Genomic DNA, 57,508 nt, shown 5'->3' with positions numbered 1-57,508 from the left:
CGCCCTCGCGGGAATCAGCAACGCAGGACTCGCGCGTCGCGTCAACGACCTTGGCGCCCAACGCGGGTTGACTCTTCGCTACGACAAGACCTCGGTGGCGCGCTGGGTGTCGAAGGGCATGGTGCCCCAGGGCGCCGCGCCGCACCTCATCGCGGCCGCCATCGGGCAGAAGCTCGGCCGGCCGGTGCCGCTCCACGAGATCGGCCTGGCGGACGCGGATCCCGCACCCGAGGTGGGCCTCGCCTTTCCCCGGGACGTCGGACAGGCGGTGCGGTCCGCGACGGAGCTCTACCGTCTCGACCTCGCGGGACGCCGGGCCGGCTCCGGCGGCATCTGGCAGTCGCTGGCCGGATCCTTCGCGGTGAGCGCGTACGCGACGCCCGCGTCACGGTGGCTGATAACACCGGCCGACAGCTCGGTCGCGCGCGAGGTGAACCCCGCCGAGGGTTCGGGCGCACCGCTCAAAGTCGGCCACAGCGACGTCCAGAAACTGCGCGAGGCGGCCGAGGACGCCAGGCGCTGGGACTCCAAGTACGGCGGCGGCGACTGGCGTTCGTCGATGGTGCCGGAGTGCCTGCGGGTGGAGGCGGCACCCCTGCTGCTCGGCTCGTACTCCGACGAGGTCGGCAGGGCGCTGTTCGGGGCGAGTGCCGAGCTCACCCGGCTCGCCGGCTGGATGGCCTTCGACACCGGCCAGCAGGAGGCCGCCCAGCGCTACTACATCCAGGCCCTGCGTCTGGCCCGCGCCGCCGCCGACGTCCCGCTCGGGGGCTACGTCCTGGCCTCCATGTCCCTCCAGGCGACCTACCGCGGCTTCGGCGACGAGGGCGTCGACCTCGCCCAGGCCGCCCTGGAACGCAACCGGGGACTCGCCACCGCCCGCACCATGAGCTTCTTCCGTCTCGTCGAGGCACGCGCACACGCGCGCGCCAGTGACGCCCAGGCCGCCGGCGCGGCCCTCAAGGCGGCCGAGAGCTGGCTGGAGCGGTCCCGTGACGGCGACAACGACCCGTCGTGGCTCGGTTTCTACTCCTACGACCGCTTCGCCGCCGACGCCGCCGAGTGCTACCGCGACCTGAAGGCACCGCGCCAGGTACGCCGCTTCACCGAGCAGGCGCTGTCGAAGCCGACGGAGGAGTTCGTGCGCTCGCACGGCCTGCGCCTCGTCGTCTCGGCGGTCGCCGAGCTGGAGTCGGGCAACCTCGACGCGGCGTGCGAGCAGGGCGTACGGGCGGTCGAGGTCGCCGGACGGATCTCCTCCGCGCGCACCACGGAGTACGTGAAGGACCTGCTGCACCGGCTGGAGCCGTACGGCGACGAGCCCCGCGTGGTCGAGCTGCGGGAGCGGGCCCGGCCGCTGCTGATGATGGCTCCGGCCTGAGCCCGGGACACACACGGGGCACCTCCCGGGTTTGAGCGCGTTGTCAGTGGCGCAGTGCACTATCGAAGCCGGGAGGTGGTGCAGGTGCGAGTGATCGCCCACGACGGTCACGCCGGTTACGCCGGTTACGACTGTGACGTGTTGGTGATCGGCGGCGGGATCGTCGGGCTGTCGACGGCGTACGCGATCACGCGTGCCGCGCCGGGCACACGGGTGACGGTGCTGGAGAAGGAGCCCGGCCCGGCCCGGCACCAGACCGGACGCAACAGCGGCGTCGTCCACAGCGGGATCTACTACCGCCCGGGCTCCCTCAAGGCGCGGTACGCGGTGCGCGGCTCCGCCGAGATGATCAAGTTCTGTGCGGAGTACGGCATCGCGCACGCCGTGACCGGCAAGCTGATCGTCGCCACTCGGCGCGAGGAGCTGCCCCGGCTGCACGCGCTCGTACAGCGCGGCCGGGAGAACGGCATTCCGGTACGGGAGCTGGGCGCCGCCCAGATCGCGGAGTACGAGCCGGAAGTGCGTGGCCTGGCCGCCATACACGTCGGGACGACGGGCGTGTGCGACTTCACGGCGGTCGCCCGGCAACTGGCCCAGGCGTCCGGAGCGGAGATCCGCTACGGGGCGCGCGTCGTCCGGATCGACCGGCGCCCGGAACGGGGAGTCGCCGTGCGGACCGCGCGCGGGGACATCGTGCGGGGCCGGGTGCTGGTCAACTGCGCGGGTCTGTACTGCGACGAGGTGGCCCGGCTGACCGGCGACGAGCCCGAGGTGCGGATCGTGCCGTTCCGGGGCGAGTACTACGAGCTGGCACGGCCGGAGCTGGTACGCGGCCTGGTCTATCCGGTCCCCGATCCGGCGTTCCCGTTCCTCGGGGTGCACCTCACGCGCGGGATCGACGGCGAGGTGCACGTCGGGCCCAACGCGGTGCCGGCGCTGGCCCGCGAGGGGTACGGATGGGGGGTCGTACGGCCCCGGGAGCTGGCCGGGACGGTGGCGTGGCCCGGAGCCTGGCGGATGGGCCGGCAGCACTGGCGGTACGGGATGGGGGAACTGCGCAGATCGGTGTCCAAGGGGGCGTTCACGCAGGCGGTGCGCGGGCTGCTGCCCGGGGTGACCGAGCAGGATCTCGTGCCGTCGGCGGCCGGGGTGCGGGCCCAGGCGGTGCTGCGGGACGGGACGCTGGTGGACGATTTCCTGATCCGGGAGGGCGCGCGGACCGTGCATGTGCTGAACGCGCCCTCGCCCGCGGCGACGGCGTCGCTGCCGATCGGCCGGGAGGTGGCACGACGGGCGCTGGCCGCGCTGGGCTCGTGGTGAGGGCCGCGGCGCCGGGCCGCGCCGTGGGCGCTCGCACTCCGCCGAGGGCCGCGCCTGTCGCTGCCCGGGGGCGCCGTAAAATCGTCCCCACTGTGTCTGAGCCGAACACCGCCTCCGAAGCGTCCCAGCCCACCCCCGACGACCCGCGGCACCGCCATGATCCCGGTGTCCTCGTCCGGCACACCCGGGACAAGGGGGAGCCGCGCTTCCCCGGCGGCCCGCAGGCCGACCCCGCCGGGTCGCACTTCGAGCGGCGGATCCGCAGCTTCCAGCCGCGGCGCAGCCGGGTGACCGCGGGACAGGCGGACGCGTTGCAGCGGCTGTGGCCCAAGTGGGGCCTCGACATCGACGGACAGCAGATCGTCGACCTGGGCGCCCTGTTCGGCAACGACCACCCGGTGGTGCTGGAGATCGGGTTCGGGATGGGCGAGGCCACCGCGCAGATGGCCGCCGCCGACCCCGACACCGACATCCTCGCCGTGGACGTGCACACGCCGGGCCAGGGCAATCTGCTCAACCTCGCCGACCACCACGGACTGGCCAACATCCGCGTGGCCAACGGGGACGCCATCATCCTGCTGCGGGAGATGCTCGCCCCCGACTCGCTCGACGGGGTGCGCGTCTACTTCCCCGACCCCTGGCCGAAGAAGCGGCACCACAAGCGGCGGCTGATCCAGCCGGAGTTCCTGGACCTCGCCGCGACCCGGCTGCGACCCGGCGCGCTCGTGCACTGCGCCACCGACTGGGAGCCGTACGCCGAGCAGATGCTCGACGTGCTCAGCGCCCACCCCGACTTCGAGAACACCCAGGCGGACGGCGGTTTCGCGCCACGTCCCGCGTTCCGCCCGCTGACTCGCTTCGAGGGTCAGGGGCTGGACAAGGGACACGTCGTGAACGATCTGCTCTTCCGTCGCGTACAGCACCGGAAGCCTCCGGAGCGGCGGTCGCCGTAGGCGCGGCGGACACCGCAGGCACCGCGGATACAGCAGGCAGCAAAAGGAACAGCAAGACCAGCCCTCCCTCGTTAGGGTCAATGCCGTGGCGACCGTTCCCCCTTATCCGACGCACTCCGGCGTTCCCGCCCACAGTCGGCTCCGGCACGCGCACTGGTGGCACCGGAGATGGGTGCGCTACGGCGCCCTGATCACCCTGCTGACGCTCTCGGGGCTCGTCATCCTGGCGCTCGTGCGCCGGCAGACCGGCACGGAGGGGTTCCTGGTCGGGCTCGGCCTCGCCGTCCTGCCGGTGCCCCTGCTCGTCACCGCCTTCCGCTGGCTGGACCGGGTCGAACCGGGCCCCTGGCGCAACCTGCTGTTCGCCTTCGCCTGGGGCGCCTGCGCGGCGGCGCTGATAGCGATCGTCGCCAACAGCTTCGCGACCAAGTGGATAGCGACGGCGACCGCCGACCCGTCGAGCGCCGACACCCTCGGCGCGACCGTGATAGCGCCCGTGGTCGAGGAGTCCGCCAAGGCCGCCGCCGTGCTCCTCGTCTTCCTCTTCCGCAGACGGGACTTCACGGGGATCGTCGACGGGGTCGTCATAGCCGGGGTGACCGCCACCGGCTTCGCGTTCACCGAGAACATCCTCTACCTCGGCACCGCCTTCGGCACCGACCAGCTCAGCGGCGGCCGCGGCATCGCGTCCGTCACCGCGGCGACCTTCTTCGTCCGCGTGATCATGTCGCCGTTCGCGCACCCCCTGTTCACCGTCCTGACCGGTATCGGCTTCGGCGTCGCCGCGCTGTCCGGGGAGCGGCAGCGGGTGAGGCGGGTGCTTCTGCCACTGTCCGGGCTGCTGCTCGCGATGGGCATGCACGCGTTCTGGAACGGCTCCTCGACCTTCGGCGAGTTCGGCTTCTTCGCCGTGTACGGGGTGTTCATGGTGCCCGCGTTCGGTCTGCTGACCTGGCTGGTGATCTGGACACGCCAGCGCGAACTGCGGACCGTGCGCGAGGAGCTGCCCGCCTACGCCGTCACCGGCTGGCTGACCCCGGCCGAGCCGTTCGCGCTCGGCTCGATGCGGGCGCGGCGGCTGGCCCGCGAGTACGCCGGGCACCACTTCGGCAGGCCCGCCGGGCGGGCGGTCGCGGAGTACGAGGCGTACGCGACCTCCCTGGCGTTCCTGCGCCACCGGGGGCGCCGGGGCCGGGCCGGCGCCGACTTCCTCGTACGGGAACGGGAACTGCTGCACGAGCTGTGGCGGCGCCGGGAGGTGGCGCGGCCCGCGCTGGACTACGCGGCGCGGGCGACGGCGCCACCGGTTCCGGTGATGATGCCGGTGCCCCCTCCGGCGGCGTGGCCGGTGTACGGCTACCCGGCGGCGCCGTATCCCGCGTACAACCCGTACCGGTCGTAGCCCCGTAGCCCTGGGGACATCGCCGGGGACATGGGGAAGGTCAGCCCGACGCGGCCGTCAGGCGCGCGACCTCCGCCTCCGTCAGCTCCAGCTCCGCCACCCCGACCAGCGCCGGCAGCTGCTCCACCGTCCGGGCGGAGGCGATCGGGGCGACCACCGTCGGCTGGGCCGCGAGCCAGGCCAGGGCGACGGTGGCGACCGGGACGTCATGGGCGCCTGCGACCTCGTCGAGAGCGGCGAGGACCGTCCGGCCGCGCTCGGTGTCGAGGTGCTTGGCGGCGCCCGAAGCACGTGCGCTGTCGACCGTCGCACCGGGGCGGTACTTGCCGGTGAGGAAGCCGGAGGCGAGCGCGAAGTACGGGACGGCGGCCAGTCCCGAGCGGGCCGCGAGGTCCTGGAGCTCACCCTCGTAGGTGTCGCGCGAGACGAGGTTGTAGTGGGGTTGCAGCGCCACGTACCGGGCCAGTCCCTCGCGGTCGGAGAACTCCAGGGACTCCCGCAGCCGGTCGGCGGAGATGTTGGAGGCGGCGATGTGGCGCACCTTGCCCGCCCTCACCAGCTCGTCCAGTGCGCCGATGATCTCTTCCACCGGCACCTCGGGCTTGTCGAAGTGCGTGTAGTAGAGGTCGATGTGGTCGGTGCCGAGGCGGCGCAGGGAAGCGTCGGCGGCGGCCCTGATGTTCGCGGCGCTCAGCCCCGGGAAGTCCGGGTGCTGGCTGACCTTGGTGGCGATGACGACGTCGGCGCGATTGCCGCGCGCCTTGACCCACTTGCCGATGACGGTCTCGGACTCGCCGCCCTTGTTGCCCTCGATCCACGCCGAGTAGGAGTCGGCGGTGTCGACGAAGTTGCCGCCCGCCGCAGCGTAGGCGTCGAGCACGGCGAAGGACTGGGCCTCGTCGGCGGTCCAGCCGAAGACGTTGCCGCCGAGGGCGAGCGGGAAGATCTCGAGGTCTGAGGAACCGAGCTTGCGCAGAGAAGTCATGTTCAACATCAACACCCGCCCAGGAACCCCGTATTCCGCATTTCGCGCGTATCCCGGAGAACCGGAAACCGGCAGCCCTGACGTCGGGGGGACGTCGTCAGGGCTGCCGGGGATCGGAGAACGATCAGGGAACTCGGAGGGTCGCGCGGGTCAGGGGGTGAGTCCCTTGCCCTGCAGCCAGGCCATCGGGTCGATGCCGTCCGCGCTGCCGCCCGGGTGGACCTCCAGGTGGAGGTGCGGGCCGGTGACGTTGCCGGTGGCACCGACGCGGCCGATGACATCGCCGGTGGCGACCTTCTGCCCGACGCTGACACTGATCGAGGACTGGTGGCAGAACCACAGCTCGGTGCCGTCGTCCAGGGTGAGGATCGTGCGGTAGCCGTACGAACCGGCCCAGCCCGCCTCGGTGACCGTGCCGCTGTGGATCGCCTTGATGAGCGTCCCGGTGGGCGCGGCGAAGTCGAGACCGGTGTGGTAACCGGAGGACCACATCGAGCCGGCCTGCCCGAAGGTCGAGGTGATCGTGTACGAGGAGGTCGGCAGCGTGTACTGCTTGGCGAGCTCGGCCAGGCGCGCGGCCTCGGCCTTCTGCGCGGCCGCCTCGTCCGCCTTCTTCTTGGCGGCGGCGGCCTTGGCCTCCGCCTCCTTCTCGGCCTTGGCGGCGGCGTCGGCGACCGCCTTCTGGGCCGCCGCCGCCGAGGCCGCAGCGGCCTTGGTGTCGACCTGGTCCTGCTGCTGCTCGGCCTGCGCCATGATCCGGGTGCGCAGCGCCTCGCCGGCGTCGGTGGTGCCCTGGGCGGTGTCGGCGGAGGTCACGCCGATACCGCTGAGCGGGGCCGTGGGGGCCTCGGCCGCGTCCGCGGAGTCGTCGGACAGCAGGGAGCCGACGGAGGGCAGGTCCGGCATGGAGATGGACACCGGCGGCTTGCCGGTGTTGGCGCTGGCCATACCGCCCGCGCTCACGGCGGCTATGACGCCGACGCCCAGGACGGTGGAGCTGCGGGCGAGTCCGCCGCGCTGCTTGGCGACACGGTGCCGGCCACGTACGGGACGGAGGGACTCCTCGGTGGGGTTCCACTCCTCCCACGGGCCCTCGTCGGTGCGGTAGCTGCCGGAGCCGAACGGCTCGGTGCTGCGCTGACTCGGCACGAACGGGGCTTCGGGGGCAGGCGGGTTGGACGCCACGTGGGCGTGCTCCTTTCCTTCCTTCTCGCCTACCGGGTTAGCTGACGGGTTCGGAGCAGGAAGGTCTCCTACGCGCGTATACCGCCCGACGTTCACGGCGGTGTACGTGCGATTCACCCCAAGGTGGTGGTTCCCCGGTTCCCTTGCAGGATTCGGCGCGTGCGCACGGAGCCGTCGCTTGTGACGGCTGGGACGACCGCGCTGCGTTATCGAACGTTAATAGACACGGGGGCGTGATTCCAAGCTGTTCCACTTGATCATTAACATTTTTGGCCTGGACTTACAGCCCATGACCGGCGGAAATCGGGCGAGTTGACCACGCCGGGCGCCCCAGCCGGAACGCCTCGGGGGCCCCACTCGTTTTGACGGTGACTCAGATGTGATGCGCAGAGGGGTCAGCTGATCACCCCGTGTGACTACGGGTCGGTTCAGGACCGGCTCGGACCGGCCCTGGGCCGTTTCGGGGACCGTCCACGGCCGGTCCGCTACCCCTTCAGGGCCGTCGTACGGCGAGCAGCGCCATGTCGTCGGCCATTCCGCCGCCGGAGTGCCGGCGCACGTCCTCCGCGAGGGCGACGAGCAGTGCTTCGGGATCGCGGAAGCACCTGCCCGCGAGCCGCTCCTCGGGGTCGTAGAAACGGCCGTGGGTGTCGCGGGCCTCGGACACGCCGTCGGTGTGCAGGAGCAGGGTCGTGCCCTTCGGGAAGTCGCTCTCCTCCGCGCGGTCGGGCCAGGTGCCCAACTCGCCCATGCCGAGCGGCAGGGCCGGTTCGCGGGCCGGCAGCGTGCGCACGCTGCCGTCCGTGTGCAGCAGCAGCGGCGGCGGATGCCCGCGGTTGAGGACCCGGACGGCCTCGGCGCCGTGCGGCAGTTCGGCGAGTACGGCGGTGGTGAAGCCCTCGAAGGCGTCCAGTCCGTCGCGCCGGGTGCCCTCGCGGGCCAGCGCCCGCTCCAGCCGCTGGGCCACCGCCTCCAGGGTCGCCTCCTGCTCGGCGGCCTCCCGGAAGGCCCCGATGACGACGGCCACGGCCGCCACCGCGCCCATGCCCTTGCCCCGTACGTCCCCGACGAGGAGCCGCACCCCGCGCGGGCTGTCCTGCACGGCGTACAGGTCGCCGCCGATGAAGGCGTCCTCCTGGGCGGCCTCGTAACGGGCCGCGACGTCGTACCCGCCGATCCGCTCGGCGGGTTCGGGCAGCACCGCGCGCTGGGCGGCCTCGGCGATCCCGCGGGCGCTGGCCAGCCGCCGGTCGCCGCGGCGCACGACGCGGTTGATGACCACGGCCATGGCGGCGACCGTGGCCACGGTGACGATCTCGGTGATCGCGCTCGCTTCCATGAGCCGAGAGGAGCGGGCGTGCACGGCGCACACCGCGACGAACGCGAAGACCCCCGTGGTGATGGTGCCGGACAGCGAGTACAGCGGCGCCGCCACCAGCGGGGCGGCCGTGAAGAAGGGGGCCGCGGTGAAGTCGGGGGGCGTGCAGAAGTCGTAGACGATCCCGCCGACGACCAGCAGGAGCGGGAGGACCTGGAGGAGGGCCCGGGTGGCGGAGATCCGGCGCTCCGCACCCCCCGCGCGCGCCGCACCGGACGGCGGGGGTGCCTCGTCGCCGAGGCCGGGGTCGGGCACCGGGTCGGCCGGGAGCCGTCCGCCGGCCCGGCTGCGGTCAGGCAGGACGAGGTAGTCGTCGTAGGCCGTGGCGGGATTCTTGTGCGGCTCCTCGCCCGCCGCGTCATCAGGGCGCACCACTCGTCTCCCGCCGTCTCCCGCCGTCTCCCGCCACGGAGATCCAGATTCGCCGCGACGGAGGCGGGCGGCGACCGGTGTGAGCCGACCGGATGACGAGGGCGTCGGGGGCAGGAAAAGGTACGAGTGACGGGAGCAGCGTGGAAAAACAATCAGGGCCGGAAAACATTCAAGGCCGGACAACATTCAAGGCCGGAATCCATGAACTGGATTCCGGCCCTGAGTCTTCAGTAGCGGGGACAGGATTTGAACCTGCGACCTCTGGGTTATGAGCCCAGCGAGCTACCGAGCTGCTCCACCCCGCGTCGTTAGGACCAGCATACGCCATTCGCGGGACCGGATGCACAACGGTTGATTCGCGCCCCGTCGGCGTGGCTCGGTTCAGTCCCGCAGGTGCCGGTTCGGCGCCTGGGCGGCCGCCTCGTACTCCGGCAGTACGACGACGTCGGCGCCCTCGGCCGTCAGCACCCCGGTGCCGTCGGCACCGGCGACGAAGGTGTCCGGCTCCCGCCAGGCCGTGACCACCCGCCGTACCCCCGCGTCGAGGATCAGCCGCGCGCACGGCGCCGGCCGGGAGGCCCGCCGGGCGCACGGCTCCAGGCTGCTGTACACCGTCGCGCCGCCGAGCCGCGGATCCACCGGGTCGATCTTCGCGAGGGCCGCCTCCTCGGCGTGCACGACGGGATCGTCGCCCTCCCGGGAGTACCCGCGGGCGAGCTCCGTGCCGTCGGCTGTCACCACCACCGCCCCCACGCTGAACGCGGTCCGCGACGGCGGGCACCGCTCCGCCAGGTCGCAGGCGAGCGCCAGCCAGTGCCGGTCGGCGGGCGAGGCGACGCCTCCGGCGCCGGGTGCGGTCGGCTCGTAGCGCGTGAGGACGACGTCCTCGATCCGCCGGGTCTCCACCAGCCGCAGCCGCCCGCCCTGGTACGCGCCCGGCCCGAACAGCCGGGGCGCGTCCGGGTCGCCCACGAAGAGCGGGGCGAGCACGAGCTGGAGTTCGTCGGCGAGCTCCTGCTGGAGCAGCTGGGTGTGGACGGTGCCACCGCCCTCGACCATGACCCGCCGTACGCCCCGCACGTCGTGCAGGTGTTCCAGCAGCCGCCGCCAGTCGAGTTCGGGGCCCAGCGGGACGACGTCGGCGGCGAGGCCCGCGCCCCGGGCGCGTTCGGCGCCCCGGTCGGTCGTGTAGAGGACCTTCTCGCCGCCGGTGTGCCAGAAGTTCGCCGCCGGATCCAGCTCGCCCGTCCCGCTCACGGTGACCTTGAGGGGGTACTCCGGGCGGCCGGCGGCGACCCGGGCGGCCCGGCGCCCGGGCGAGTTCACCAGCAGCCTGGGGTTGTCGGCGCGGATGGTGCCGGCGCCGATCAGGATCGCGTCCACGGAGGCCCGTACCTCGTCGACCCGGTCGAAGTCGGCGGGGCTGGAGAGCAGCAGCCGCTCGGGGCCGGTGTCGTCGAGGCAGCCGTCGAGGGAGACGGCGGCGGACAGCAGGACGTACGGGAACGGCATCGACGCGCTCACTCTCGGCGGCGGGGCGGGGTGGATTCGGCGGGTACGGCGGGTACGGCGGGCGGGCCGGGCTTGTGACGGGGACCCTTGGTTCAAGTTTGAAACAAACCTACACTGGCGGCATGACGACCCGCTGGCTCACCCCCGAGGAGCAGCGCGCCTGGCGCGCGTACATGGCCGCCACCCTGCTCGTGGAGGACACGCTCGACCGGCAGCTCCAGCAGGAGGCCGGCATGCCGCACATGTACTACTCCATCCTGTCGACGCTCTCCGAGTCACCCGAGCGGCGGCTGCGCATGACGGACCTCGCCGAGCGGCTGAAGATCACCCGCAGCCGGCTGACGTACGCGGTGACACGGCTGGAGAAGGACGGCCTGGTGGCGCGCGAGGGCTGCCCGTCGGACCGGCGGGGCAGCATCGCGGCTCTGACCGATGCGGGCATGTCGGTGCTGGAGCGGGCGGCGCCCGGGCACGTCGAGACCGTGCGCGCGACCCTCTTCGACCACCTCACCCCGGACCAGGTGCGCCAGCTGGAGGAGATCTTCACGGGGGTCACGGGTGCGCTCCAGGGCGACTCGGCGGGCGGGGCGCCGGACGACGTGCCGTGGCGTCGCCGCTCGGGCACCCCGAAGCCGCCGTGCCGGTGACGGACGGCCGAAGAACCACTCCCTCGTTGCTTTAACTTTCAAGCGTGGGTTAGGGTCAGGATCTCAAGGTTCTGCTTCAAATCTGAAGCAGATGTCCCTCCGGATACGGAGAGCCCGCATGCCCGACTTCCCCGCCGCCACCCAGCGCTCCCGCGTCCGGGTCCCGCTGCGCTTCCACGACGGCTACGGCGTCGACGCCGAACTGGTGACCTTCCACGGCCTGACCGACGGCCAGGAGCACGTCGCGATCGTCCTCGGCGACCCGGCGCCCGGCACCACTCCGCTGGTCCGTCTGCATTCCGAGTGCCTGACCGGTGACGTCTTCGGCTCCGCCCGCTGCGACTGCGGTCCCCAGCTGCGTGAGGCCGTCGAACGCATCGCCGAGCGCGGCGGCGTGCTGCTCTACCTCCGCCAGGAGGGCCGCGGCATCGGCCTCTACAACAAGCTCGACGCGTACGCCCTCCAGGACCAGGGCCTCGACACCTACGAGGCGAACACCGCCCTCGGCCTGCCCGAGGACGCCCGCGACTACACGGCGGCGGCCCAGATGCTGCGGGCCCTGGGCGTCAAGGAGCTGGACCTGCTCTCCAACAACCCCGACAAGGCCGACCAGCTCCGCTCCCTGGGCACCGTCGTCCGCGAACGCGTCCCCACGGGCGTCTTCACCACCCCGCACAACGTCCGCTACCTCCGCGCGAAGGTCCTCCAGACCCAGCACACCCTGCCGCTGGGGGAACTGTCGGGCCGCTCGGAACTGCCGGAACTCCCGAAACGAAACGCGGGCTGAGCCCCACACACGAAGATGGTCAGCCGTGCGCCCGGGCGGTCAGATAGGGGTCCCGCCGGAGCACTTCACGGCTGCCGAGGAGGGTACCGACGACCAGGCCGGCGGCGGGCAGCAGCAGCGCCGCGGCGACCCACACCGGTCCGGGGAGAGCATCCGTACGGGCGATGGGCAGGCCGAGCACGTCACTGAGCGGGCCGGCCAGGACGACGGACAGGCCGGTGCCGCCGATCGCACCGACCAGGCCCGCCACCCCACCGGACAGCACGGCCTCGCCGAGCAGGATCCGGCGCAGCTCGGGCCTGCCGGAACCGAGGATCCGCAGGATGGCGAACTGGCTGAGCCGCGCCCGCGTGCTGTCCGCGGCCCGGACGGCACCCAGCACGATGGCGCCCAGTGCCAGCGCCAGGACCGCGACCCGCATCGCGAGATCGGCCGCGCCGAACAGACCGGGCAGGTTGCGGACCCGGTCGGACACCGGAGACGCGGAGAATCCGTCCTCCTGAAGTGCCCTGGTGACGGCGGCCACCTGCTTCTGGTGCCCGACCACCACGACCGCGGACTGCGCCCCCTCCCTGTCCTGGAAGACCGCCGGCTGCTGCCCGGCGTGGGCCGCCGCCAGCAGCGCGGCGGTGTCCTGCGAGAGGTAGGCGACGCCGGGTCCGTCGGCCTGCCAGGCCGGGTCGTACAGCGCGACGATTCTTAGTGTCACGACAGCGGTGGTGCCGGACGCGGCTCCCGTCGCCTTGGTGTACCCGAAGGCCACGGACCGGCCGAGAAGCGGGGCGAAGTCGGTTCCCTGCGCGGTGGCGGGGAGCACGACCTCGTCCGGACCGAGCTCCGCGGGGATCCCGCCCTCGGTGACCGGCAGGTCGTCGCCCGGTGTCAGAGTGTGGCTGATCAGGTCGTACGTCCCCTCCTCCTCGGCGTACAGCGCGGAGGAGTAGTCGGCGACGACCCGACGGACGCCGGGGAGGTGCAGGGCGTCCCGCAGGGCGGACCGGGTGAGTGGACGGACCGAGGCGTCGCCCTCGAACGAGCTGAGCTCGATCTGAGTGAGTCCGCCCGACCCCAGCACGTCCCGTTCCACGGCCCCGGAGGCACCGGCCACCACACCGGCGGAGGCGGTCAGCAGCGCGGCCAGGAAGGTGAGGGTGGGCAGCGTCCTGCGCAGGGAGCGGCCGTCACGCGTCCAGGTGTAGAGACTCCAGCGGCTCATCCGAGGTTCCCCTGACGCGCGTTCTCATCATGTGCGTTCTCTTCGCGCGCGTGCCCCCTCAGGGTGTCCTCCGCGCCGGCGCTCGACAGCACTCCCCCGTCGAGCACGTACCGTCGGTCGCAGGTCTCGGAGACCGCCCGGTCGTGGGTGACGAGCAGCACGGCCGCGCCCCGCTCGGCACACGAACGCAGGGCCCCCGTCACGGAGTTCGCGGTCTTCGGGTCGAGGCCGGAGGTCGGCTCGTCGGCGAGGATGAGCACCGGCTGCTTCACGGCCGCGCGGGCCACGGCGACACGTTGCCGTTGGCCACCGGAGAGTTCGGTGACCCGGGAATCGGACAGGTGCTCCATGCCGAGGTCGCCGAGCAGGGCGCGGGCCGTGGTGCGGTGCCGGGCGAGACGGGGTCCGAAGGCGGCGGCGACGTTCTCCCAGGCGTTGAGGAACGTCAGCAGTCCGAGATCCTGCAGGACGATGCCGATCGAGCGCCGCCGCAGCAGGTCCCGGTCGGCGGGGAGCAGGGCGCCGGTGTCCGTGCCGGTGATGTGCAGGGAGCCCGCGGTCGGCGACAGGATCAGTCCGAGGACCGCGAGCAGGGTGCTCTTGCCCGATCCCGAGGGACCCTCGACGGCCGCCATCACTCCGCCTTCCAGAGTGATGTCCGCACGGGTCAGTCCACCGCCGGACGCATAGATGAAGGCCAGCCCTTCGGCCACGACTGCGGGTGGGGCGGCGAGTGGAGAGGCGGGTGGAGAGGCGGTGTTCATGGGCCCGGTGTCCTTGCGTCGTGGGGGAATCGCTGGTGTGAGAGGAATCGAGCGGCAGCCGTGAGGACGGTTCACGCGAGGAGGTAGTACGCGGCCCTGGTCGCGTCCGCGGAGGCGACACCACCGGGTGAGGCGGCGTACAGATCCGGGAAATCCGGGTCGCGGTAACGCTCCAGCAGGCGGGGAAGCTCCGCCCACCACGACTGCGGAATGGTCTGATCCGCGGCGAGGGCTGCCTGAACCGCGTCGGAGGCGGTGAGCAGGTCGCCTTCGCGCAGCGCCTTCCTGGCCTGGCCGATGAGGTCGGTCCCCGCGGTGAGCCGCTTCGCCTGGGTCTCGCAGCCGGCGTCGGCGAGTACCGCCACGAGGTGCAGCGAACGGGACGAGAGCGTCGCGCCCTCGTCCGCGGGCAGCTCTACGGAAGTGCGCCGGCAGCCCCGGCCGAACTCGGCACGGGCCGCCATGGCTCCGTGCCAGCCGCGCTGGTTCTCCGGGGTCAGGCTGGCCGGCACGGTCAGTTCGGCCGCTTCCGCCACGCCCTTCCCGGCCTGTGGTCCACAGGTGAGGGACAGCCGATGACATGTCATGGCGAGCAGCACCCGGTCGGACGGGTCCAGGCCCGGGTCCGACCCCAGCCGCCGCAGCCGCTTCCTCAGCCAGTTCGGCGTGTGCTCCTGCCGGGCGCCGGCGGTAAGGGCCCGCGCGGCGTTGTACGTAGCGGTGAGTGTGCCCAGCTGGGCCGGGGACTTGGCGACGAGACCGTCGGCCCGGATGCTTCCCACCGCCACGGGAAGGGGCGCGGACGTGTCGGCGGCACCGAGGACGAGCGCCCGCCGGACCACCCACCGTGTCTGGGTGTCGGGGTCGTTCAGCGAGGGCAGCAGACAGGAACGCGCCTGCCGTGTCAGCCGATGGCTCAAGAGGGTCAGCGCTGCCCGCTGGATGGGGTCGAGGCCCCCGCAGTCGGCATCCGCGAGTACGGCGGCGGCGCGCAGCACCCGCGTGGCACGAGCGCCCACGTCGACGTCCCGCAACGCCTCGACGGCGTAGAGCACCGGTACGGGCTGGTCGACGCGAGCGGCGTCCGCCGCGAGCCGGTCCAGGGTCGCGCGGGACACCTCGTCGTCGCGGCCCAGACAGGTCACCGTGTGGAGGAAGGCGGCCCGTGTCGCCAGCGAGGTCGGGGCGTCGTCCGCCTTGTCCGGCACCCGCAGATAGGCGAGCGCCTCGCTCCCGGCGCGCTCCCGAAGTCCGGCCCGGTCCAGCACTGTTGCCGCGTCGGCCGTCCTGGAGCCCGCCAGCGACAGACACACGTAGTGCGCCTGCCAGGCCGGGCTGTCCAGGCGGTCGGTGCGGGCGAGTTCTACCAGGGCCTCCGGCCGGATTTCGGGTACCGGCCGGTCCGTCCGGCTGCCCGTGGGAAGCGCGGCCTCGAGACGGCCGTACGCGGTCGGATACAGCGCGGGGTCGCGTCCGACCTCGGCGCGGGTGGCCCGTACCAGATCGTTCGCTCCGCGCAGGGCGTCGAGCTGCTCGGCCAGGTCGCCGCCGGGCCGGTCGGGCCGGTCCACCGGCCCGCCACCGACCAGTGAGACACCCAGGGCCGCGGCGGCGATCATCACCGCCGCGGCCGCGAGCACCCGGCTGCGGCGGCCCCCGGTGTGCTCCTGGAGGAGGCTGTTGTTCATGCGGTACCTCATACGCTGAGCGGGGCCACACCCACGTGTGGCCCCGCGGCACGGCGGATGGTCGGTCAGTCGTTGGCGCAGGCCGAAGCGAACGCCTTGACACCGGACTTGAAGGCACCGCCGTCGGAACAGGTGGTGACGCTCGTGTTGATCGAGCCACCCGGATCGGCGATGCCGCTGATGTCGGCGATCCAGGTGTTCTGGTTGGTCCAGCTGACCTGACGGGTGTTCTCACTCACCTGCGTGCCGCTCGGGCTGAGCGCGAGAGTGGCCTGCCAGCCGTTGGCCTTCACCGTCGCCGTATTGGTGATCTTGCTGACGTTGTACTTCACGCCGCCCTTCTTGGCCTTGGTCGAGGTCTTGAAGGAGCACTTGTCGGCATAGGCGTTGCACTGCCAGGCCGAGACCTCGACCTTCGCGCCGGTGCCGGGCAACGGCGTCGACCCGGAGTCGGAGATGGCCGAGGTCGGCACGGCCGCCCCCGCCATCAGCACCCCGACGAGCCCTGTGGTCAGCAGGGTCTTCTTCACTTGCCCCTCCTCGTATGCGTACTGCCCCCAACCGGGTGACGGACTGTACGTGTTGCGCAATACGAGCAGAGCGACTGAAAAGTGCCGTATAAGTACGATCGATGCCACGGAAGAAACGGACCGCCTGACCGACGCGGTCACACGCACCGTATGACCCGACCCCGCAGCCTCGGCGCGGACGGTCCCCGACGGCGTCCTGCGGGCTCGTTCGTTCCCGGCCACGGACGACCGGCCGAGTTCACACCTGAGTGGTACATGCCCCGGGCACGTCTGTTCACGCGACCCCGGAAACACCGCAGCGCCCGGGCCGACCGAAGCCGACCCGGACGCTGCGCGGCAGGTCAGAGGGAACACCCTCTGCCTACACCCCGTAGGCCCTGTGGGACTCGAACCCACAACCAATGGATTAAAAGTCCACTGCTCTGCCAATTGAGCTAAGGGCCCAGGCGATGTTGCCTCCCCGAGCATAGCCGGACGTGGCCGAGTCTCCGATCGGGTATCGGGGACCCGGCCGCGTCGGACGGCGTGGCGGCGCCGTCGGGGGTCGGGAGTGTCACGGATCGACCGGTTCGGGGGCACCCTTGCGAGACGCCTCGCGGGCGATCGTGCGGCTGTGCTCGGGGTTGAGGAACCAGTGCCGGGCCGACGCCAGCCACCAGGTCGCGGCGAAGCCCAGGACGACCAGGACGGCGACGGGGGCGTAGTTGAAGGTCTCCCAGGTGACCGGGGCGACCTGCGGGAGCATGAAGAGGACCGTGATGACGGCGACCCACGCCACCGCCACCACGCCGATCAGCCGCGACCAGCGGCCCAGATGCCACGGCCCCCGCTCGAACGCCTCGCCCTTGCGCAGCCGCAGCAGGGTCGGGACGACGTAGGCGATGTAGAGGCCGATCACGGCGATCGAGGTCACCGCCGCGTAGGCCGTCACGTTGATCAGATACGGCAGGCCGAGCACCAGCGCGCCGACCGCCGCCAGCCAGACCGCCGCGACGGGCGTGCGGGTGCGGGGGCTGACGGAGTGCCAGACGTGCGAGAAGGGGAGGGCGCCGTCGCGCGAGAAGGCGTAGATCATGCGGCTGTTGGCGGTCACCGAGGCCATTCCGCAGAAGAGCTGCGCGCCGATCACGACCAGCAGGAGCAGCTTTCCGGCCGTCGCGCCCAGCGCGTCGAGGAGGATCTGGGCGGGCGGCGCGCCGGTGGGCGAGGCGAGCTGGTCGTCGTAGGACTGGATGGCGAAGGTGAAGCCCAGCAGGAGGACGAAGCCCGCGATCCAGGACGTCCAGATCGAGCGGACGATGCCTTTCGGCCCGGCCGTGGACGCGTCGTGCGTCTCCTCCGTCATATGGGCGGAGGCGTCATAACCGGTGAAGGTGTACTGCGCCATCAGCAGGCCCAGCAGGACGACGTACACGCCGCTGCCCCAGCCCGTGTTGTTCACGAACTGCGTGAACACGAAGGACGCCGACTGGTGCTGGTCCGGTACGAAGGTCAGCGCGCCGACGATGACGGCCACGCCCAGCACGTGCCACCACACGCTGACGCTGTTCAGCAGCGCGACGATGCCTACGCCGAAGGTGTTCAGCAGGCCGTGCAGCAGCAGGATCGCGGCGAAGAGCAGGACCGTGCGGCCCGGCGTCACCTCGAAGTCGAACTGGAGATTGAGATAGGCGCCGAGGAACGAGGCCGCGCCGAAGTCGATGCCCGCCGTCACCGCCACCTGGCCCAGCACGTTGAACCAGCCCGTGAACCAGGCCCAGGCCGCCGCCGTGCGCGCGGGAGCCAGCCGGTGCGCCCAGAAGTACAGGCCCGCCGACGTCGGGTACGCCGAACAGATCTCGGCCATCGACAGGCCGACGAAGAGGGTCATCAGACCGACGGCCACCCAGCCCCAGGTGATCACGGCCGGGCCGCCCGTGTTCATCCCGAAGAGGTAGAGGGTCAGACAGCCGGACAGAACGGAGATGATGGTGAAGGAGACCGCGTAGTTGGAGAACGCCGACATACGGCGGGCGAGGACCTGGGTGTAACCGAGCTGGGCCAGCCGTTCCTCGTCCGAGAGCCCACTCGTCTTGACGTCATCTGTCATGTCCCCAGCGATTCCCTCACCGGGGACATGACATGCGTGCCTCGATGGCTAGAAAATGCCCTTGTATACGCCCCAGCCGCTGGCGATCTTCGTACGCGGGCCGAAGGACCCCTTGCCCGTGCCGTCGTTGCGGTACAGAACGCCCGCGGTGTCCCGCGAGACGATGTCGCCCCGGCCGTCGCCGCTGATGTCGCCGACGCCGACGACGGCGTTGTACGAACCGCCCCAGGCGGCGACGATCTTCACACGGGCCGAGAAGGTGCCCTTGCCGGTCCCGTCGTACCGGTACAGCGCGTTGGCCTTGTCCTGGGCGAGCAGGTCACCGACGCCGTCACCGTTGAAGTCGCCGACACCGACGATCTTCTTGTAGCCCTTCCAGTCGTCGTAGAGCTTCACCCGGGAGGAGAGCTTGCCGGCGCTGTCGGACCGGTAGAGGTAGACCGTGCCGGTGGAGGCGCTGCGGACGATCAGGTCCGGGCGGCCGTCCTTGGTGACGTCACCGGGCGAGGTCAGGACGTCGTACTGGTTCCAGCCGGTGCCGAGCGACACATGGCTGCTCGACGGGGTGTACGAACCGCCGCAGCGGCCGAGGTAACGGCGCAGTTCCCCGTTCGGCATCCGGATCAGGGTCTCGGCGCACCGGTCGCCGGTCATGTCGCCGAAGGGAACGGCCACGGTCGCGGCGGGCCAGCCGGAGGCGGAGACCGCCCCGCCCACGGTGCCGTTGCCGGGGGAGTAGCGCACGCCCAGACGTCCCGAGGAGTCGAGCGTGACCAGGTCGCCGTAGCCGTAGCCGCCCACGTCGTGGTGGACCGGCAGGGCGCCGGAGAGCACGATCGAGCCACTGGTGCGGAACGTGCCGGTGCCCTCGGTCGCCGTGGCGGTCAGGCTCCAGGTGTAGCGGCCGTTGTTCGGGGTCGCCCCCGCGTCCGTCGTTCCCTTCCAGCCCGCGTCGGGGGCCGTTCCGGTGCCGGACTGGGTGTGCACCGTACGACCCAGGACGTCCTTCACGGTGAAGGTCCACGTGGTCGGCTTGTTCAGCTGCCAGGTGCTGTTCCACCAGTCGTCCCGCACCGCGACGGTGCCGTCGTCGACCTCGGCCTCGATCAGGGCCAGCGGCTGGGACGGCACTCCGCTCTGCACCACGTGCAGCGTGTGGTCCGCGTCCGCGTACGCGATGTCGCCGCCGAACTTGTCCACCGACCACGTCAGCCGCCGCTGGTCGGCGGTGTTCCCGGCCGGCAGGTCGGCGATCTCGCGCGGGTCCGCCGCCGTACCGGTGTGGAAGTCGGTGAGCAGCAGCTTTCCGGCCGTACGGTCGTGCCGGACGAGGTAGCCGTCGCCGACGAGGACGGGCCCGGACGGCACGGTGACGTTCTTCCTGGCCGTACGGTCGTACACGCCCGCCGCCCCCGTGGGCCCGCAGTTCCAGTAGACCCAGCGGCCCACCACCTGGAGCTCCTTGACCGTGCAGGGCGCGCCGGTGGCGAGGGTCTCTACCGTCTTCTTCTGCTCCAGGTCGTAGGCGGTGACGGTGCCGTTGCCGGTCCCCGGCGCGTACAGCCGCGAGCCCCACACGGAGGCGGCGGTGACCGAGCGGGTCAGGCGCACCTGCTGCGTGCGGTAGCGCTGCCCCACGTCCACGTACTGCTTGCCGGTCGAGGCCGCGTCGTAGACGAAGTAGCGGCCCGTGATGTCGACGAAGTGGCCGCCCGTGACGAGGGGTTCGGTGCCGTGGTAGCCGGTGCGGCTGAGCCGGACCTGAGCGCGTTCCTGGCCCTCCGCGCCCTCGGAGTCGCCGAAGAAGACGCCGACGTTCCCGCTGCCGCCCGCCCGCAGCGCCGTGCAGAAGCCCTCGTCGCAGGCGACCCGCTGGAGGTGCGCGCCGTTCGCGAACGTGCCGGCGTAGCCGCGGGTGTCCCGCTCGCCCGCCACGGTGCCGTCGGCCGAGACGGCCCGGTTGGTGACGTAGGGATCGCCGCTCGGTGCGTTCTCCACCGTCGTGAGGACGCCGCCGGCGTAGTCGACCGCCCACACCCCGGCGGTCTGCAGGGGCATGGGGGTGCTGTCCGCGGCCGCCGGGCCCGCGGTGGTCAGGGAGCCGGCGCCGAGGGCGGCCAGGCTGGTCAGGGTGAAAGCGATCCGGACGCGCCGGGGCGCGGTGGAGCGTGTGCGTACACGCCGAGACAAGGGTCCCTCCCCAGGGATACGAGAACGCCATGGCGGCCGGAGGTCGGTCCCTCCACACCCACGGCGCGCGACGTGGCCGAGACCCCCTCCGTCGCGCCCCACCATGCCCGTTCGAGTCAACGGATCTTAACAACCGTCACACGTTCGACGGAATGCGCGAAGGGCCCGTACGACCGGAGTCGTACGGGCCCTTCGCGGATGGATCAGCCGATGTCAGCCGTTGCGCTTCCAGCGCGGCTTGTCGTCACGGCGGCCGAAGGAGGACGAGCCGGAACCGGAACCCGTGCCGGTGCCGCTGCCGCGGTGCTCGTCACGACGGCCGTAGGGGCGGTCGTGGCCGGCGGAGCGGAAGCCGGGGCGGTCGTCGCGGCGGTCGCGGTTGAAGGGGCGGTCGCTGCCACGGTGACCGGTGCGCTCGTCACGGCGGAAGCCGGGGCGGTCGTCACGGCGGTCGAAGGAGCGGCCGCCACGGTCGTTGTTGTCCCGGCGTTCGAACCCACGGTCACGGTCACGGTCCCCACCGCCGCCGAAGGAGCGGCCACCGCGGTCGTCACGACGGTCGTCACGACGGAAACCGCCACGGTCGTCACGACGGTCACCGCGGTCACGGTTGAAGCCACCACGGTCGTCACGGCGCTCGAAGGAACGGCCGCCACGGTCGTTGTTGTCCCGGCGGTCGTCACGACGGTCGTCACGACGGAAGCCGCCGCGGTCGTCACGACGGTCACCGCGGTCACGGTTGAAGCCACCACGGTCGTCACGACGCTCGAAGGAACGGCCGCCACGGTCGTTGTTGTCCCGGCGGTCGTCACGACGGAAGCCGCCACGGTCGTCACGACGGTCACCGCGGTCACGGTTGAAGCCACCACGGTCGTCACGACGCTCGTACGAGGACGAGGACGAGGTCCGCTCCTCGCGCTCGGCCCGGTCGACGTCCTGCGCCGCCGGCTGCTCCGGCACCGAGACCTCGGCGACGGACTGCGACGCCTCGGCCTGCGCCTCGGCGACCGCGGCCTCCGGGTCCTCGCCGCGCTCGCGGGCGGCCCGGGCGACCAGGCGGTCGGACTCCTCGCGCAGCTCGCTCGCGCGGCGCTGCGCCCGCTCCAGCTCCTTGGTGAGCTGGGCGACCTCGCGCTCGGCCTGCTGAGCCGCGTTGCCCGCGGACTCGGCCTGGACCTCGGTCATCGAGCGGGCGCCGGTGATCTCGGCGACCTCCGGCTCGAAGGCGGCACCGCCCTGGATGATGTGGCGCCCGGCGTCGACACCGGCGTCCTCCATGAGGCGGAAGATCTGGCGGCGCTGGTGCGGCAGGGACAGCGACACGACGGTGCCGGAGCGGCCCGCGCGAGCGGTACGGCCGGAACGGTGCAGGTAGTCCTTGTGGTCACCGGCGGGGTCCACGTTCAGCACCAGGTCGATGCCGTCGACGTGGATACCGCGGGCGGCGACGTCGGTCGCGACGAGCGCGTTGACGTAGCCGTCCTTGAAGTCCGCCAGCGTCCGGGTCCGGGCGCCCTGCGTCATACCGCCGTGCAGCGCGTCGGCCTTCACACCGGCGTCGCGCAGCTGCTCGGCGATGCGGTCGGCGCCCAGCTGGGTGCGGACGAAGATGATCGTGCGGCCCTTGCGGGAGGCGATCGCGGCGGTGACCGGCGCCTTGTCCTTGGGCTTCACGATGAAGATGTGGTGCGACATGGTCGTGACGTTGCCCTGGGCGCTGTCGACCTCGTGCGTGACCGGGTTGGTCAGGTAGCGCTTGACCAGCGTGGAGATCTCGTTCTCCATCGTGGCCGAGAACAGCATGCGCTGGCCGCCCGCCGGGACCTGGTCGAGCAGCTCGGTGACCTCGGGCAGGAAGCCCAGGTCCGACATCTGGTCGGCCTCGTCGAGGACGGCGATCTGGGTGTTCTCCAGGGAGCAGGCGCCGCGGTTGATGATGTCGCGCAGACGGCCCGGGGTGGCGACGAGGACGTCGACGCCGCGCTCCAGGGCGTAGATCTGGTTGCCCATCGACGTGCCGCCGCAGACGACCTTCATCTTGAGGCCGAGGACGTCGCCGTAGGGCTGAAGCGCGTCGGCGACCTGCATGGCCAGCTCACGCGTCGGCGTGAGGATGACGGCGCGCGGCTTCTTCTTCTCGGTGCGGCCGCCGGCGAGCTGCGCCAGGGCCGGCAGACCGAAGGAGAGGGTCTTGCCGGAGCCGGTGCGGCCACGGCCGAGGATGTCCTTGCCGGCCAGGGCGTCCGGGATGGTCGCGGCCTGGATCGGGAAGGGGGTGGTCACGCCGTTCTGGGCGAGCTTGCGGACGACGCCCTCGGGGAGGCCGAGGTCCGCGAAGGTGAGCTGCGGGGCCTCGGTCGTCGTCTCGGTCTCGGCGACCGTCTCGACGGCCGCCTCGATGTGCTCGTCGTTGTCGCCGTTCTCGGGCACGACGACGTGATCAGTACTGGAAATGGACATGCGAATGCGAAACCTTCCGGAGTCTCGTCGGCACGCGCCCGTCAACTCCGTGATTCGCATTACGACCGCCTCAATGCGGTCCGCCACGGCAAGGGAGAGTACGCGCCACACGGCGCGCTCTGCGTTGGCGCCGGGCAAATGGGATCAAACGATCTACCACCATACGCACCCTCCACCACCCAAGGCAAATCCGACCCCATAACCGCAGGTCACGAACGCTTCCCGGCCTTGGAAACCATGGCCGTCACGGCGCCGGCCACCCCGCCTCGGGCGCCGGTTCCCGCTGCACCAGCTGCGGTCCGGTCTCCTCGTGGGCGGACGACGACGGCTCCGCGACCGTCGGGTCCGGCGGTGTCGGCGGCTGCGGCGACGGATCCGGCGGCTCCGGCGGCGCGGTGGTGCCCGGCGGCGGGCTCGGCTGGGCCCCCGTCGGCGACGGCCGGCCCGGCTTCACGGTCTGTCCCGGTCCCGCGGGCGCCGACGCGCTCGCGCTCGCACCGGCGCCCGCCGACCGCGAGGCCGACGGCGAAGCCGAGTCCCCGTCCTCGCCCTTGCCGTCCTTGCCCTGCCCGTGCCCGTGACCGGGCGCCGCTCCGCCGTACCCGGCGCCGCCGCCCGGACCGCCCTGCCCTCCGCCCGCGGCCCCGCCGCCCCGCTCCCCCGCCGAGTGCGACGGCCTGGCCTGGCTTCCGTCGTCGTCACCCACGCTCATGCAGCCGGCGGCGGCGGCCACGGCCAGGACCGTCACGGCCAGGCGGACGGGTACGTACAAGGGGCGCACGGGAGCCACCTCCGGGTGGACGAAGAAGTCAACGTGCCCAACTCCCGCCGCCCGCATGAGGACACGCGCCGGGCCGCCGTACCCTGGCGCGTCCGGTCAGCCGTAGCCGAGCGCGTGCAGCCGCTCGTCGTCGATGCCGAAGTGATGGGCGATCTCGTGCACCACCGTCACCTCGGTCTCCGCGACAACGTCCTGCCTCGTGTCGCACATCCTGAGCGTGGGCCCCCGGTAGATCGTGATCCGGTCCGGCAGCACACCCGCGTACCACTCGCCGCGGTCCGTGAGCGGGGTGCCCTCGTAGAGCCCGAGCAGCTCGGGGTCGTCGGCGGGCGGTTCGTCCTCGACGAACACCGCGACGTTGTCCATCAGCCGGGTCAGCTCCGGCGGGATCCGGTCGAGCGCCTCGGCGACCAGTTCCTCGAAGTCCTCGCGCGTCATCTCCAGCACAGGCCCATTGTCCGGCACGGCGGCCCCGTGGGCCCGACGCGTGTCCGGTACGGCGGCCACCCGGGCCCGAGGCGAGAGTCGTGCGACCGTCCGCATACCCGACCGGGGACTTGGGCATACGCGACCAATGGTTCGCGTCCCCGTCCGCGCCCGAGTCCCCGTCGCCGCCCTGAACCGCATACGCAGAGCGCCCCACGCCCTCGCCCGCCGCCGCCGATCCGTCCGCCGCACCCGGCCGGCGGTCGAGCTCATGCCCCGGCCGCGCCCCTGGGTCCGCGCCTTGGGCCTGGTGACCGTGGTCCTCGCCGGTGCCTGGCTGGGACTGCTGACCGTCGGGAACGTACGGGTGCCGGTGGGTCCCATGGACACCACGATGACCCTGCGCCCCTCCCTCACCGGCGGCACGAAGATCAACATCTCACCGCTGGGCGCGCTCAGCCTGGACAGCCATGTCGCCCCCGTCCGGCTGGACGTGAACGTCGACCAGCTCGACCCGGTCCGCGCCCAGGCCCTGGTGGACCACCCCGAGCGCATCACCGGCCTCCAGGACGAGGTGACCCGGGACGTCGAGCACGGCACGTTCGACCTGGCCGTACGCTCCTGCGTCGCCGTCGTCACCGGCGCCACCACGCTCGGCCTCGCGGTCTACCGCCGTCCCCGCCGCGCCCTCGCGGCCGGTGGACTGGCCCTGGCCCTGCTCGCGGCCTCCGGCGGGACGGCGTACGCCACCTGGAAGCCCCAGTCGGTCCTGGAGCCGAGGTTCTCGGGTCTGCTGTCCTCCGCGCCCTCCCTGGTGGGCAACGCGCGCAGCATCGTCACCGAGTTCGACGTCTACCAGCAGGAGTTGGCCCGCCTGGTGACGAACGTGACGAAGCTCTACGACGTCACGTCCACGTTGCCCGCCTACTCGCCGGACCCGAGCACCATCCGGGTCCTGCACGTCTCCGACATCCATCTCAACCCGGCGAGCTGGAAGATCATCGCGTCGCTGGTGGATCAGTACAAGGTCGACGTGATCGTCGACTCCGGCGACACCATGGACCACGGCACGGCGGCGGAGAACCGCTTCCTGGACCCGATCTCCGACCTCGGCGCCCCCTACGTCTGGGTCCGCGGCAACCACGACTCGCTCCTCACCCAGCGCTATCTGGAGGGCATGAAGAACGTGCACGTCCTCGACGACGGGCGGGCCGAGACCGTCGCGGGCCTGCGCTTCGCGGGCATCGGCGACCCGCAGTTCACGCCCGACCGCTCGACGCAGCCGGGCGGCGACTCGGTCGAGTACCTGGCGGGCGCCCGACTGGCCTCGGCCCTGCGCGACCAGAAGACGGCCGGCACGCCGGCCGACGTGGCCATCGCCCACGAGCCGTTCGCGGCGCGCCTGACGGACGGCGAGGTGCCGCTCGCGCTGGCCGGCCATCTGCACCACGAGGGGACCGAGGTCATGAAGAACGGCACCCGGCTCCGCATCGAGGGCTCGACGGGCGGCAGCGGGCTGCGGGCCGTGGAGGACACCTACCCGGACCCGATCCAGGCCTCGATCCTCTACTTCGACCGCGACACCCGGCGCCTTCAGGCCTGGGACGAGATCGAACTCGGCGGCCTGGGGCTGACCACTGCGGAGGTCAGCCGCCATCTCCCGGAGGAGAACCAACCGGGGGCACCCCAGTCGCCCAGCCCGTCCGCGACCCCCTCCACCGCCGCCCCGTAAACCGTTTTGGCGATACCTCCCGCCATCCCATATGCTTCTCACGTCCCCGACGCGCTGAGAAGCGCCCAGGCGGGCCGATAGCCCTCATCGTCTAGCGGCCTAGGACGCCGCCCTTTCAAGGCGGTAGCACGGGTTCGAATCCCGTTGGGGGCACGCAGTACGGTGTGCGACACTTACGTTCGCTGGTTCGCACACAACAGCTTGGTCCTGTGGAGCAGTTTGGAGTGCTCGCCACCCTGTCAAGGTGGAGGCCGCGGGTTCAAATCCCGTCAGGACCGCTGAGGTTTCCCCGGAAGCCTCGTGGCTGGGTAGCTCAGTTGGTACGAGCGATCGCCTGAAAAGCGATAGGTCGCCGGTTCGACCCCGGCCCCAGCCACAAGCCAGAAGCCCCATCCGTTCGGATGGGGCTTCTGTCGTACATCCCTGGTGGGCGTGGTGCTGAGGGGGCAGGGGCACGATGGTTCGGAGTCAGGCCAGGGCCGATCAGGACACCGAGTTGGAGAAGGTCCGGGCCCGGTACGGACTGCTCGCCGTCGTGGTCAGCAACCTCGCCATCGCCGGCGTCGCGGCCTTCGGCGTCTGGCGGCTCGACGGCGACAAGGCCGTGATCGTCGGCGTGCTCACCGCCGCGTTCACCGCGGTGAGCAGCATGACCACCGCCTACCTGGGCATCAAGGCCATCTCCAACACCGCCCGGTCCATCGCCCTCGGCGACGGACCGCGCCGGGACTCCGCACCGGCTCCCGCGTCCGCCCCCGCACCGGCTCCCGCGCCCCCGGAACAGCGCACCCCCTGACCTGCGCTCCCCGCCGTGGCCGAAGCCGCGGACGGGCCACGCGCAAGGCCGCGGACAGGGCGACGGCCACGCCACGTACAACGCCGGAGGCAAAAGGGTTCGCCACGGATTTCCCCGGGATGAGATCCTGGATCGCGTATGTCTACGCACCCTGCCCCCGCCCTCGGCGCCCTCGCCCCCCGCCTGACCGAGCTGACCCTGCGCGACGCGCACCGGCTCGGGCGCAGGCTCGAAGGCGCGCGCAAGATCCGTAAGCCGGAGGCCCGCGCCGCCGTCCTCGCCGAGATCGAGGCGGAGGTCGCGAACGCCGAGGAACGGATGGGCCGGCGGCGCGCCCGTGTCCCGGCCGTCAGCTATCCCGAGCAGCTTCCGGTCAGCCAGAAGAAGGACGAGATCGCGGCCGCCATCCGCGATCACCAGGTCGTCATCGTCGCCGGTGAGACCGGTTCCGGGAAGACCACGCAGATCCCCAAGATCTGTATGGAGCTGGGGCGTGGCGTGCGCGGCATGATCGGGCACACCCAGCCCCGCCGTATCGCCGCCCGTACCGTCGCCGAGCGGGTCGCCGAGGAACTGCGCACCCCGCTCGGGGAGGCGGTCGGCTGGAAGGTGCGCTTCACCGACCAGGTGAACCCGGACGCCACCTTCGTGAAGCTGATGACGGACGGCATCCTGCTGGCCGAGATCCAGACCGACCGTGAACTGCGCGCCTACGACACGATCATCATCGACGAGGCCCACGAGCGGTCCCTCAACATCGACTTCCTGCTCGGCTACCTCGCCCAGCTGCTGCCCAAGCGCCCCGACCTCAAGGTCGTCATCACCTCCGCGACCATCGACCCCGAGCGCTTCTCCCGGCACTTCGGCGACGCCCCGATCGTCGAGGTCAGCGGGCGTACCTATCCCGTCGAGGTGCGCTACCGCCCGCTCCTCGAAGAGGACTCCGAGGACGCCGACCGCGACCAGATCACCGCGATCTGCGACGCCGTGGAGGAGCTCCAGGGCGAGGGCAAGGGCGACATCCTGGTCTTCCTCTCCGGCGAGCGCGAGATCCGCGACACCGCGGACGCGCTGGTCAAGAAGAACTACCGGTTCACCGAGGTCCTGCCGCTCTACGCCCGGCTCTCGCACGCCGAGCAGCACCGCGTGTTCCAGCCCCACACCGGCCGCAGGATCGTTCTGGCGACCAACGTCGCCGAGACCTCGCTGACCGTGCCGGGCATCAAGTACGTCATCGACCCCGGCTTCGCCCGCATCTCCCGCTACAGCCACCGCACCAAGGTCCAGCGGCTGCCCATCGAGGCGGTCTCGCAGGCCAGCGCCAACCAGCGCAAGGGCCGCTGCGGCCGTACGTCCGACGGTGTCTGCATCCGGCTGTACTCCGAGGACGACTTCCTCGCCCGGCCGGAGTTCACGGACGCGGAGATCCTGCGGACGAACCTCGCCTCCGTCATCCTCCAGATGACCGCGGCCGGCCTCGGCGACATCGAGAAGTTCCCCTTCATCGACCCGCCGGACCACCGCAACATCCGCGACGGCGTCCAGCTGCTCCAGGAGCTGGGTGCCCTCGACCCGGCCCAGCAGGACGCGCGCAAGCGGCTCACCGACACCGGCCGCAAGCTCGCCCAGCTGCCCGTCGACCCGCGGCTGGCCCGCATGGTCCTGGAGGCCGACAAGAACGGCTGTGTCCGCGAGGTCATGGTCATAGCGGCGGCGCTCTCCATCCAGGACCCGCGCGAGCGACCGGCCGACAAGCAGACCCAGGCCGACCAGCAGCACGCCCGCTTCAAGGACGAGACGAGCGACTTCCTCGCCTACCTCAACCTCTGGCGCTACGTCCGCGAGCAGCAGAAGGAGCGGGGCTCCTCCGCCTTCCGCCGCATGTGCAAGCAGGAGTACCTCAACTTCCTGCGGATCCGCGAGTGGCAGGACATCTACAGCCAGCTCCGCACGGTCGCGAAGGGGATGGGGATCCATCTCAACGAGGACGACGCGCCCGGCCAGAGCGTCCATGTCTCCCTCCTCGCCGGCCTCCTCTCCCATGTCGGGATGAAGGACGTGAAGGAGACCGGGGGCGAGAGCGGGCGGAGCACGGGGAAGAACGAGTACCTGGGCGCCCGCAGCGCCAAGTTCGCGATCTTCCCCGGCTCGGCCCTCTTCAAGAAGCCCCCGCGCTTCGTGATGTCGGCGGAGCTGGTGGAGACGAGCCGCCTCTGGGCCCGCGTCAACGCGAGAATCGAGCCCGAGTGGGTCGAGCCGCTCGCCGAGCACCTCCTCAAGCGCACCTACAGCGAGCCGCACTGGGAGAAGGACCAGGCGGCGGTGATGGCGTACGAGAAGGTCACGCTGTACGGCGTACCGATCATCGCCCAGCGGAAGGTCAACTACGGGCGGATCGACCCGGAGACCTCCCGCGAACTTTTCATTCGCAACGCGCTCGTCGAGGGCGACTGGCGCACGCACCACAAGTTCTTCGCCGACAACCGCAAGCTGCTCACCGAGGTCGAGGAGCTGGAGCACCGCGCCCGGCGCCGGGACATCCTGGTCGACGACGACACGCTCTTCGACTTCTACGAGCAGCGGGTCCCCGAACACGTCGTGTCGGGCGCCCACTTCGACTCCTGGTGGAAGCACAAGCGGACCGAGCAGCCCGACTTCCTCGACTTCGAGCGGGCGATGCTCATCCGGGAGTCGGCGGAGGCGGTCACCAAGGCCGACTACCCGGACTCCTGGCGGCAGGGGCCGCTGAAGTTCCGCGTCACCTACCAGTTCGAGCCGGGCGCGGACGCCGACGGCGTGACCGTGCACATCCCGCTCCAGGTCCTCAACCAGGTCACGGACGAGGGCTTCGACTGGCAGATCCCGGGTCTGCGCGAGGACGTGGTCACCGAGCTGATCCGCTCCCTGCCGAAGCCGGTCCGCCGCCACTACGTGCCCGCGCCGAACTACGCGAAGGCGTTCCTGGACCGGGCGGTGCCCTTGCAGGAACCGCTGTCCACCACCATGGCCCGTGAGCTGAAGCGGATGGTCGGCGTCCCCTTCGAGGCCGAGGACTTCGACTGGGGCAGGGTCCCCGACCACTTGAAGATCACGTTCCGGATCGTCGACGAGCGGCGCCGCAAGCTCGCCGAGGACAAGGACCTGGAGAAGCTGAAGCTCCGGCTCAAGCCGAAGGCCCGCCAGGCCCTGTCCCAGGCCGCGGCGGCCACCGCCGAGCGCCAGGGCGGCGAGTCCCTGGAACGCAAGGGTCTGACCGACTGGAGCATCGGCACCCTCACCCGCGTCTTCGAGACCCGCCGCGCCGGCCAGCCGGTGAAGGCGTACCCGGCGCTGGTCGACGACGGACCGACGGCGAACACCGTCTCCGTACGTCTCTTCGACACGGAGGCGGAGCAGGCCGAGGCCATGTGGAAGGGCGCACGGCGGCTGATCCTGCGCAACATCCCGGTGAACCCGGCGAAGTTCGCCTCCGACAAGCTGACGAACGCCCAGAAACTCGCTCTGTCCGCGAACCCGCACGGCTCGATCCAGGCCCTGTTCGACGACTGCGCGATGGCGGCCGCGGACAAGCTGATCGCCGACTTCGGGGGCCCGGCGTGGGACGAGGAGTCGCACCGGAAGCTGTACGACAAGGTGCGAGCCGAGATCGTCGACACGACGGTCCGTACGGTCGGGCAGGTGCAGCAGGTACTGGCCGCCTGGCAGGCCTGTGAGCGCCGCCTGAAGGACGCGCGCAGCACCGCACTCGTGGCGAACCTCCAGGACGTACGCAAGCAGCTGGACGCCCTCGTGAAGCCCGGCTTCGTCACGGAGACCGGGCTGCGGCGGCTGCCGGACCTGATGCGCTATCTGGTGGCCGCGGACCGCCGCCTGCAACAGATGCCGACCAACGTCCAGCGGGACACGACCCGGATGGAGAAGGTCCACGAGATGCAGGACGAGTACGCCTGGCTGCTGGAGCAGATGCCCCAGGGCCGCCCGGTCCCCTCCTCGGTCCTGGACATCCGCTGGATGATCGAGGAGCTCCGGGTCAGCTATTTCGCCCACGCGCTGGGAACGGCGTACCCCGTCTCGGACAAGCGGATCGTGAAGGCGATCGACGCCGCCGTGCCGTGACCAAGCCTGCACACTGGGTGAGTTCGACCAAGGGGCTCACCCTCCTGTACAGTCTGTTCTCGCAGCGCAACGCAGGAAAAGCGCCGCGAAACCTGGTCCTGTGGAGCAGTTTGGAGTGCTCGCCACCCTGTCAAGGTGGAGGCCGCGGGTTCAAATCCCGTCAGGACCGCATAGATCGACTGAGGCCCGCGCCCTTCTGGGACGCGGGCCTCAGTCGTGTTGCGGCGACGCCGCCCGCGGCGCGGCCGCCGTCGGGCAGGGCACATCCCGTCAGGACCGCACAGGCGTGGGAGATGTGAGAGATACAGGAGAGCCCGGGCCCTCGGACCCGGGCCCTCCCGTCTGTACGCCCGCACCGTGCGCCCGTGCCGTGCCTCCGTGCACCGCGCCCGTGCCGTCTTGACGTCGCCGGATCCGCCCAGTACCCAGGGAGCAGGGCCCCTTCACCGCACGGCCCCCTGGGAGGTGGCGCATGGCGGCGACGGCCAGGCACGAGACGCGGGCGTTGCTCCGCGCGCATCTGGCGGCCGCGTCGTCCTACCGGCACCTGACCCGCCACTGCCAGATCTGTCACCGCCTGCTGCGGCTGGAGCTGGACACGGCCCCTCAGGACACGGAGTGCTTCGCCGAGGCCGTCGAGAACGAAAGCCCTTCCCCGACGTGACCGGCGCCGGCGGATCGCATCTAGCGCACATGAGCCAGAGGCAACAAGGACTCTGGCATGTGACGGGTGTCACCGCATGAGTTTTTGAAAGCGCGGTACTTACCCGACTCCTACAACTGGTCAATTTAATATGTGCAATTGTACTGGTGTCGACAGCCGTGCACAGGAGATCCGACACCCCTCCCCAGACTCCGACAAGGCCGCTCACAGACTGACCGCCGGCCCACAGTCGGGGCATCGGCGGACGATCGCCCGAGCGCGGCGGAGGCACCACGGGGCCGTCGCGGGGGCGCCGCAGGGGTGTCACGAGGGCACAAAAAAAGATCGCGCTGGACCCGGCGGAGTCCAGCGCGATCCACGACGCACCCTGTGCTGTTGCCTGAAGGCTTGGGCGGGGGGCCTGTTGGGGCAGGACCCGCGTCGCTTGGAGCTTTGGTTTCGGGCGCCTCGGCGGGTTGGGGGACCTGCCGGTTTGCCCGATATTCAGTTGTTCAGGCTGTTCAGGCCTCGCTGCGCTGCTGCGGGATACCCGCGAGCAGTGCGCGGACCTCAGCCTCGCGGTAACGGCGGTGTCCGCCGAGCGTGCGGATGGACGTGAGCTTGCCGGCCTTCGCCCACCGCGTGACCGTCTTGGGGTCGACACGGAACATGGTGGCGACCTCAGCCGGGGTCAGCAGCGGCTCGGCATCAGGGGTGCGAGCGGTCATGAGCGGCCTCCTCGGGAGAACCGAACCTTCTCGGTTCTTTCCTCTAAATTCTGCACCTTGACCCGCGTTGCCCGAAATGGCGGACGCGAGTCGAGTCGGTTATAGGACGAACGGCTTGTCCTCGGCACTACAACTACACCATCTGTCCAGCCGCGTCGGCCAAACCGATGGAATTGCCCTCCCAGGTGTTCATCAGCGACGGAAGCCGATGGACCATGCCATAGCGGACAGTCACGCCTCTGTGACGATCAGTCACAGGGGCGATCAGGAGTCACGAGACCCCCCAAAGCACGCAATACAGAGATTCCGCCCATATGGGAGCACAGCTGGGCGGATGGAGCCTCCCCGGACTCCTTGTCCTATTTTGGCACGAGGAGTGGGATGGGATGCAAGAGACGGGTACGTGCGGTCTGTCACGCTTGACACAAAGGCCCGGATCGGGACCAACGTCCCGTCGCTTTCACGAAGTCCGGTAGACGGTACGTCGTTCGTAGCGTTTTCGGCCGTGACCCATGTCACTCGCCTCACGCCTGTCGCGTCGTCAGGCCGACCGCACCGAAGCCCGCCCGCACCGCAGGCCCGCCCACGCCGGCGGTCCGACCGCGCCGTCCGCCGGGTGACACCGGCGGTCCGACCGGGCGTCAGGCCGCCCACTCCGTCAGTTCGCCGACCGGCGGTCCCGTACCGACCGCCACCGCACCACGAGCCGGGCGTACGCCTCCCCCGCCGCGGGACCGTCGCCGCGTCGCAGTGCCTCGATCCCCTCGGCCACGTCCGCGGCCGAATGGTCGTCCTCCAGCTCGCCGCCCGGCAGGGCGTGCACCAGCCCGCCGTAGTCCAGCTCCACCAGCGAGCGCGGGTGGAAGTCCTCCAGCCAGCGCCCCACGTCCACCAGGCCGTCGATGAGCGGCCCCTCGTCCATCGCGTCCCGCAGGGCGCGCAGGGCCCGCGCCACCCGGCGCCGCGCCTGCACCATCGGGGTGCGGTAGCGCAGCACGGGCGGCTCGTCCTCGGCGGTGCCGGACCCCTTGTCGTACTCCCGCTCCTCGTCGGAGACGAGCACGAACCAGTTCAGCGGGACCTGCCAGGTCGCCGTGCGGATCCAGGGGCGGGCGTCGGGGTTGCGGGCCAGCCAGCGCTCGTAGTCCTGGGCGGCCTGGTCGCGCACCAGCGCCGGGAGCACGGAGTCCAGGACCGCCCTCGGCAGCACCTCGTCCAGCTCCTCCAGCGCCTGCCAGCCGCGCAGCCGGGTGCGCCAGGGGCAGACGCACAGCACGCCCTCCACGTCGGCCACGAAGGCGTCGCCGCTCTCGTGCACCGGTACCGGGATCGGCGGCGTGGGCAGCAGGTCGGCCAGCGAGCGGCGCAGCTCTTCCTGGTACGAGGGGCGGGCCGGGCGCCGGGCGTAGCGCGCCCAGTGGCTGCGCTCCGGCTCCGGGAAGGCGGCCAGCGGTTCGTAGACGCGCAGATAGGTCGCGTACGGGACGATCACCGAGGACACCTTGGGCACGCCTGCTCCCTCCCCCGCGGACCGCCTGGGAAAACTGCGGAACCCGCACACAAACACGCGGGAAAACTATGCAAATCGTCGCACGGTGGTACTCCGGGAGTAGGTGATCCTGAGCACTGCGCGGTCGACCGGTACGAGCAGGCTCTACTCTCGTGCCACAGCTTCCGCCACCCCTACGGGAGCTGTTCTCCGACCGCCGCTACTTACCCTGGAGTCACCACAGTGACCGACGTAACCGGCGCGCATGCTGATGTACTGCACACCCTGTTCCACTCGGATCAGGGGGGTCATGAGCAAGTCGTGCTCTGTCAGGACCGCGCCAGCGGCCTCAAGGCCGTCATCGCCATCCACTCCACCGCCCTGGGCCCCGCCCTCGGCGGCACGCGCTTCTACCCGTACGCGACCGAGGCGGAGGCCGTCGCCGACGCCCTGAACCTCGCGCGCGGCATGTCGTACAAGAACGCCATGGCCGGTCTGGACCACGGCGGCGGCAAGGCCGTGATCATCGGTGACCCCGACGCGATCAAGACGGAGGAGCTGCTCCTCGCCTACGGCCGGTTCGTCGCCTCGCTCGGCGGCCGCTACGTCACCGCCTGCGACGTCGGCACCTATGTCGCGGACATGGACGTCGTCGCACGCGAGTGCCGCTGGACCACCGGGCGTTCCCCCGAGAACGGCGGCGCCGGCGACTCGTCGGTGCTGACCGCGTTCGGGGTCTACCAGGGCATGCGGGCCAGCGCCCAGCAGCTGTGGGGCGACCCCTCGCTGCGCGGCCGCACGGTCGGCATCGCGGGCGTCGGCAAGGTCGGCCACCACCTGGTGGAGCACGTGCTGGCGGAGGGTGCCCGGGTCGTGATCACGGACGTGCGCGCGGACGCCGTGCAGCGGATCCTGGACCGGCACCCGGAGAATGTGAGCGCGGTCGCCGACACCGAGGAACTGATCCGGTTCGAGGGCCTCGACATCTACGCCCCCTGCGCGCTCGGCGGCGCGCTGAACGACGCCAGCGTGCCGGTGCTGACCGCCAAGATCGTCTGTGGCGCGGCCAACAACCAGCTCGCCCACCCGGGTGTGGAGAAGGACCTCGCCGACCGCGGGATCCTCTACGCGCCGGACTACGTGGTGAACGCCGGCGGGGTCATCCAGGTCGCCGACGAGCTGCACGGCTTCGACTTCGAGCGGTGCCGGGCGAAGGCCGCGAAGATCTTCGACACCACTCTGGCCATCTTCGCACGTGCGAAGGCGGACGGGATTCCGCCGGCCGCGGCGGCCGACCGGATCGCCGAGCAGCGGATGGCGGAGGGCCGGGCGGCACACTGATCCACGGGCACGCCACAGGTGTGCTCGCGGCTTCGGGCGGTACCCGCCGGCGAGAACTTCGAGAGAACTCTCACGTCTACCGGCGGGTCGTGCTCGGATAAGTGGTTAAAATCGCCACTGACCAGCGAGGACAGGGCGCCTCGAAGGTCCTGCGCACACGCGCTTCCTGCGGGCGACGTACCGTATGGGCGCGGGCTCAGGTACCGTGGAAGCCCTACGGACCGGCCTCTCCACGGAGAGTCCGTTCCGGATCATGAACGCGTGTCAGACTCTGGGGCCGTCGAGCCCCGTCACCGAGGGGGTCGAGCCATGGGGCGCGGCCGGGCCAAGGCCAAGCAGACGAAGGTCGCCCGCCAGCTGAAGTACAACAGCGGTGGGACTGACCTGTCGCGTCTGGCCAGCGAGCTGGGCGCATCGACTTCGAGCCAGCCGCCGAACGGCGAGCCGTTCGAGGACGACGACGAAGAAGAAGACGACCCGTACGCGCAGTACGCGGATCTGTACAACGACGACGATGAGGACGAGGACGACGAGTCCGGTCCCTCATCGCAACAACGTCGCGGCGCTTGACGCATCAGCGCCTCCGGCAGTTTCCGCGGCTCCCGTAGCAACTGCACTCCACCCGGTCCGGGGCATCAGCGCCGGACCGGGTTTTGTGCTGCCGTTTCCCCTGCTGCCGTTCCCCGGCCGGGGTGTCTCAGACCGCGTAGTCGCCGACCAGTTCGGCGCCCGTCGCGTACTCGCCCCGGTCCGTGATCTCGCCGGCGACCCAGGCCTCGACGCCACGGTCGGCCAGCGTCGCCAGCGCCACGTCGGCCGACTCCTCCGGCACGATCGCGATCATGCCGACGCCCATGTTCAGGGTCTTCTCCAGCTCCAGCCGTGCCACGTCGCCGGTCTTCCCGACGAGGTCGAAGACCGGGGCCGGGGTCCAGGTGGCGCGGTCGACGATCGCGTGCAGGTCGTCCGGGATGACCCGGGCCAGGTTGGCCGCCAGTCCGCCGCCGGTGATGTGCGAGAAGGCGTGCACGTCGGTGGTGCGGGTCAGGGCCAGGCAGTCCAGCGAGTAGATCTTGGTGGGCTCCAGGAGCTCCTCGCCCAGCGTGCGGCCGAACTCCTCGATCCGCGCGTCCAGCGACAGGCCCGCCTGGTTCAGCAGGACGTGCCGGACGAGGGAGTACCCGTTCGAGTGAAGCCCGGACGCCGCCATGGCGATCACGGCGTCCCCCGTACGGATGCGATCGGCGCCGAGCAGCCGGTCGGCCTCCACCACGCCCGTACCGGCGCCGGCGACGTCGAAGTCGTCCTCGCCCAGCAGGCCGGGGTGTTCGGCCGTCTCGCCGCCCACCAGGGCGCAGCCGGCCAGCACACAGCCCTCGGCGATGCCCTTGACGATCGAGGCGACCCGCTCGGGGTGGACCTTGCCGACGCAGATGTAGTCGGTCATGAACAGCGGCTCGGCGCCGCACACCACGATGTCGTCCATGACCATCGCGACCAGGTCGTGGCCGATGGTGTCGTACACGCCGACCTGACGGGCGATGTCGACCTTCGTGCCGACGCCGTCCGTGGCGGAGGCGAGCAGCGGACGCTCGTAGCGCTTGAGGGCGGAGGCGTCGAAGAGACCGGCGAAGCCGCCGAGGCCGCCGAGGACCTCGGGGCGCCGGGTCTTCTTGACCCACTCCTTCATCAGCTCCACCGCGCGGTCGCCCGCTTCGATGTCGACACCCGCTGTTTTGTATGACGCCGCTGCGTAGCTGGCACCAGTTGTCTCAGACATGACGGTGAGAACTTTCGTGTCGTACGGCAGGTATGGCGAGGCGCTACGGACGCCGGATCGCGTCGGACGCGGCCGTGGCGGCGGGCCCGGCGGCCAGCTCGGTCTCCAGGAGCTGCTTGCCGAGCAGCTCGGGGTCCGGGAGCTCCATCGGGTACTCGCCGTCGAAGCAGGCGCGGCACAGGTTCGGCTTGGCGATGGTGGTCGCCTCGATCATGCCGTCGATGGAGATGTAGGCCAGGGAGTCGGCGCCCAGCGAGGTGCCGATCTCGTCGATGGTCATGCCGTTGGCGATGAGCTCCGCGCGGGTGGCGAAGTCGATACCGAAGAAGCAGGGCCACTTCACGGGTGGCGAGGAGATCCGGATGTGGACCTCCGCCGCGCCCGCCTCGCGGAGCATGCGGACCAGGGCGCGCTGGGTGTTGCCGCGCACGATCGAGTCGTCGACGACGACCAGACGCTTGCCCTTGATCACTTCCTTGAGGGGGTTCAGCTTCAGGCGGATGCCGAGCTGGCGGATGGTCTGTGAGGGTTGGATGAAGGTCCGGCCGACGTAGGCGTTCTTGACCAGACCGGCGCCGAAGGGGATGCCGGACGCCTCCGCGTAGCCGATCGCGGCCGGGGTGCCGGACTCCGGGGTCGCTATGACCAGATCGGCCTCGGCGGGGGCTTCCTTCGCCAGGCGGCGGCCCATCTCCACCCGGGAGAGGTACACGTTCCGGCCGGCGATGTCGGTGTCCGGGCGGGCCAGGTACACGTACTCGAAGACACAGCCCTTGGGCTTCGCATCCGCGAATCGGGAGGTGCGCAGACCGTTCTCGTCGATCGCCACGAACTCGCCCGGCTCGATCTCGCGGACGTAGCTCGCGCCGCAGATGTCGAGGGCGGCGGACTCGGAGGCGACGACCCAGCCACGCTCCAGCCGGCCGAGGACCAGCGGGCGGATGCCCTGCGGGTCACGGGCGGCGTAGAGGGTGTGCTCGTTCATGAAGACGAGGCTGAAGGCACCCTTGACCTGCGGAAGGACCGCGTGGGCGGCCTCTTCGACGGTCATCGGCTTGCCGTCGGCGTCGACCTGGGCCGCCAGCAGGGCGGTGAGCAGGTCGGTGTCGTTGGTGGCGGCCACGCGGGTGGAGCGGCCGTTGGTGTCCTTCGGCAGGTCGGCGACCATCTCGGCGAGCTGCGCCGTGTTCACCAGGTTGCCGTTGTGGCCGAGCGCGATGGAACCGTGCGCGGTGGCACGGAACGTCGGCTGGGCGTTCTCCCACACGGAGGCACCGGTGGTCGAGTAGCGGGCGTGTCCGACCGCGATATGACCCTGGAGCGAACCGAGCGAGGTCTCGTCGAACACCTGGGAGACGAGGCCCATGTCCTTGAAGACGAGAATCTGGGAGCCGTTGCTCACCGCGATTCCCGCGGATTCCTGACCTCGATGCTGAAGGGCGTAGAGCCCGAAGTAAGTGAGCTTGGCGACCTCTTCGCCGGGAGCCCAGACACCGAAGACGCCGCAAGCGTCCTGGGGGCCTTTCTCGCCGGGGAGCAGATCATGACTGAGTCGACCGTCACCACGTGGCACGCCTTCGAGTGTAGGCGAGATCGACCACTGGTCCGAATTGGGGTTACCGGTCGGTAATAAAGCACGCGTCGGCGAGCGCTTGGAGGATTCTCCCGTTTTCGCAGGTCAGCGAGCCGGCGTGGTGATCGGGTCACGGTCGTCCGGGCCGTCGGGGCGGCTGCGCGGGGTCCGTTCGGCGGGCGCGAGTGAGGCGTCGCACATGCTTCGCGTGCCGGACGAGGCCGGTTTCCGTCACGTCAGCAGCGGCAGCAGCGCCCCGAGGTCCGCCCGTTCCCCGCTCGCTCCGACCAGGGCCTCCTCGATCGCGGTCCTCCACTCGAGGCGCCCGGTCGCCAGCCGGACCCAGGTCAGCGGGTCGGTCTCCACGACGTTGGGCGGGGTGCCGCGGGTGTGCCGGGGCCCCTCGACGCACTGCACGACGGCGAACGGCGGGACGCGCACCTCCGTGGAACCGCCGGGGGCCTTCACGGCGAGCGCGTCGGCGAGGAGGCGGGTGCAGGCGGCCAGGGCCTGGCGGTCGTACGGGATGTCGAGGCCCGGCACGGCGGCGTTCAGGTCGTCGGTGTGCACGACGAGCTCGACGGTCCGGGTGACGAGGTAGTCGGCGAGCGGCATGGCGCCCGCGTTCGTGGCGAGCAGCCGGCTGCCGGGATGTCCGGCGAGCAGCTCGGTGAAGCGTCGCTCCACCTCGGCGAGGTGGGCGTCGAGGTCCGGGTTGCGCTCGGCGAGCAGGCGGGCCGTGTCGGCGACGGGTCCGGACCCGGCCGCGGTCGCGAACGGCCAGTCGAGCACGGTGGCGTCCTGCTTCGCCGGCTCCGGCTCGTCGAGGAACCGGCCGACGGCCGAGAGGCTCGTCCCGAGGTGCGCGACCAGGTCCCGTACGGACCACTCCCCGAGCCGGGTGGGAAGCGCGAGCTGCTCGGGGGTGAGGGCGGGGACGGCCGCCCGTAGGTTCCCGAACTGGGCGAGGACCGCGGTACGCGTCCTGACGGGGTCGTAGGTCCGGGTGCGCTTCTTTGCCGGGGACATGTCGGTGAGCCTAGGGCCTTTCGTTCGGATCGGGTCGGTCGTGGCCGACGGGGCTGATCGGCCGGCCCGAGCGGGGTGTGGCGCGGGTGGCCGCGAGGCGGAGGAGGGCGTCGACGCGGAGCGCCGGCAACCGACGACTACGCCGCGGACGCGCGTGCCACACCCCGCGACACCGGACCGATCCGAACGACAGGCCCTGGTTCGCGCGGAAGGCGGGCAAGGGCGGCCGCCGAGGTGCACGCTCCACGCACGGGGTCGCCGGGGACCACTCCACCGACGGCGCTGAACGCGGCGGCGCGCGCGGAAGGCCCCGACCGTGGGAACGGGCGGGGCCTTCGTCGTCGTACTCCTGAAAGCGTCCCGCGCGAGGGAAACGCTCCCCGCGCGAGGCGGACGCCCTACGCGAGCAGCGCCGGGATCGTGCCCTCGTGGGCCTCGCGCAGCTCCGCCAGCGGCAGCTCGAACTCGCCCTGGAGCTCGACCGTGTCACCGTCGACGACACCGATACGGGTGACGGGCAGACCGCGCGCCCCGCACATGTCGTTGAAGCGGAGCTCCTCCGAACGCGGAACGGCGACGACCGCGCGGCCCGCCGACTCCGAGAAGAGGAACGTGAAGGCGTCGAGCCCGTCGGGCAGGACGAGCCGCGCGCCCTTGCCGCCGAGCAGCGCCGACTCGACCACGGCCTGGATCAGACCGCCGTCGGACAGGTCGTGCGCCGCGTCGATCATGCCGTCGCGGGAGGCGGAGATCAGGATCTCGCCGAGCAGGCGCTCGCGCTCCAGGTCGACCTTGGGCGGCAGACCGCCGAGGTGGTCGTGGATCACCTGCGACCAGGCCGAGCCGCCGAACTCCTCGCGGGTGTCGCCGAGGAGGTAGAGCAGCTGCCCCTCTTCCTGGAAGGCGACGGGCGTGCGGCGCGCGACGTCGTCGATGACGCCGAGCACGGCCACGACCGGCGTCGGGTGGATGGCCGCCTCGCCCGTCTGGTTGTAGAGCGAGACGTTGCCGCCGGTCACCGGGGTGCCGAGCTGTTGGCAGGCGTCGGCGAGACCACGGACGGCCTCGGCGAACTGCCACATGACGGCCGGGTCCTCGGGCGAGCCGAAGTTCAGGCAGTCGGAGACGGCGAGGGGCTTGGCGCCGGTGGTGGCGACGTTGCGGTACGCCTCCGAGAGGGCCAGCTGCGCACCCGCGTACGGGTCGAGCTTGGCGTACCGGCCGTTGCCGTCGGTCGCGATGGCGACACCGAGGCCGGTCTCCTCGTCGATGCGGATCATCCCGGAGTCCTCGGGCTGGGCGAGGACGGTGTTGCCCTGCACGAAGTGGTCGTACTGGGACGTGATCCACTTCTTGGAGGCCTGGTTCGGGGACGCGACCAGCTTCAGGACCTGGTCCTTCAGCTCGGCCGCCGTCGCGGGCCGGGGCAGCTTGTTCGCGTCGTCGGCCTGGAGCGCGTCCTGCCAGGACGGGCGGGCGTAGGGACGCTCGTAGACCGGACCGTCGTGGGCGACCGTGCGCGGGTCGACGTCGACGATCTTGCCGCCGTGCCAGTAGATCTCCAGCCGGTCGCCGTCGGTGACCTCACCGATGACGGTGGCGATGACGTCCCACTTGTCGCAGATCTCCAGGAACCGGTCGACCTTCTCCGGCTCCACGACCGCGCACATGCGTTCCTGCGACTCGCTCATGAGGATTTCCTCGGGCGAGAGGGTCGAGTCGCGCAGCGGTACGTCGTCCAGGGTGACGCGCATGCCGCCCGAGCCGTTCGAGGCGAGCTCGGAGGTGGCGCAGGACAGACCGGCGGCGCCGAGGTCCTGGATGCCGACGACCAGCTTCTCCTTGAACGCCTCCAGGGTGCACTCGATGAGGAGCTTCTCCTGGAAGGGGTCGCCGACCTGGACGGCCGGGCGCTTCGACGGCTTGGCGTCGTCGAAGGTCTCGGAGGCGAGGATCGACGCGCCGCCGATGCCGTCGCCGCCCGTGCGGGCCCCGTAGAGGATGACCTTGTTGCCCGCGCCGGACGCCTTCGCGAGGTGGATGTCCTCGTGCCGCATGACGCCGATGGCACCGGCGTTGACCAGCGGGTTGCCCTGGTAGCAGGAGTCGAAGACGACCTCGCCGCCGATGTTGGGCAGACCCAGGCAGTTGCCGTAGCCGCCGATGCCGGCGACGACACCCGGCAGGACACGCTTGGTGTCGGGGTGGTCCGCCGCGCCGAAGCGCAGCGGGTCGACGACGGCGACCGGCCGGGCGCCCATCGCGATGATGTCGCGGACGATGCCGCCGACACCGGTCGCGGCGCCCTGGTAGGGCTCGACGTACGACGGGTGGTTGTGCGACTCGACCTTGAAGGTGACCGCGTAGCCCTGGCCGACGTCGACGACACCGGCGTTCTCCCCGATGCCCACGAGCAGCGCGTCGGACTGGGGAGCCTTCTCGCCGAACTGGCGGAGGTGGACCTTCGAGGACTTGTACGAGCAGTGCTCGGACCACATGACCGAGTACATGGCGAGCTCGGCACCGGTGGGCCGGCGGCCGAGGATCTCCACGACCCGCTCGTACTCGTCCTTCTTCAGACCGAGTTCGGCCCAGGGCAGCTCGACGTCGGGGGTCGCGGTCGCGTGCTCGACCGTGTCCAGAGGCGTCCGGCTCATGCGTTGACCAGCTTCTTGAGGATCGAGGTGAAGAACGGGAGGCCGTCGGTGCGGCCCGAGCCGATCAGCGGCTCGACGGCGTGCTCCGGGTGCGGCATGAGGCCGACGACGTTTCCGGCCTCGTTGGTGATGCCGGCGATGTCACGCAGCGAACCGTTCGGATTGCCGTATCCCTCGTCGGCCGCGCCGCTGACCAGGTAGCGGAAGACGACCCGGCCCTCAGCCTCGAGCTGGTCGAGGGTGTACTCGTCGGCGACGTAGCGGCCGTCCATGTTCTTCAGCGGAATGCGGATCTCCTGGCCGGCCGTGTAGTCGGCGGTCCAGGCGGTGTCCGCGTTCTCCACCCGCAGCTTCTGGTCGCGGCAGATGAAGTGGAGGTGGTCGTTGCCGAGCATCCCGCCGGGGAGCAGATGGGCCTCGGTGAGGACCTGGAAGCCGTTGCAGATACCGAGGACCGGAAGGCCGTCCTTCGCCTGCGCGATGACGGTCTCCATCACCGGCGAGAAGCGGGAGATGGCACCGGCGCGCAGATAGTCGCCGTAGGAGAATCCGCCGGGCAGCACCACGGCGTCGACCTGGTGGAGGTCCTTGTCCTTGTGCCAGAGAGCGACGGGCTCGGCGCCCGCGAGGCGGATCGCGCGCTGCGTGTCCCGGTCGTCGAGGCTGCCCGGGAAAGTGACGACGCCAATACGAGCGGTCACTTCGCGGCCTCCGCGACTTCCTCCACCTTGACGGTGAAGTCCTCGATCACGGTGTTGGCGAGGAAGGATTCCGCAAGATCGTGGATGCGGGCGAGGGCGGCCTCGTCGACCGGCCCGTCAACTTCCAGTTCGAATCGCTTTCCCTGACGTACGTCGGAGATGCCTTCGAAACCCAGCCGCGGCAGTGCGCGCTGCACCGCCTGGCCCTGGGGGTCGAGGATCTCCGGCTTGAGCATGACGTCGACTACGACGCGTGCCACTGGCACTCCCGGTGTGTGGTGCTGAGCAGGTTCCTTCAGACTACCCGTACAAAATTTCTACGCGGGTAGAGTTGTAGGAAAGTACGTGACGGCCATCACGATCCCGCATCGGAGGGGGACCCTCATGAAAATTTCCGGGAAAGATCCGGGATCCGAACCCGGCACCTATTGCGCCCGGACACGCGGACAGATTTAGTCGGGCTTCACATTGCATTGCCGAGCACTGTACAAATGAATTGGCAATAGCCGATACTTTGTCCATTAACAGGCGGACAGTCGGCATCTCCGAGGCGTCCCGGCACGTCATCACCGAGATGCCGCACGAAGGGACCGATATTCGTGGCGCAGAAGGTCGTAGTCACTCTCTTTGACGACATCGACGGCTCGGAAGCGGCGGAAACGATCGCCTTCGGACTCGACGGCAGGTCGTACGAGATCGACCTGAATGAAGCCAATGCCAGGAAACTGCGCAAGGCACTCGCCCCGTACGTGGACGCCGGCCGCAAGCGGTCGAAGTCGGGCAAGGCCTACCGGCAGACGGAGGTCGCCCCCGACCCGGCGGCCGTCCGGGCCTGGGCCCAGGCGAACAAGATGGACGTCCCCGCGCGCGGGCGGATCCCCAAGAAGGTCTACGAGGCGTTCTCCGCGGCTCAGTGAGCCGTCGGCCGACGCCCGGTCACGCGCCCCTCGGAACAACCGACTTGCGCTGCACCCCTCCTGGTCAGCTAGAGTCTGGAGCACGCCGAGGGGCGAGGGCGAAAAACCCCACCTCACGGAGTACACGCGGGTGTAGTTCAGTAGCAGAACATCCCCCTTCCAGGGGGAAGGCGCAGTGTGCAATTCCTGTCACCCGCTCTGCAGCACGGTCATGACCACTCTTGTGGATCAGGTAGGCTGGTGCTCGCGCCGATCGGTGAAAGCCGGTCGGAGGCAATGCGGACGTAGCTCAGTTGGTAGAGCGCAACCTTGCCAAGGTTGAGGTCGCGAGTTCGAGCCTCGTCGTCCGCTCCACGGAAACCCCGGTCCTGGTGGCCGGGGTTTTTTCGTGCCCGCGTTGTCTCTCCGGTGCCTCTCCGGTCCTCTCCGTTCCTCTCCGGTGCCTCTCCCGCGGATGCCTCTGCGACGGCTGTCTCTCGCACGGCTGTCTCTCCCACGGCGTCGGCCGCTTCTGACATTTGTCATACGGAGTGATGACAGCGCGCACTCCTGCGGGGCCCGATCCGCCGGGACGCTGAGGTCATGGATACCGACGAACACGAGCACGTGATCGAGGTCACCGACCTGCGGCGGGTGTACGGGGGCGGGTTCGAGGCTGTGCGCGGGATCACCTTCCATGTGGACCGCGGCGAGGTCTTCGCGCTCCTCGGCACCAACGGGGCCGGCAAGACGTCGACGGTCGAACTGCTGGAGGGGCTCGCCCGGCCGGCCGGGGGCCGGGTACGGGTCCTGGGCCTCGACCCGTACACCGACCGCGACGCCGTACGGCCGCGGACCGGGGTGATGTTGCAGGAGGGCGGGTTCTCCGCCGAGCTGACCGTCGCCGAGACCACCCGGATGTGGGCGGCCTGCGTGAGCGGGGCCCGCCCCGAGCGGGAGGCGCTGGCCCTGGTCGGGCTGGAGGACAGGGCGGACGTACGGGTGAAACAGCTTTCCGGGGGCGAGCGGCGGCGTCTGGACCTGGCGCTGGCGCTGCTCGGCGAGCCCGAGGTGCTGTTCCTGGACGAGCCGACGACCGGGCTGGACGCCGAGGGGCGCCGCGACACCTGGGACCTGGTGCGCGCGCTGCGCGACGCCGGGACGACCGTGCTGCTCACCACGCACTACCTGGAGGAGGCGGAGGCACTCGCCGACCGGCTGGCGATCCTGCACCGGGGGCGCGTCGCCGCCGCCGGGACACCGGCCGAGGTGACCGCCGCCCAGCCGTCCCGGATCTCCTTCGACCTGCCCGCCGGCTACTTCGTGGGGGACCTGCCGCCGCTGCGCGAGTTCGGGGTGTGCGGGCACGAGGTGGACGGCCGGACCGTACGGCTGCGCACGCACGAGTTGCAGCGGACGGCCACCGGGCTGCTGGTCTGGGCCGAACGGGCGGGCGTCGAACTGGGCCGGCTGGACGTGCGCTCCGCGTCGCTGGAGGAGGCCTTCCTGGGGATCGCGTCACGGGCGGGCGCCGAGGCGGGTTCCCGGGCCGAGTCCGAGCCGGCTGCCACGTCCGAGTCGGAGGAGTACGCGGCATGAGCGGCACGGTCACCACTCCCACGGGTCGTATGGCCGCCCTCGCGCGGGCCGAGCTGACCCTGCTGGGGCGCAGCAGGAGCACGGTCGTCGCGGCCGTACTGGTGCCGCTCGCGCTGCCGTTCAGCGTGCGGTCCGCGGTCGAGCAGATGGACGTCGAGGACGTCGGGCTCACCGCCGGACTGGTGATCCTGCCCGCCGCGATCGGGTTCTCGCTGATGTTCGCGGTGTACTCGGCGCTCGTCGGCGCCTACACCGCGCGGCGTGAGGAACTCGTGCTGAAGCGGCTGCGCACGGGGGAGCTGCGGGACGCCGAGATCCTCGCGGGGTCCGCGCTCCCCTCGGTCACCGTGGGACTGGTCCAGTCGCTGCTGCTGACGGCCGGCTGCGCCGCCCTGCTCGACATCCCCGCGCCTCGCGCGCCCCAGCTGGCCGTTCTCGGGCTGCTGTTGGGCCTGGTGCTGTGCGCGTCCCTGGCCGCCGTCACCTCGACCCTCGCGCCGAGCGTCGAGAGCGCGCAGGTGGCCTCGCTCCCGCTGGTGCTGCTGTCGATGGTCGGCTCCGGCGTGACCGTCCCGCTGGAGCTGCTGCCGGACCGACTGGCCTCGGTGTGCGAACTGCTGCCGCTGTCACCGGTGATCACGCTGGTGCGCGGCGGCTGGACCGGCACTCTGAGCGCGTACGAGGCGCTGGGTGCCGTGGTCACCGCCCTGGCCTGGACCGGGCTCGCGGTGTTTGCTGTACGGCGGTGGTTCCGCTGGGAACCACGGCGCTGAGGTACGGGGGGCACGGGACGATGCGCAGGCGGCCGGGACGCTGGTGGCGCGAAAAAAGCACACCGGCGAAGGTCGAGACGTACACGCGGTGGTCGTTCCACTTCTTCGGAGTGATCGAGATCACGTGGGCCGGGCTGCCGGTCGTCGGCGCGCTGGGGCCGGGGCTCGGCGGCCCGCTGCTGACGCTGGTGGCCGTGCACGCGGCGGTCTGCCTCGTGACGGCGTCGCGGGCGCTGGACTGGACGCGCGGCCGCCGCGAGAAGCCCGTCCGTATGCTGTGGACGCTCGCCGCCGTCACCGCCGTGGCCGCCGTCGTGGCGATCGGCGTCGCGGAGCGCGGGCCGGACCGGGAGGGCGTCGACACCGCGGCCGGCGGGATCTTCGGGGTCGTCCTGATCTTCGGGGCCGGCGTCATCGCGCTCGGGGTGCGCGACCGGCGGCGGGTGTGCGCGGTCGTGGCCGGCTTCACGGTGGGCTCCGGATGCCTGGCGTTCCCGCTGGGCCTGCCCGGCGCCGTCACCCTGTTCACCATGCTGACCGTGCTGCTCGGCGGCGGCTTCCTCGCCTTCACCTCCGTGTTCTCCGTCTGGCTGCTCAACGCCGTCTACGAACTCGACGAGGCGCGCGAGACCCGCGCCCGGCTCGCCGTCGCCGAGGAACGGCTGCGGTTCGGACGGGACCTGCACGACGTGATGGGGCGCAACCTGGCCGTGATCGCCCTGAAGAGCGAACTGGCCGTGCAACTGGCGCGGCGCGACCGGCCCGAGGCCGTGGAGCAGATGATCGAGGTGCAGCGGATCGCGCAGGAGTCGCAGCGCGAGGTGCGGGATGTCGTACGCGGCTACCGCGAGGCCGATCTCGCCGTCGAACTCTCCGGCGCGCAGGGTGTGTTGACGGCGGCCGGGATCGCGTGCGAGGTGTCGGGCGAGGCGGCCGGACTGCCGGGCGAGGTGCAGTCGGCGCTCGGCTGGGTGGTGCGGGAGGCGACGACCAACGTGCTGCGGCACGGGGACGCCGGGCGGTGCACGGTGCGCCTGCGAGTGCTGGAGGAACGGGTGGTGCTGACGGTGGAGAACGACGGGTCGACCGCCGGGACGGGCGGGGCCGGCGGATCGGGACTGGCCGGGCTGCGGGAGCGGCTGCGGGCGGTGGACGGGACGCTGGCGGCGGGGGCCGTCGGCGGGGACGGGTTCCGGCTGGTGGCGGAAGTGCCCCTGACGGCGGGCGCTGTCAGCGAGGTCACCGCATGACGACTCCGGTACGGCTGCTGCTCGCCGACGACGAGCACCTCATCCGGGGTGCGCTCGCCGCGCTGCTCTCGCTGGAGGACGACCTGCTGATCGTCGCCGAGGCGGCCACCGGTCCCGAGGCACTGGCGATGGCGCGGGCGCACGCGCCCGACGTCGCCGTGCTGGACCTGGAGATGCCCGGCGCCGACGGTGTGAGGGTCGCCACATCACTGCGGGCCGAACTCCCGTCCTGCCAGGTCCTGATCGTCACCAGCCACGGGCGGCCCGGCCATCTGAAGCGGGCGCTTGCGGCGGGTGTGCGCGGATTCGTGCCGAAGACGGTCAGCGCTCAGCGGCTCGCGGAGATCATCCGTACCGTGCACGCCGGAAACCGTTACGTCGACCCCGAGTTGGCCGCCGACGCCATCGCCTCGGGAGACTCTCCGCTGACCGCGCGGGAGGCGGAGGTGCTGGAACTCGCGGCCGACGGGGCCCCCGTCGCGGAGATCGCGGAACGGGCCGCGCTGTCGCAGGGGACGGTACGCAACTATCTGTCGTCGGCCGTCTCCAAGCTCGGGGCGGACAACCGGCACGCGGCCGTGCGTCTCGCCCGCGAGCGAGGTTGGGTATAGTTGCTCTCGCGCCACGGCGCAGTGCGGACGTAGCTCAGTTGGTAGAGCGCAACCTTGCCAAGGTTGAGGTCGCGAGTTCGAGCCTCGTCGTCCGCTCCACGGAAAAGCCCCCCGGTGTCACACCGGGGGGCTTCTTCGTTCACCAGCCGACGCCCGTCAGCCGCTCGTACGCCTCCACGTACTTCGCGCGGGTCGCGTCCACCACCTGCTGCGGCAGCGGCGGCGGGGGCTGCTCGCTCCTGCGGTCCCAGCCGGACTCGGCGGAGGTCAGCCAGTCACGCACGAACTGCTTGTCGTACGACGCCTGCGCGCGGCCCGGCTGCCACTCGTCGGCCGGCCAGAAGCGGGAGGAGTCCGGGGTGAGGACCTCGTCCGCGAGGACCAGGCTCTCGCCGTCGAAGCCGAACTCGAACTTCGTGTCCGCCAGGATGATCCCGCGGCTCCGGGCGATGTCGCGGGCCCGGCCGTAGACGGCGAGGGTCGCCTGGCGCAGCCGGGCGGCGGTGTCGGCGCCGACCTGACGGGCGACCTCCTCGTACGCCACGTTCTCGTCGTGCTCGCCGACCGCGGCCTTGGTGGCCGGGGTGAAGATCGGGGCGGGCAGCTCCGAACCGTCGACCAGACCCTCGGGCAGGGCCAGGCCGCAGACCGTGCGGGACTCCTCGTACTCGGCGAGGCCCGAGCCGGTGAGGTAGCCGCGGGCCACACACTCCACCGGGACCATCCGGAGGGATTTGCAGACGAGGGTGCGGCCGCGCCAGTCGGCGGGGGCGCCGGCGGGCAGTTCGGTGCTCAGGACGTGGTGCGGGGCGAGGTCGACGAGTTGGTCGAACCACCACAGGGAGAGCTGGGTGAGGATGCGGCCCTTGTCGGGGATCTCGGTGGGCAGCACCCAGTCGTAGGCGGACATGCGGTCGCTGGCGACCATCACGAGGTCGCCCGCCTCGTTCTGGTACAGGTCGCGCACCTTGCCGGTGTGCAGATGCACCAGACCCGGAACCTCGATCGGTTCGGGCTTTTCGACGAATCCGGACACGGTTCCTCCCCGTGGTTCTGTCCAATGGCTCGATTGTCCCGTATGCGAGGACGGGGCCGGACAGCGGGTCAGTCGCGCTTGCAGATGCGGTCCAGGAGGTTGGCGGTGGCCCGCTGGACGCGGGCGTCGACGTGCCCCGGCCGGTCCAGGGCCGGTGACCAGGCGAACGTCCCCGAGGCGAAGACCAGAGCGCCGGAGGGCGCCCGGTACAGCGAGGTCTCCTGGTGGCGCAGGGCGCCGTCGTTGTCGCTGTAGGGGGAGTGGGCGAGCAGGATGCGCTCGTCGTGCTCCGGGAGCGGGGTGCGCGGGAAGTAGCGGTCGGCCTCGCCCGCGACCAGGCCGTCGAGCTCCTCGCCCTCGTGCGCGCCGGTCGCGTCCCACAGCCAGTGGTCGGCGTTGCGGACGATCAGGGGGTGGGGCTCGGGGACCCGGCCCGCGTACTGGATGCCGACCAGCTGTTGTTCGGGGCGGTCGATCTCGCGCCACAGCACGGCCTTGCCCGGACCCTTGCGCTTGCGGCAGGTCAGCAGGCGGTCGGGGACGGCGGACGGGGAGGGGCCCAGCTCGACCTGCCAGTACATGGTGTTGGCGGAGAGGAAGACCAGCGAGGTGCCGTGCTCCTTGGCGAGTTCGGCGGTGCGGCGCATCGGCGTCGACCAGTACTCGTCGTGGCCGGGGAAGACCAGTCCGCGGTAGCGGGTGGGGTCGACGCGGCCGGCGTGCAGGTCGCGGGCGTCGGCGTAGGCCAGGTCGTAGCCGTAGCGCTCGGCCCAGCGGATGAAGTCGTAGGCGTGCCCGACGTGCAGGGGGAGGCCCGCTCCGGCGTACGGGCGGTCGAAGGAGACCGTCGTCGCGGCGTCGGCCTCGCCGAGCAGGCGGCCCCGCTCGTCCCAGGCGTGGTAGAGGCTGGCCCCGGTGCGGCCGTCCTCCGGATAGAGGTTGTACGCCTGCCAGGTGATGTCGGGCAGGAGCAGGAGCAGGTCCGCGGGATGGTTGTCGCGGACGGTGAACGGGATGTGGGAGCGGTAGCCGTCGGCCGTCGTGAGGACCGCGACGTACGCGCCGATGCGCCAGTGCGGCGGGATCTGCAAGCGCCAGGACAGCCACCAGTGATGGCAGGAGACCGTGCGGTCGGCCGTGAGCGGCGGCGGCTGGACGATGCCGGACAGCCGGGGACTGGTGGTGATCTTGGCGGCGCCGTCACCGCCGTAGTGGCCGATGCGGTAGATGTCGACGGCGAATTCCTGGGGCGGGTCGACGGTGACGTGGAAGTCGACGGCCTCGCCGGGGGCGACCGCGCCGGTGGAGATGAAGCCCTTGATCTGGCGGTGCACGTCGTCGGCGGCGCGCGGGCCTCCGGCCGGGGCGGGCCGGGGGCCGGGGACCCGGCGGGCGCCCTGCCGTACGGCCTGGCCGGGGGCCGGGTCCACGTACCAGGGCACGACCTGGCCGGTGTCGTCGAAGTACGTCTCGCTGCCGCGGAGCCAGGGGACGGGACCCTGGCCGAAGGGATCCGTCACGGCGTGCGCCAGGGCTCCCGACTCCCAGCGGCGGATCTGCTCCGACCCCATGCGCGCTCCCCCTCCCTGGCTCCCCGTGGTCGTGTGCGGTGTGGTGCGTGCCGAGCTTCCGTGCTGCTGCGCTTCTTGCTGCCGAGCTGCTGTGCTGTTCGGGCTGCTGTGCTGTTCGGGCGCCGTGCTTGCGGCTGTCGTGCTTCCGGCCGCCGGGCTTCCCTGCTGCCGAGCAGCCGCGCTTCCGTGCTGTTGTGCTGCTGTCTTATGTCTCGAGCGCATGCCATGCGCCTGTTCGGTCCCAGCACATCACATTACGCACGCATGCTGTCACTATTCGTTGCGAATTCGCCGAAAGTGGAATCTTGGACTCCGAAAGGAAGTGTGCCCACCGTCAGACGAGCCGTACCGGCTTCTCCGGTCGTATCCCGCACTCGACCAGCCAGGTCCGCAGCGGAACCGGGTTTCCGTCCTCTATGAGGCTCAGGACCCGCGGCCCCAGGTCGGTCGTGCGTACCCCGTCGACCAGGAGGGACGGGCCGTCGAGCCAGTCGAGGCCGGGGACGGCACCGGCGGTGTCCATCGCGGCACAGCAGACCATCGCGGTGACATGGTCGGCGAGGAGCTCGCGGGGCGTGCGCGGGGGCTGGAGCGGGAAGAGCGGAAGGGCGCCGTCGTCCCAGAAGGCCGTGTCGGGCCCCTGGCCCGCGGCGCCGGCGGCCGGCGTGCGCACCACAGGGGCGGCGGCCTCCTCGCGGGCAAGCTCCGCGGTGAGGCCCGAGGCGAGCGCCAGGCTGCGCTCGGTGCCACCCTCGGGCGCGTCCTCGTCGCCGTCGGCGGCCATCGCCGCGTAGGGCTGCGGCGGGGGCGTCGGGGTGGCCGTACGGGTCGGGTCGGGGGCCGCCAGGTGGTCGAGCACGCGGGCCAGGGTCGGGCCGTCGGGCTGTGGCGCGGTGCGGTCGGCGGTGCAACGGCGGACGCCCAGCGTGTCCAGCACGCGGTGCAGCCGGGCGGCGTCGGTGCGCCACTTGCGGTCGACGACCTCGTCCGGGTACTCCTGCCAGTCCACCGGGGCCCAGTCCGGGCCGGGCTCGGCCGGGCCGCCGTGGAAGAGCCGGGCGGCCAGCAGCGAGGCGGCCTCGTCCACCAGACCGGGTTCCTCGAGCAGGTCGCAGGCGGGGCGCTCGCCCAGCCGTGAGGTGAAGCCCTCGGCGAGGCGGTCGCGACGCGACAGCTCGGTGAGAGCGGCCACCACCCCCGCGTCCAGCCGGGAGGGCCAGCGGCCCATCCGCCAGGCGGGCAACGCGACCCGGGTCAGCAGGCGGTCCCAGCCCGCGTACGCGAGGCCCACCTGCTCCTGGGCGACGATCCTGAGCCCGTAGTCCACAGCCTGTGCGCGCTCGGCGGCGGCGGCCGCCACCCCTCGCTCCATCAGCGTCGCGTGCTCCCGGCAGCCGCGCAGCAGCAGCCGGGCCACCCAGCCGATGCCCGCGCAGACCGTGCGCAGCGGCAGACAGCGGCCGGGCGTCGAGGCGACGGCCACCGCAGCGTCCAGGCCCCGCACGAAGCGGCGGGCGGCGGCTATGTCCGGGTGCGCCGAGGGTCCCGTACCGGCGACGACCGGGGCGAGGACCGCGCGGAGCTCGCCGACGCGCATCCACCACAGGAACGGGGAACCGATGACCAGGACGGTGGCGGCGGTTTGGCGGGGCGGTCTGCCCAGGGCGGCCATCTCGTCGCGGTCGGGGCCGTCCGGCGGCGCGGGCGGCCCGTGCGGCGGGTGGGTGCGGTCCTCCAGCCAGCTGTCGCAGTCCGGGGTGAGCGCTATGGCCGAGGGCGCGGGAACGTCCAGGCGGTCGGCGAGGTCGCGCACCAGCCGGTACAGGTCGGGGGCCGACTCCTCGGCGATCGGGACCGTCGGGCTCACGGCGGGCCGGGCGCGGGCCACCACCAGGCCGATGACTCCGGCGGCGAGCAGCGCGAGCGCCGCGACCGGGGTCACGATCCAGCGGGCGAGGTCCCAGCCCCGGCCCACGAGATGTCCGGTGGAACCGCCGGCCAGCAGGATCACCGCCACGGCGGCCGGCAGCAGGGCGACCGCCAGCGCCCGGCCGCGGATGCGCAGCACGGCCAGCGCCCTCGAACGCGCTGCCTGCGCGCCCACCTCCACACCGATCCCGGTCACGGCCGGACTCACCCCCTCCCTGCTGACCTGGCTGTCCCGGTGGTCCCGGCTGTCCTGGCGAAGCTCACTCCCCCACTGTGGCATCCGCCACCGACATCGCAATGCCGGTGGGCCAAGTGCCGGAATGCTTGCGCCGCACCCTAGTTGGGGCTCCGGCCCCCGTCAGCCGGATACGGCATCGGTCACTCGATGGAATGGCTTTGGTCAGAGGTGGATGACGGAAAGCAAAGATCGGGCCCCGGATTTCTCCGGGGCCCGAGTCAGGGGAAAGCCTTGGCCGGCGGGGGTTCCTGCACCGCCTACGCGCCCGCGGCCGCCTTCGCCGCGATGTCCGTACGGTGCTGGGAACCGTCGAGTCCGATGCGGGAGACCGCCTGGTAGGCGCGGTCACGGGCCTCGGAGAGGTCCTTGCCGGTCGCGGTGACCGAGAGCACCCGGCCGCCCGCGCTCACCACGGCGTCGCCGTCGTGCCTCGTGCCCGCGTGCAGGACGTACGCGTGCGGGGCGTCCTGCGCGGCCACCTCGTCGAGGCCGGTGATCGGGTCGCCGGTGCGCGGGGTGTCGGGGTAGTTGTGCGAGGCGAGGACCACGGTGACCGCGGCGTCCTCGCTCCAGCGCAGCGGCGCGAGGTCGTCGAGGGTGCCCTTCGCCGAGGCCAGCAGGACACCGGCCAGCGGGGTCCGCAGCCGGGCCAGGACGACCTGGGTCTCGGGGTCGCCGAAGCGGGCGTTGAACTCGATGACCCGTACGCCTCGGCCGGTGATCGCGAGCCCCGCGTAGAGCAGACCGGAGAATGGCGTGCCGCGGCGGCGCATCTCGTCGACGGTGGGCTGGAGAACGGTCTCCAGCACCTCCTCCACCAGCTTCGGGTCGGCCCACGGCAGCGGGGAGTACGCGCCCATGCCGCCGGTGTTCGGACCCTCGTCGCCGTCCAGCGCGCGCTTGAAGTCCTGGGCGGGCTGGAGCGGGACGACCGTCTCGCCGTCGGTGATCGCGAAGAGGGACACCTCGGGGCCGTCGAGGAACTCCTCGATGACGACGCGCTCGCAGGCGGCCGCGTGCGCCTTCGCGGTCTCGATGTCGGAGGTCACGACGACGCCCTTGCCGGCGGCGAGTCCGTCGTCCTTGACGACGTAGGGGGCGCCGAAGGCGTCGAGGGCCGTGGCGACCTCGTCGGCGGTCGTGCAGACGTAGGAGCGCGCCGTGGGTACACCGGCCCCCGCCATCACGTCCTTCGCGAAGGCCTTCGATCCCTCGAGCTGCGCGGCCGCCCCGGACGGGCCGAAGACGGGGATGCCGGCCTCGCGCACGGCGTCCGCGACGCCGGCGACCAGCGGGGCCTCCGGGCCGACGACCACCAGCCCGGCGCCGAGCCTCGTGGCCAGCGCGGACACCGCGGCGCCGTCCAGGGCGTCGACCTGGTGCAGCTCGGCGACCTCGGCGATACCGGCGTTGCCGGGGGCGCAGTACAGCGCGGTGACGTCGGGGTCGAGGGACAGGGAGCGGCACAGGGCGTGTTCGCGGGCGCCGCTGCCGATGACGAGGACCTTCACGGGGGTCAGCCTAACGGGCGCGGGCGGGCCGCCTTGTGCGGGCCGCCCGGACGGAGGGGGCGGGGCGGTCGTGGGTTCCTCCGAACCGGGACGGGTGGAGGAGGGGGGAGGAGGGGGGAGGAGGGGATGGAGGAGTGCAGGAGCCATGGGCGGGAGCGGCGGCGGGGGCAGACGGTAGGGGGCGGGCCCTTACTCGTTGGAGATCTCGTCCACCACCGTCGCCCCCAGTTCCCGCACGATCAGGTCGTGCCCGGAGAGGGCCGACTCGTCGAGGTCGGGGTCGTCGTCCTCCGGGATGTCGTCCTCGGGGGAGACCGGGGGCGGCTCGGGGGCGGCGGGCCGGGGTGCGGGGGCCGACGCCGTGGCGGCCGACGGGGAGTTGCCCGAGGGGTTGGCGGGTGCCGGAGCGGGGGGCGCGGACTGCGCGGGTGCCGGGCGCTGTGCGGCGGGGGCGCCGGCACCGCCGTAGCCACCGGCCCCGGCCCCGGCGCCCGATCCTGCGCCATAGCCACCGCTTCCGCCTCCGTAGCCGGAAGGGGCGCCCGTCGCCGGGGGTGCCGAGCCGCCGCCCGACGGGTCGACGACCGCCTCGATCTTCCACTGGACGCTGAACTGCTCGGACAGCGCCTGCCGCAGTACGTCCTCGCTGCCGCTGCTCGTGAAGTTGTCACGGGCTCCGGCGTTGACGAAGCCGATCTGGAGGGTGGTGCCGTCGAAACCGGCGATATGGGCGTTCTGGCTGAGCAGGATCCAGGTGAACCGGCGGCGGTTCTTCACCGCGTCCAGGATGTTCGGCCAGAGCGTCCGGGGGTCGAGGCCGCCGGCGGGGGGCGCGTAGGCGGTGCCCTGGGCCGGGGTGGCCGCCGGAGCGGCGGGAGCGGACGGCGCGGGGGCGGCGGGCGTGGCCGGGGGCCGGCCGGGGCCGCCGCCCGCGGGCGCCGCGGTGGGCCAGCCGCCCGGGCGCCTGCCACTGCCGGCGGCCGTCGCGGCGGGCCAGGCACCGGGCGCCGGTGTCTGCGCGCTCGCGTCGGCGGGGGCGGGAGCCTGGGCGTCCCGCGCCGCCGCGGGCGGAGGCGCGACAGGGGCTGGGTCCTGCGGGGCGACCGGGGCCTGAGCGGCGACCGGAGGGGCCATCGGGGGCTGCGGCTGAGGCTGAGGCGCAACCGGGGGTTGGCCACCGCCCGCCGCCGGACCCCGCACCGCGGCCCGGGCCGCCGCGGCCCCGCCCCCGGGCGCAATGGCGGCGGCGCCGGGAGACCGGTCCGCCGGAGCACCGCCCGGCACCGCTCCCCCGTGGACCTCGGGCCCGGGTACGTACGCCGCCGCGGGCGCGCCGCCGCCCGCGGAGAAGTTCACGCCCCGCTCGATGCGGTCCAGGCGGGCCATCACGGCGCGCGCGTCGCCGTAGGCGGCGGGCAGCAGTACGCGGGCGCAGATCAGTTCCAGCTGGAGGCGGGGCGAGTGGGCGCCGCGCATCTCGGTCAGTCCCTCGTTGACGAGGTCGGCGGCGCGGCTGAGCTCGGCGGCGCCGAAGGTGCCCGCCTGGGCCTGCATGCGCTCGACGACGTCGACGGGGGCGTCGATGAGCCCCTTCTCGGCCGCGTCCGGCACGGCGGCCAGGATCACCAGGTCGCGCAGCCGCTCCAGCAGGTCGGCGACGAAGCGCCGCGGGTCGTTGCCGCCCTCGATGACGCGGTCGACGACCTCGAAGGCGGCGGCGCCGTCACCGGTGGCGAACGCCTCGACGACGGAGTCGAGCAGCGAACCCTCGGTGTAGCCGAGCAGGGACGTCGCCATGGCGTACGTCACACCGTCCGCGCCGGCGCCGGCCAGCAGCTGGTCCATGACGGACATGGAGTCACGCACGGACCCGGCGCCGGAGCGCACGACGAGCGGCAGGACGCCGTCCTCGACGGGGATGGCCTCCTGCTTGCACACCTCGCCGAGATAGTCCCGAAGGGTCCCGGGCGGCACGAGCCGGAAGGGGTAGTGGTGGGTACGCGACCGGATCGTCCCGATGACCTTCTCGGGTTCGGTGGTCGCGAAGATGAACTTCAGATGCTCCGGCGGCTCCTCGACGACCTTGAGCAGGGCGTTGAAGCCGGCCGACGTGACCATGTGGGCCTCGTCGATGATGTAGATCTTGTAACGGCTGCGGGCCGGCCCGAAGAAGGCCTTCTCCCGCAGGTCACGGGCGTCGTCCACACCGCCGTGCGACGCGGCGTCGATCTCGATGACGTCGATGGACCCCGGCCCGTTGCGCGCCAGGTCACGGCAGGAGTGGCACTCGCCGCACGGGGTCGGCGTGGGACCCTGCTCACAGTTCAGGCACCGGGCGAGGATGCGCGCGCTGGTCGTCTTGCCGCACCCGCGAGGACCGCTGAACAGGTACGCGTGATTGACCCGGTTGTTCCGCAGGGCCTGCTGCAACGGGTCGGTGACATGCTCCTGCCCGATGACCTCGGCGAAAGACTCCGGGCGATAGCGGCGGTACAGCGCGAGAGACGACACGCATACGAGGTTATAGGCGCCCACTGACAACCGGCCCCGCCCGCAAACACAAGCGCCCCCCACGCACCCGCCAGAGCCAACCTACCCTTGCTGCCTTCCGGCCCTGGGGGAGTTCAGTCAGATAGCGCCGCGTGAGGGGCTGCCCAAACAGTACCTGATGCCGGCGGTGCGGAACGAGTTCGCAAGCACTCCTCTCGGTCATGTAATGTTCCGACCGGAGGATTCGCCTAGAGGCCTAGGGCGCACGCTTGGAAAGCGTGTTGGGGGCAACCCCTCACGAGTTCGAATCTCGTATCCTCCGCCAGTGCCTCACCGGGCACGATGTCGAAGGGCCCCACCGTTCGCGGTGGGGCCCTTCGACGTTTCCGTCCCGGTTTCCGTCCCGGCGTCGAAAAGGGCCCCACCGCCCGGTGGGGCCCTTCCGTGTCGTTCGTGGGCTGTGTCTATGCGCCGACGGGTGCCTCAGTGGTCATCGGGCACCGGCGGTCGGTCAGTGGTGGCCGCCGTGACCGTTGCCGTGACCGTTGCCGTTGCGGTGGTGGTTGCCCCAGGCGTAGTCGTCGACGAAGCGGTTGCGGTCGTTGCGCAGGGTGGCGGTGTCCGAACGGTCGTCCCACACGTAGTTGCGACGGTCCTGGTAGAGGTCGGTGCGGGTGTCGTGACCCTTGCCGGTGTGGATGCGGACGGTGGACCGGCCGTCCAGCCGGACGTGGCGGAAGGTGAACTTGTGGCCGTCCTCGTTCTTGAGGGTCCAGCCGTTCAGGTCGACGCTGCGGCGGCTGGTGTTGGTGACCTCCACCCACTCCTTGTTCAGGGAGTGGTTGGAGCCGTAGGAACGGTCACCGCGGGACGGAGAGGCGTAATGCACGTCGCTGATCTTGACCTGCGGCTGGTTCGGGCGGGCGTGGTCGGCGGCGGTCGCCGGCAGTGCC

44 protein-coding genes, 10 tRNA genes, 1 other RNA gene and 1 riboswitch (2 of these 56 running past the window's edge) are annotated in these 57,508 nt (G+C 71.4%); of the genes, 25 read left to right on the top strand and 30 right to left on the bottom strand.

Annotation, left to right across the window (positions count from 1 at the left end):
• The 4 genes from ACFV0T_RS07635 to ACFV0T_RS07620 form a co-directional block, all read left to right on the top strand.
• A protein-coding gene (locus tag ACFV0T_RS07635; protein WP_385775508.1) for an MFS transporter crosses the window boundary here: on the top strand, positions 1-1,381 show its 3' portion. Its footprint begins 47 nt before the window's first position; 1,381 of the gene's 1,428 nt are visible here — the last part of the coding sequence; its start codon lies beyond the left edge, outside the window; its stop codon occupies positions 1,379-1,381.
• Between the two features lie 75 nt (positions 1,382-1,456).
• Positions 1,457-2,701 carry an L-2-hydroxyglutarate oxidase gene (gene lhgO / locus ACFV0T_RS07630; protein ID WP_385775506.1) on the top strand — a complete coding sequence of 415 codons (1,245 nt, stop codon included), beginning with the start codon at positions 1,457-1,459 and terminating at the stop codon, positions 2,699-2,701.
• 92 nt (positions 2,702-2,793) lie between these two features.
• Entirely contained in the window at positions 2,794-3,654 is an 861-nt protein-coding gene (gene trmB / locus ACFV0T_RS07625) for a tRNA (guanosine(46)-N7)-methyltransferase TrmB (RefSeq protein ID WP_385775504.1), read from the top strand.
• Positions 3,655-3,739: 85 nt separating this feature from the next.
• Complete coding sequence (locus ACFV0T_RS07620) at positions 3,740-5,056, top strand: PrsW family intramembrane metalloprotease (protein WP_385775502.1); 1,317 nt, start codon at positions 3,740-3,742, stop codon at positions 5,054-5,056.
• A 40-nt stretch (positions 5,057-5,096) separates the two neighbouring features.
• Here ACFV0T_RS07620 and ACFV0T_RS07615 read toward each other — a convergent pair whose 3' ends face one another.
• The 5 genes from ACFV0T_RS07615 to ACFV0T_RS07595 all read right to left on the bottom strand — a co-directional run bounded on the left by ACFV0T_RS07615 (position 5,097) and on the right by ACFV0T_RS07595 (position 10,488).
• Positions 5,097-6,041, bottom strand: coding sequence for an aldo/keto reductase (locus tag ACFV0T_RS07615; RefSeq protein ID WP_385775500.1), 945 nt, complete (start codon positions 6,039-6,041; stop codon positions 5,097-5,099).
• A 150-nt stretch (positions 6,042-6,191) separates the two neighbouring features.
• Positions 6,192-7,226, bottom strand: coding sequence for a M23 family metallopeptidase (locus tag ACFV0T_RS07610; RefSeq protein ID WP_385775498.1), 1,035 nt, complete (start codon positions 7,224-7,226; stop codon positions 6,192-6,194).
• 11 nt (positions 7,227-7,237) lie between these two features.
• Positions 7,238-7,394: riboswitch (cyclic di-AMP (ydaO/yuaA leader) on the bottom strand.
• A gap of 325 nt (positions 7,395-7,719) precedes the next feature.
• Complete coding sequence (locus tag ACFV0T_RS07605; RefSeq protein ID WP_385775546.1) at positions 7,720-8,859, bottom strand: PP2C family protein-serine/threonine phosphatase; 1,140 nt, start codon at positions 8,857-8,859, stop codon at positions 7,720-7,722.
• Positions 8,860-9,207: 348 nt separating this feature from the next.
• Positions 9,208-9,281: transfer RNA gene (locus ACFV0T_RS07600), tRNA-Met, on the bottom strand.
• Between the two features lie 76 nt (positions 9,282-9,357).
• Positions 9,358-10,488: a dihydrofolate reductase family protein gene (locus tag ACFV0T_RS07595; RefSeq protein WP_385775496.1), complete on the bottom strand. Its 1,131-nt coding sequence runs from the start codon at positions 10,486-10,488 to the stop codon at positions 9,358-9,360.
• A gap of 122 nt (positions 10,489-10,610) precedes the next feature.
• Here ACFV0T_RS07595 and ACFV0T_RS07590 point away from each other — a divergent pair, with 122 nt between their 5' ends.
• Both ACFV0T_RS07590 and ribA read left to right on the top strand, forming a co-directional pair.
• Positions 10,611-11,135 (top strand): MarR family winged helix-turn-helix transcriptional regulator, encoded by a 525-nt coding sequence (locus tag ACFV0T_RS07590; RefSeq protein WP_385775494.1) that lies wholly within the window; start codon positions 10,611-10,613, stop codon positions 11,133-11,135.
• A 118-nt stretch (positions 11,136-11,253) separates the two neighbouring features.
• The gene (gene ribA / locus ACFV0T_RS07585) at positions 11,254-11,922 is read left to right on the top strand and encodes a GTP cyclohydrolase II (RefSeq protein WP_385775492.1); all 669 of its coding nucleotides are present in this window, start codon (positions 11,254-11,256) and stop codon (positions 11,920-11,922) included.
• 19 nt (positions 11,923-11,941) lie between these two features.
• On the opposite strand, the gene ACFV0T_RS07580 is transcribed toward ribA, so the two are convergent.
• The 10 genes from ACFV0T_RS07580 to ACFV0T_RS07535 form a co-directional block, all read right to left on the bottom strand.
• On the bottom strand, positions 11,942-13,138 hold the full coding sequence (locus ACFV0T_RS07580; protein ID WP_385775490.1) for an FtsX-like permease family protein: 1,197 nt from the start codon (positions 13,136-13,138) through the stop codon (positions 11,942-11,944).
• The gene (locus tag ACFV0T_RS07575) at positions 13,135-13,902 is read right to left on the bottom strand and encodes an ABC transporter ATP-binding protein (RefSeq protein ID WP_385775488.1); all 768 of its coding nucleotides are present in this window, start codon (positions 13,900-13,902) and stop codon (positions 13,135-13,137) included. Before ACFV0T_RS07575 ends, ACFV0T_RS07580 begins: the two co-directional genes overlap by 4 nt.
• Positions 13,903-13,973: 71 nt before the next feature.
• The gene (locus tag ACFV0T_RS07570; protein WP_385775486.1) at positions 13,974-15,590 is read right to left on the bottom strand and encodes a hypothetical protein; all 1,617 of its coding nucleotides are present in this window, start codon (positions 15,588-15,590) and stop codon (positions 13,974-13,976) included.
• Between the two features lie 65 nt (positions 15,591-15,655).
• Entirely contained in the window at positions 15,656-16,120 is a 465-nt protein-coding gene (locus tag ACFV0T_RS07565; protein ID WP_385775484.1) for a hypothetical protein, read from the bottom strand.
• A 371-nt stretch (positions 16,121-16,491) separates the two neighbouring features.
• Positions 16,492-16,564, bottom strand: a tRNA-Lys gene (locus ACFV0T_RS07560).
• A gap of 109 nt (positions 16,565-16,673) precedes the next feature.
• Positions 16,674-18,209, bottom strand: a complete 1,536-nt coding sequence (locus tag ACFV0T_RS07555) for an amino acid permease (protein ID WP_385775482.1) — start codon at positions 18,207-18,209, stop codon at positions 16,674-16,676.
• 48 nt (positions 18,210-18,257) lie between these two features.
• On the bottom strand, positions 18,258-20,399 hold the full coding sequence (locus ACFV0T_RS07550) for an FG-GAP repeat domain-containing protein (protein WP_385775480.1): 2,142 nt from the start codon (positions 20,397-20,399) through the stop codon (positions 18,258-18,260).
• A 213-nt stretch (positions 20,400-20,612) separates the two neighbouring features.
• Positions 20,613-22,859, bottom strand: a complete 2,247-nt coding sequence (locus tag ACFV0T_RS07545; protein ID WP_385775477.1) for a DEAD/DEAH box helicase — start codon at positions 22,857-22,859, stop codon at positions 20,613-20,615.
• Between the two features lie 244 nt (positions 22,860-23,103).
• Positions 23,104-23,640 (bottom strand): hypothetical protein, encoded by a 537-nt coding sequence (locus ACFV0T_RS07540; RefSeq protein WP_385775475.1) that lies wholly within the window; start codon positions 23,638-23,640, stop codon positions 23,104-23,106.
• A 96-nt stretch (positions 23,641-23,736) separates the two neighbouring features.
• Complete coding sequence (locus tag ACFV0T_RS07535; protein ID WP_385775473.1) at positions 23,737-24,087, bottom strand: metallopeptidase family protein; 351 nt, start codon at positions 24,085-24,087, stop codon at positions 23,737-23,739.
• A gap of 127 nt (positions 24,088-24,214) precedes the next feature.
• On the opposite strand from ACFV0T_RS07535, the gene ACFV0T_RS07530 reads away from it, so the two are divergent.
• From ACFV0T_RS07530 to ACFV0T_RS07495, 8 genes are all read left to right on the top strand, one after another.
• A complete protein-coding gene (locus ACFV0T_RS07530; RefSeq protein WP_385775471.1) occupies positions 24,215-25,798 on the top strand; it encodes a metallophosphoesterase in 1,584 nt (527 codons plus the stop codon).
• Between the two features lie 80 nt (positions 25,799-25,878).
• Positions 25,879-25,951 (top strand) — tRNA-Glu (locus ACFV0T_RS07525).
• A gap of 50 nt (positions 25,952-26,001) precedes the next feature.
• Positions 26,002-26,076 (top strand) — tRNA-Asp (locus ACFV0T_RS07520).
• 24 nt (positions 26,077-26,100) lie between these two features.
• Positions 26,101-26,174 (top strand) — tRNA-Phe (locus tag ACFV0T_RS07515).
• Between the two features lie 81 nt (positions 26,175-26,255).
• Entirely contained in the window at positions 26,256-26,594 is a 339-nt protein-coding gene (locus ACFV0T_RS07510; protein ID WP_385775468.1) for a hypothetical protein, read from the top strand.
• Positions 26,595-26,732: 138 nt separating this feature from the next.
• Positions 26,733-30,710 carry an ATP-dependent RNA helicase HrpA gene (hrpA, locus tag ACFV0T_RS07505; RefSeq protein WP_385775466.1) on the top strand — a complete coding sequence of 1,326 codons (3,978 nt, stop codon included), beginning with the start codon at positions 26,733-26,735 and terminating at the stop codon, positions 30,708-30,710.
• Between the two features lie 94 nt (positions 30,711-30,804).
• Positions 30,805-30,879, top strand: a tRNA-Asp gene (locus ACFV0T_RS07500).
• Between the two features lie 303 nt (positions 30,880-31,182).
• Positions 31,183-31,374, top strand: coding sequence for a DUF6274 family protein (locus ACFV0T_RS07495; protein WP_385775464.1), 192 nt, complete (start codon positions 31,183-31,185; stop codon positions 31,372-31,374).
• A 500-nt stretch (positions 31,375-31,874) separates the two neighbouring features.
• On the opposite strand, the gene bldC is transcribed toward ACFV0T_RS07495, so the two are convergent.
• Positions 31,875-32,081, bottom strand: coding sequence for a developmental transcriptional regulator BldC (bldC, locus tag ACFV0T_RS07490; protein WP_003949541.1), 207 nt, complete (start codon positions 32,079-32,081; stop codon positions 31,875-31,877).
• 658 nt (positions 32,082-32,739) lie between these two features.
• Positions 32,740-33,591 (bottom strand): hypothetical protein, encoded by an 852-nt coding sequence (locus ACFV0T_RS07485; protein ID WP_385775462.1) that lies wholly within the window; start codon positions 33,589-33,591, stop codon positions 32,740-32,742.
• A gap of 222 nt (positions 33,592-33,813) precedes the next feature.
• On the opposite strand from ACFV0T_RS07485, the gene ACFV0T_RS07480 reads away from it, so the two are divergent.
• Both ACFV0T_RS07480 and ACFV0T_RS07475 read left to right on the top strand, forming a co-directional pair.
• A complete protein-coding gene (locus ACFV0T_RS07480; protein ID WP_385775460.1) occupies positions 33,814-34,911 on the top strand; it encodes a Leu/Phe/Val dehydrogenase in 1,098 nt (365 codons plus the stop codon).
• Between the two features lie 309 nt (positions 34,912-35,220).
• Positions 35,221-35,481 carry a DUF3073 domain-containing protein gene (locus ACFV0T_RS07475; RefSeq protein ID WP_385775458.1) on the top strand — a complete coding sequence of 87 codons (261 nt, stop codon included), beginning with the start codon at positions 35,221-35,223 and terminating at the stop codon, positions 35,479-35,481.
• Positions 35,482-35,608: 127 nt separating this feature from the next.
• Here ACFV0T_RS07475 and purM read toward each other — a convergent pair whose 3' ends face one another.
• The 6 genes from purM to purS form a co-directional block, all read right to left on the bottom strand.
• Positions 35,609-36,691: a phosphoribosylformylglycinamidine cyclo-ligase gene (gene purM / locus ACFV0T_RS07470; RefSeq protein WP_385775456.1), complete on the bottom strand. Its 1,083-nt coding sequence runs from the start codon at positions 36,689-36,691 to the stop codon at positions 35,609-35,611.
• 43 nt (positions 36,692-36,734) lie between these two features.
• On the bottom strand, positions 36,735-38,264 hold the full coding sequence (purF, locus tag ACFV0T_RS07465; protein ID WP_385775454.1) for an amidophosphoribosyltransferase: 1,530 nt from the start codon (positions 38,262-38,264) through the stop codon (positions 36,735-36,737).
• A 231-nt stretch (positions 38,265-38,495) separates the two neighbouring features.
• Entirely contained in the window at positions 38,496-39,293 is a 798-nt protein-coding gene (locus tag ACFV0T_RS07460; RefSeq protein WP_385775452.1) for a sterol carrier family protein, read from the bottom strand.
• Positions 39,294-39,691: 398 nt separating this feature from the next.
• The gene (purL, locus tag ACFV0T_RS07455) at positions 39,692-41,950 is read right to left on the bottom strand and encodes a phosphoribosylformylglycinamidine synthase subunit PurL (protein WP_385775450.1); all 2,259 of its coding nucleotides are present in this window, start codon (positions 41,948-41,950) and stop codon (positions 39,692-39,694) included.
• Complete coding sequence (purQ, locus tag ACFV0T_RS07450) at positions 41,947-42,651, bottom strand: phosphoribosylformylglycinamidine synthase subunit PurQ (protein ID WP_385775448.1); 705 nt, start codon at positions 42,649-42,651, stop codon at positions 41,947-41,949. Before purQ ends, purL begins: the two co-directional genes overlap by 4 nt.
• Positions 42,648-42,911, bottom strand: a complete 264-nt coding sequence (gene purS / locus ACFV0T_RS07445; RefSeq protein ID WP_015659417.1) for a phosphoribosylformylglycinamidine synthase subunit PurS — start codon at positions 42,909-42,911, stop codon at positions 42,648-42,650. Before purS ends, purQ begins: the two co-directional genes overlap by 4 nt.
• Positions 42,912-43,250: 339 nt before the next feature.
• Between purS and ACFV0T_RS07440 the strand changes: the two genes are divergently transcribed.
• The 8 genes from ACFV0T_RS07440 to ACFV0T_RS07405 all read left to right on the top strand — a co-directional run bounded on the left by ACFV0T_RS07440 (position 43,251) and on the right by ACFV0T_RS07405 (position 47,879).
• A complete protein-coding gene (locus ACFV0T_RS07440; protein ID WP_385775446.1) occupies positions 43,251-43,568 on the top strand; it encodes an Lsr2 family protein in 318 nt (105 codons plus the stop codon).
• A 126-nt stretch (positions 43,569-43,694) separates the two neighbouring features.
• Positions 43,695-43,766, top strand: a tRNA-Gly gene (locus ACFV0T_RS07435).
• A gap of 80 nt (positions 43,767-43,846) precedes the next feature.
• Positions 43,847-43,922: transfer RNA gene (locus tag ACFV0T_RS07430), tRNA-Gly, on the top strand.
• Between the two features lie 228 nt (positions 43,923-44,150).
• A complete protein-coding gene (locus ACFV0T_RS07425; RefSeq protein ID WP_385775444.1) occupies positions 44,151-45,146 on the top strand; it encodes an ABC transporter ATP-binding protein in 996 nt (331 codons plus the stop codon).
• Positions 45,143-45,919 carry an ABC transporter permease gene (locus ACFV0T_RS07420; protein ID WP_385775442.1) on the top strand — a complete coding sequence of 259 codons (777 nt, stop codon included), beginning with the start codon at positions 45,143-45,145 and terminating at the stop codon, positions 45,917-45,919. The genes ACFV0T_RS07425 and ACFV0T_RS07420 overlap by 4 nt, the downstream gene beginning before the upstream one ends.
• Before the next feature lie 20 nt (positions 45,920-45,939).
• Entirely contained in the window at positions 45,940-47,169 is a 1,230-nt protein-coding gene (locus ACFV0T_RS07415; protein ID WP_385775440.1) for a sensor histidine kinase, read from the top strand.
• On the top strand, positions 47,166-47,780 hold the full coding sequence (locus tag ACFV0T_RS07410; protein WP_385775438.1) for a response regulator: 615 nt from the start codon (positions 47,166-47,168) through the stop codon (positions 47,778-47,780). The genes ACFV0T_RS07415 and ACFV0T_RS07410 overlap by 4 nt, the downstream gene beginning before the upstream one ends.
• Before the next feature lie 23 nt (positions 47,781-47,803).
• A tRNA-Gly gene (locus tag ACFV0T_RS07405) sits at positions 47,804-47,879 on the top strand.
• A gap of 40 nt (positions 47,880-47,919) precedes the next feature.
• Here ACFV0T_RS07405 and ACFV0T_RS07400 read toward each other — a convergent pair.
• The 6 genes from ACFV0T_RS07400 to ffs all read right to left on the bottom strand — a co-directional run bounded on the left by ACFV0T_RS07400 (position 47,920) and on the right by ffs (position 56,720).
• Positions 47,920-48,816: a phosphoribosylaminoimidazolesuccinocarboxamide synthase gene (locus ACFV0T_RS07400; protein ID WP_385775436.1), complete on the bottom strand. Its 897-nt coding sequence runs from the start codon at positions 48,814-48,816 to the stop codon at positions 47,920-47,922.
• A gap of 68 nt (positions 48,817-48,884) precedes the next feature.
• On the bottom strand, positions 48,885-50,387 hold the full coding sequence (locus tag ACFV0T_RS07395; RefSeq protein WP_385775434.1) for a N,N-dimethylformamidase beta subunit family domain-containing protein: 1,503 nt from the start codon (positions 50,385-50,387) through the stop codon (positions 48,885-48,887).
• Positions 50,388-50,721: 334 nt separating this feature from the next.
• The gene (locus ACFV0T_RS07390; protein WP_385775432.1) at positions 50,722-52,512 is read right to left on the bottom strand and encodes a hypothetical protein; all 1,791 of its coding nucleotides are present in this window, start codon (positions 52,510-52,512) and stop codon (positions 50,722-50,724) included.
• A 299-nt stretch (positions 52,513-52,811) separates the two neighbouring features.
• A complete protein-coding gene (gene purD / locus ACFV0T_RS07385) occupies positions 52,812-54,065 on the bottom strand; it encodes a phosphoribosylamine--glycine ligase (RefSeq protein WP_385775430.1) in 1,254 nt (417 codons plus the stop codon).
• A 189-nt stretch (positions 54,066-54,254) separates the two neighbouring features.
• Complete coding sequence (locus ACFV0T_RS07380; protein WP_385775428.1) at positions 54,255-56,576, bottom strand: DNA polymerase III subunit gamma and tau; 2,322 nt, start codon at positions 56,574-56,576, stop codon at positions 54,255-54,257.
• Between the two features lie 45 nt (positions 56,577-56,621).
• An RNA gene (gene ffs, locus ACFV0T_RS07375) (signal recognition particle sRNA small type) lies at positions 56,622-56,720 on the bottom strand.
• A gap of 72 nt (positions 56,721-56,792) precedes the next feature.
• Between ffs and ACFV0T_RS07370 the strand changes: the two genes are divergently transcribed.
• Positions 56,793-56,880 (top strand) — tRNA-Ser (locus tag ACFV0T_RS07370).
• 186 nt (positions 56,881-57,066) lie between these two features.
• Here the strand turns inward: ACFV0T_RS07370 and ACFV0T_RS07365 are convergent.
• Positions 57,067-57,508, bottom strand: partial view of a lamin tail domain-containing protein gene (locus ACFV0T_RS07365; protein ID WP_385775426.1) — the 3' portion only. 77 nt of this gene lie beyond the right edge of the window; the window shows 442 of its 519 coding nt (coding positions 78-519); its start codon lies beyond the right edge, outside the window; it ends in the stop codon at positions 57,067-57,069.

It is taken from the genome of Streptomyces sp. NPDC059582 (assembly GCF_042735715.1).
Classification (GTDB): domain Bacteria; phylum Actinomycetota; class Actinomycetes; order Streptomycetales; family Streptomycetaceae; genus Streptomyces.
Note: the sequence above shows the minus strand (reverse complement) of the source record. Positions and strands in the feature narration are given on the sequence as shown.

What these genes read in the sequence shown, in the direction of transcription:
- ACFV0T_RS07615 (WP_385775500.1), bottom strand. Translation starts at nt 6,041, where the DNA reads ATGACTTCTCTGCGCAAGCTCGGTTCCTCAGACCTCGAGATCTTCCCG.
- ACFV0T_RS07595 (WP_385775496.1), bottom strand. Translation starts at nt 10,488, where the DNA reads ATGCCGTTCCCGTACGTCCTGCTGTCCGCCGCCGTCTCCCTCGACGGC.
- ACFV0T_RS07590 (WP_385775494.1), top strand. Translation starts at nt 10,611, where the DNA reads ATGACGACCCGCTGGCTCACCCCCGAGGAGCAGCGCGCCTGGCGCGCG.
- ribA (WP_385775492.1), top strand. Translation starts at nt 11,254, where the DNA reads ATGCCCGACTTCCCCGCCGCCACCCAGCGCTCCCGCGTCCGGGTCCCG.
- ACFV0T_RS07580 (WP_385775490.1), bottom strand. Translation starts at nt 13,138, where the DNA reads ATGAGCCGCTGGAGTCTCTACACCTGGACGCGTGACGGCCGCTCCCTG.
- ACFV0T_RS07575 (WP_385775488.1), bottom strand. Translation starts at nt 13,902, where the DNA reads ATGAACACCGCCTCTCCACCCGCCTCTCCACTCGCCGCCCCACCCGCA.
- ACFV0T_RS07570 (WP_385775486.1), bottom strand. Translation starts at nt 15,590, where the DNA reads ATGAACAACAGCCTCCTCCAGGAGCACACCGGGGGCCGCCGCAGCCGG.
- ACFV0T_RS07555 (WP_385775482.1), bottom strand. Translation starts at nt 18,209, where the DNA reads ATGACAGATGACGTCAAGACGAGTGGGCTCTCGGACGAGGAACGGCTG.
- ACFV0T_RS07545 (WP_385775477.1), bottom strand. Translation starts at nt 22,859, where the DNA reads ATGTCCATTTCCAGTACTGATCACGTCGTCGTGCCCGAGAACGGCGAC.
- ACFV0T_RS07530 (WP_385775471.1), top strand. Translation starts at nt 24,215, where the DNA reads ATGGTTCGCGTCCCCGTCCGCGCCCGAGTCCCCGTCGCCGCCCTGAAC.
- ACFV0T_RS07510 (WP_385775468.1), top strand. Translation starts at nt 26,256, where the DNA reads ATGGTTCGGAGTCAGGCCAGGGCCGATCAGGACACCGAGTTGGAGAAG.
- hrpA (WP_385775466.1), top strand. Translation starts at nt 26,733, where the DNA reads ATGTCTACGCACCCTGCCCCCGCCCTCGGCGCCCTCGCCCCCCGCCTG.
- ACFV0T_RS07495 (WP_385775464.1), top strand. Translation starts at nt 31,183, where the DNA reads ATGGCGGCGACGGCCAGGCACGAGACGCGGGCGTTGCTCCGCGCGCAT.
- bldC (WP_003949541.1), bottom strand. Translation starts at nt 32,081, where the DNA reads ATGACCGCTCGCACCCCTGATGCCGAGCCGCTGCTGACCCCGGCTGAG.
- ACFV0T_RS07475 (WP_385775458.1), top strand. Translation starts at nt 35,221, where the DNA reads ATGGGGCGCGGCCGGGCCAAGGCCAAGCAGACGAAGGTCGCCCGCCAG.
- purM (WP_385775456.1), bottom strand. Translation starts at nt 36,691, where the DNA reads ATGTCTGAGACAACTGGTGCCAGCTACGCAGCGGCGTCATACAAAACA.
- ACFV0T_RS07460 (WP_385775452.1), bottom strand. Translation starts at nt 39,293, where the DNA reads ATGTCCCCGGCAAAGAAGCGCACCCGGACCTACGACCCCGTCAGGACG.
- purL (WP_385775450.1), bottom strand. Translation starts at nt 41,950, where the DNA reads ATGAGCCGGACGCCTCTGGACACGGTCGAGCACGCGACCGCGACCCCC.
- ACFV0T_RS07425 (WP_385775444.1), top strand. Translation starts at nt 44,151, where the DNA reads ATGGATACCGACGAACACGAGCACGTGATCGAGGTCACCGACCTGCGG.
- ACFV0T_RS07420 (WP_385775442.1), top strand. Translation starts at nt 45,143, where the DNA reads ATGAGCGGCACGGTCACCACTCCCACGGGTCGTATGGCCGCCCTCGCG.
- ACFV0T_RS07415 (WP_385775440.1), top strand. Translation starts at nt 45,940, where the DNA reads ATGCGCAGGCGGCCGGGACGCTGGTGGCGCGAAAAAAGCACACCGGCG.
- ACFV0T_RS07410 (WP_385775438.1), top strand. Translation starts at nt 47,166, where the DNA reads ATGACGACTCCGGTACGGCTGCTGCTCGCCGACGACGAGCACCTCATC.
- ACFV0T_RS07395 (WP_385775434.1), bottom strand. Translation starts at nt 50,387, where the DNA reads ATGGGGTCGGAGCAGATCCGCCGCTGGGAGTCGGGAGCCCTGGCGCAC.